We start from the raw sequence: 51315 nt of genomic DNA, 5'->3' as shown, positions 1-51315 counted from the left end.
CAAAAATATAGGATAGCTCGTTGTTAATTAATCGAGCATTTACAGGCACGGCAATGGCACCAATCCGGTGAACAGCAAAATAACTGATGACAAATTCAATCGTATTTGGCATATGGACCATTACTTTATCGGCTGGCTGAATACCGAGCCTCCGCAAAGCATGTGCAAACTGATTTACTTTAAAATTCCATTCCTTATAAGTCAAACGGGTAGTCGGAGTAATTAAACCCTCTTCTAGAGGATATTTACGAGACTGATAAGCTAAAAGTTCTGATAGATTCACAGGGGTTCCCCTCTCCTTTTTACTAACTCTTCTTCAAACTTCTGCAGCCATGAATTCATCTCAGTTTTCAGTTGCTCCAATTCCAATAATCGACGGTCAATTTCTCTCATTTTTCTGCGACCATACTCCATTGTTTTTTCTAATTGCTGTACACCCGAAGGATCAAGATCAATCAGTTGGATCATGTTTTTAATTTCTTCGAGTTGAAATCCATATTTTTTTCCGCGAAAAACTAGACTTAATCTGGTTATGTCTTTTCGACTGAATCGTCTATGTCCATTTTCACGATGGGGATGAACGAGTCCAATTTCTTCATAGTAGCGGATCGTTCTTGTGGTCACCTGAAATTTTTCTGCCACTTCAGCAATCGCTAAATCTTCAACCATCTTTCCCTCCCTAATGCGTTTGAAAATTCTAACAATTATACTATACCATTTACGTTAACGTTAAGTTCAACTATAAAAATTTGGAAATTATCACAAAAAAATACCCTGTTTGTTAAACAAGGGTATGCTGCCTTATAGATTCTGTCGTGATTGTAAAAGAAACAAAAAAGCGAGTAGGGATTGAGGAATTTCAGCGCGCTTCTTCCACTCTATTAGGTATCCATTTATTTTTTCAAAGCGTTGTGCGGCTTCTACAGGAATGGCATTCTGTTTAATAACAGCCCATACGTTCCCCTCATGGTCTTTTACCTTATAGTGTCCAATATAAGGGTCCCCCTCCGCACTCCATCTGCAATAATCTTTCTCTACATAGCGAAAGACCCTTCTGCCTGTGGTCTTATGTTTTGTATCCTTTGTGTAAGCCACATAATGCCCACTTGGAAGCTGGACATATCCGCGCCACGTAAATCCTCCCTTTTTCTCTATGTAGTATACAGCTTCTCCGTGTTGATTGTACATGATATAGTCTGCTGAAAGAATCGATCCATAATAAGCTAAAAAAGTCAGCTTATGCAGTAAGCTGGGTTCTTCTTTAATATGAGTGTATGCCTTTCCATCCATATCATATAATGTGGCCTGAAAAACGTTTTTCGTACTATGGCCCATATACATACGGGCTGGAAGCTTCTCAACTGGCTCTATTATAGGATCTTCTGTAAAACCGATATCGGCCTGTTTAGCTTTTTCATAATCACGAAAGCCGGTTTTTAACAAAGCAAGTCCGCTAATCGTTAACACAGGTCCGTACAGAAGACTCAGTGGAAAGCTTTGATATTGCCAGGCAAGTATACTTAGTAAGAAAAAAAGGCCGCCGGCGAACAACAATCCTCCCGTAATCAACTGCCTCCGGCCGTCCTGCCGGATCAGAGTTTGGACATTCATCATCTACTTCACCTCTCCTCCTATTTTACGATCCCTTTTGGTAAAAGTTTCATAGTTATAGTTTACCATATCCTCTTTTTTCCAATTTACCCACAAAAAAGAGCGCCCCGGAAATACGAGACGCTCTTAGGAGAAAGTTTATACATATTCAATTGGGACAACGGCTTCTTTAAGAAGCTGATCCAATTCTTGCGTGTACGTGCGTTTTTGTTCATCGGTGTAATTCAAGGCTTTTGCCATATAGTTAATAACAGCTTCCTTGTGTTCATGAACCCAGTTAATATTAAAGAATAAAGCTGCCGTCCTGCGCACAAAGAAGTCGACCGGTTTATACGTGAATTCTGCTTCCAGTGCATAAGCAAGCTGGGCAAAAACCACCGGTTCAAGCTGCGCCTGCTGAGCTTCCTGTTTACGGTTTTTATAAATATGGAAGACCGCATCTACATTGGATCCGTAAAGACGGACAAGTTTTTCGGCCGTCTCTTCGGAAAGACCGATGGATTCTCCAATCTGAATTCTCTCTTTTAAGAACTGCTTAAATCCTTGGGAGCCATTTACTTCTCCACCAGAAATCGGCATGTACTTCGTTTCAGAGTCAGAATAAAGAATTCCGTATTCCTCCATCAGTTGGTCACGTACCAAATCTACAGCTTGTTGAGACATCTTACGGTAACCAGTTAATTTACCGCCTGCCATAGAAATCAAACCTGAATCAGAAATAAAGATTTCATCTTTTCGTGAAATTTCTGAAGGATCTTTTCCTTCCTCATGAATCAATGGACGTACTCCTGCCCAGCTGGATTCTACATCTTCCGCCGTCACATCAACGGTTGGAAACATATCATGAATAGCATTAAGCACATAATCACGATCATCTTCCGTCATGGTCGGGTGTGAAATCTCATCAGAATACTCCGTATCGGTTGTACCAACATAAGTCTTACCATCACGAGGTATGGCAAAGATCATTCGACCATCCGGGCTGTCGAAATAAATTGCCTGTTTGAGCGGGAATTTAGACTGATCGAACACGAGGTGTATTCCTTTCGTAAGCTGAAGGGTTTTTCCTTTTTTCGATCCATCAATTTCACGCAGATCATCTACCCATGGTCCTCCTGCGTTAATAATTTTTTTAGCTTTCACATGATATTGCTTTCCGGAGATGGTATCTTCTATTTTAGCTCCGACCATCTTACCGTCTTCATTATAGATAAAATCAACCACTTTAGCGTAGTTAAGGGAGTTTGCCCCATGCTCTACTGCTTTTTTCATAACTTCAAGCGTTAAGCGGGCATCGTCGGTTTTATATTCTACATAGAAACCGGCCCCTTTAAGGTTTTCCTTCTTAACAAGTGGTTCCCGTTCTAAAGCTTCTTCCGGGCTGAACATCGTGCGGCGTTCCGATTTTTTCACCCCTGCCAGGTAATCATAGACACGCAGTCCAAGGCTCGTCGAGAATGGACCAAAGTTGCCTCCCTGATGGAACGGAAGCATCATCCATTCTGGTGTGGTTACGTGAGGACCATTTTCGTACACGATTTCACGTTCTTTCCCTACTTCTGCGACCATTTTAACTTCGAAATTCTTTAGGTAACGAAGACCGCCATGGACAAGTTTTGTGGATCGGCTGGAGGTACCAGCTGCGTAATCCTGCATTTCAACTACTGTTGTTTTCATCCCTCGGCTGGCTGCATCGAGAGCAATTCCAGATCCGGTAATGCCCCCGCCGATGACAAGGACATCCCAATCTTCTTGGGTGAGTTTATCAAAATGTGATGTTCTCTCATAACTTGAGAAGGGTTTCATGTTATCTCTCCTTATTTCGTTGGGCTTCATTAATGTTACCATCTTCTGCTACGTTTATTCCCCATTATTCGCGGAAATATGTGTGCATTTACCTATTGTGATAGAATCTTTGACCGGATATAAAAAAAGAGACCACGAGTCACTTTATGTTATGGGCATAAAGGTTCGTGGTCTCTCCATATCTCCGACCGATTGAATTAACTTGTATTTCAATTATATCAGATTATTTTCCGAAGTCAAAAATCAGTCCTGCTTAAATACGCGGGTAGCCTCTACTGCTTTTTGCCAGCCTTTGTATAGATCTTCTCTTTTTTCTTTGTTCATCGTTGGTTCAAATTCACGCTCTATTTTCCACTGATTCGCAATGTCCTCGCGAGTTTCCCAGAATCCAACGGCAAGACCAGCAAGATAGGCAGACCCAAGAGCTGTCGTTTCATTTACTTCAGGTCGTTCAACTGTAACGTCAAGCAGATCACTTTGGAACTGCATTAACAAGTTATTTTTCACTGCTCCTCCGTCTACCCGAAGTTTTTTGAGTTGAATGCCGGAGTCCTCTATCATAGCGTCCACAACATCCTTAGTCTGGTAAGCCAAAGATTCAAGTGTAGCCCTCACAAAGTGAGCTTTTGATGTGCCCCGTGTAAGACCAAACACAGCTCCCCTGGCATCACTATCCCAGTAAGGTGTTCCTAAACCGACGAACGCCGGAACGACGTAGACGCCCTCTGTGTTGTTAACTTTTCCAGCAATCTCTTCACTTTGAGGGGCATCTTCGATCATTTGAAGACCATCCCTCAGCCATTGAATCGCCGATCCTGAAACAAATATACTGCCTTCCAAAGCGTACTCAACTTTTCCGTCAATTCCCCAGGCAAGAGTTGTGAGAAGTCCATTATCAGATTTAACTGCTTCTTCGCCAGTGTTCATTAACATGAATCCACCTGTACCATAGGTGTTTTTAGCCATTCCTTTTTCAAAGCAGGCTTGGCCGAATAAAGCGGCCTGTTGATCTCCAGCAATCCCGGCGATAGGAACTTCTTTTCCGTAAAAATGATAATCAACGGTATGAGCATAAATTTCCGAGGACGGTTTGACCTCTGGAAGCATGCTTTTTGGCACGCCCAGGATGTCGAGCAGTTCGTCATCCCATTTTAAGTCAAAGATGTTATACATGAGAGTACGGGAAGCATTAGAATAATCCGTAACGTGAGCATTTTTTCCAGATAGTTTGTAAATCAGCCACGTATCGATTGTGCCGAACATCAATTCTCCATTTTCAGCTTTTTCCCGTGCTCCGTCTACATGATCTAGTATCCATTTCACTTTCGTACCTGCAAAATAAGGATCAAGCAAAAGCCCGGTTTTATCCCGGAATGTGTCATTCAAACCTTGCTCACGGAGTTCATTACAAATACTCTGGGTCTGACGGGACTGCCAGACAATCGCTTTATAGATTGGCTTACCTGTATTTCGATCCCAAACCACCGTTGTTTCCCGCTGGTTTGTGATGCCAATACCCGCCACCTGACCTGGGTCAATATCAGCTCTTCTAAGTACATCTGCAATACAGGCGAGCACCGAAGTCCAAATTTCGTTAGCGTCGTGTTCAACCCAGCCGGGTTTAGGAAAGTGCTGTTCAAATTCTTTCTGACCGGTTTCTACAATTTCACCTTCATGGTTGAATAAGATAGCTCGTGAACTTGTCGTTCCCTGATCAATCGATAAGATGTATTTTTCCATTGTTATAATTCCTCCTCTAATCATTAAGTATTAAGTAGTTTGGGCTTTCTTCAGCTCTATTCTCATGGATGAAATAAGCAGGGTTACTATAATTAAAGATAATACCCAGAATCCTGCCGTGTAACTTCCTTTGAATATGGCCTGGTAGAATAAACCTCCATACACGCCTCCGATAATCGGGCCAAGTACAGGCACCCATGAATAGCTCCAATCAGATCCACCTTTACCAGGAATAGGAAGAACAGCGTGAGCTATTCTTGGACCTAAATCACGTGCCGGGTTTATTGCGTAGCCGGTCGTAGCTCCAAGAGACATACCAATGGCTACAATTAACAAGCCGACAATTATGGGGTTCAGACCTTCAGTAAATTCGTTTGCCCCAATGAACAAAATCCCCATAACTAGTACGAAGGTTCCAATTATTTCACTGATCAAATTGGAAATTGGACTACGGATTGCTGGGTCTGTACAAAAAATAGACTTAATCGCTAATTGATCTTCTGTATCCTTCCAGTGAGGGATATAGTGAAAGAATACGATGACTGCGCCTATAAAAGCGCCTATCATTTGAGCAGCAATATACATGGGTACCTTTTGCCATGGAAAATCTCCAACGGATGCCAGACCAAGTGTAACTGCAGGGTTAATATGTCCACCCGTCAGTTTTCCTACGGCATAAACGCCCATAGCTACAGCCAAGCCCCATGCTACAGTAATGAGAACCCATCCTCCGTCTGCCTTCGTATCTTTCAAGTTGGCACCGGCAATAACGCCGCCGCCAAGAATGATAAGTATCATCGTTCCAATCAGTTCACCCATGAACTCAGTCAATAGTCTTCTCTCCTTCCTTATAGCCATTCTTACATAGAAAAAACCACACAAACTAATCGCTTCAGCTGAAAGCGTTTGTGTGGCTTCGTCAGTTTCGATCACGAAAGGACTGAAGTTTATCTTTGCTTATATTGCCATAAACCAGAACGTGAAGTTGAAACTGCTGAAGCCCCCGCTTCAAGAGCTTGATTGATCTCATCATTCGTTCGAATCAAGCCGCCAGCAATAACAGGGATGTCCAATTGATCTTTAATCTCTTTTATCATTCCCGGTAAGACCCCAGGTAAAACTTCCACAAAATCAGGCTTTGTTTTTTGAATGATTGTTATATTATGGTCAATAGCCTGGCTATCTATTAGAAATAAACGCTGAACAGATATTAGATCATGCTTTTTAGCTTGATGGATTACATTGGCTCTTGTCGATATCACCCCATGGGGTTTAACTTCCTGGGCTACATACTCCATGCCATAATCATCCGCTTTCAATCCTTGAATTAAGTCAATGTGTACAAGCACCTTTTTCCCAGCCTTTTGTCCGATTCTTACCAGTTTTCGAAGTAATCCCAATCGGCTGTCCAGGAGAATTATATATTCTGTTTCGCTATCTAATAAAGCTTCAAAATCTTTAATCTTCCGCACAGCCGGCAGGACAGATTGATGAATATTCATCAGTTCACCTCATTTCTTTTAAGAACCTTCGATAAATGACGCTGAATCCCAAAATAGGTTTGGGATTCATTTCTTTTGATGAAGAACTAGGAAAAAAGTGGGACTCCATATTTATCAGGCACTACGCTTGCCGGGAGCCATTTATAACTGAATCGGAATCCTTACGCTCGTCCATTTCTTGCTTCGTATAAATTATTTTCATAGGATTACCTCCCACAAAAGTTCCAGCGGGCACGTCTTTATGAACCAGCGTACCTGCGGAGACCACTGCGTGATTGCCTATTGTAATACCCGGGAGAATCGTCGTATTAGCCCCAATCAGTACTTCATCCCCGATGGTGACATCTCCTAATCGATATTCATCAATTAAATACTCGTGAGCTAGTATGGTTGTATTATAACCGATCACCGTATTGCGGCCTACTCGAATCCGTTCCGGAAACATAATATCCACCATAACCATTAAGGCGAACGCGGTTTGCTTTCCAACTTCCATACGTAAAAGTGTCCGATAGAGCCAGTTTTTCATCCCCAGAAAAGGGGTGTAGCGAGCCAGCTGAATGACCGTGAAATTTTTAACCACCTTGAAAAACGGCACCGTCTTATAGATGTGCCATAAAGAATTCGCACCTTCAACTGGATAACGTTCCGTTTTCCTCATCGGTTATCCTCCTGTAATTTCAATCAGTTCACTCATATGGTCAAGCATATAATCAGGCTTAAGCTGCTCTAGTACTTCTCTGCCTTTAACCGTCCAAGCTACGCCAGCCGTGTGAGTACCAGCATTATGACCGGCTTCAATATCATGAGTGTTATCACCAACCATCAGGGTCTCGGATGCTTTGGAGTCTAAAGCATGAAGAGCCTTAACAATAGGTTCAGGATGAGGTTTTGCGTTGGTTACATCATCAAGGGTGATAATGGTTTCAAAAAAACCGTCAAGCCCCGTAATTTCAAGGCCCATGTGAACCGTGTTTTTCATTTTGGTAGTTACAATTCCCATTCTGTAACCTGCTTCTTTTAACTGGCGAATTGTATCCACGACTCCGTCATAAGCTCTGACATAAGACTCATGGTTTTCAATATTATGTTTCCGATAAGTTTCTACCATGTCTTCCACACGCTCGGGATTAATCTTTTCTAAACTCTCGCGAAGAGGAGGACCGATAAAGTCCAAAATTTCATCTCTAGTGTACGAACGGTCACTGTATTCATTTATTGTATGAGTAAACGAAGCGATAATCAGGTCATTCGTATCGATCAGGGTTCCATCTAAATCAAATAGAATGGTGCGTATGTTCATTCGAAGGTTCCTTTCTCTCTTGTTGTAGTTTATTCCATATAAAGCCGACTGTCGCGGTAAGTAATATAGCGGTCACCAGCCGTATTGCGAGCAGTGGCCATATTGGTATCCCAAGCGGGATAAAAATCAGTGTATCCTCAACCACAGCGTGACAGGACACTAAAAAAATGAGGGCTAAATACATGTCCTTCTTGGATACCCCATCTTCCTCTACAGCCTGAATCATTAAACCAGCCCCATAGGCCAGACCTATCGTTAATCCAGCTGCCAGCGTCATTGAAGTGTTCCGCTCCATTCCAAGGAAACGGGTGGCTGGAGCAACCCATTCTGAGAAGCGGTCCAGCCAGCCTTTTTCACGTAAATATTGCATAAAAACCATTAATGGAATGACAATGAGAGCCAGTTGGAGAATTCCCATAAAAGCGGTCTGCAGGCCCTGCCAAATAATCTCGTTCCATCCTTCTGGATCAGTGGCTTTCTCTGGGGTCAAACCGTATTTAGCTGCGCTGCTTCCACCATTCCAAATAAGATTGATAAAAATAGCAGAAATGAAAGCCAGGCCGATCCTTATTCCAGCCACAAACCACCAGCTGACTCCAACTCGCTTGGCCACTGTTGATTCTATCAGCAGATTATGGGAAAAGGACATCATCACCGCCATAATAAAAACTTCTTTTACTGTGAAATCAAAAGAAATAATCGCAGCAATCCCGGCATACAAATTCAAAAAGTTACCTAATACAAGCGGAACAGCTGCTTCCCCGGACAATCCGATCCATTGCATCAATGGTTCCATATAATCCATAACCCATGGAAGCAATGGGGTGAATTGAAGGATCGTTACTATAAGGGTCACTGGAAAAATAACTTTTCCTAGTGACCACGTGAGGTCCAGTCCTTTTCCTCCCCCTCGTAATAAAATGCCCTTCATTTCCTACTCTCCCTTATTTTGCTTTCTTTCCGTTATAATATTTATCCGCGTACCCAGCTTTTCTACGATAAATCATTACGGCTACAGCGAATAAGACTAAAACGATGGAAATGAATTGAGCCATTCGAATTTCCCCGAACAAATACAGACTGTCTGTGCGCATACCTTCAATAAAGAAACGTCCTACAGAATACCAGATTACGTAGCTCAAGAATACTTCTCCTCGACGAGGATTGAATTTATGACGCAGCACCAGAAGAAGAACAAACCCGAGGATATTCCATAACGATTCATATAGAAAAGTCGGATGGTAAACTGTGCCTTCAATGCACATTTGCTGATTGATAAATCCAGGCAAATATTGCATAAAATTATTGTAAAATGCTTCTGAAACAGGGCCCCCATGGGCTTCCTGGTTCATGAAATTTCCCCAGCGTCCAATCGCTTGTCCAAGAATCAAACTCGGTGCAGCGATATCCGCCATCCACCAAAAGGAAATCCCTTTTACCCGCGTGTAGACAACGGCTGTGAGTACGGCCCCTATTAGAGCCCCGTGAATAGCAATACCGCCTTCCCACACGGCAAAAACCTTCCACCATGGACCGCCGGCATATCGATCCCATTCGAAAATTACGTAATAAATCCTTGCACATAAAATGGATACTGGGATTGCATAAACTACAATATCCACCATATAATCTTTTTTAAGTCCCAGACGTTCCGTTTCATTGGTCGCAATCCACAGTCCTAAAAAGGCGCCAGTTGCGATAATAAATCCATACCAGTAGATAGGTAAAGGCCCCAAGTGGATTAAGACAGGATCCAGAGCCTCAGGTGTACAAGTCATGTCGCGCACGCTCCTTATTCATTTTGCTGATCTTGGTCAATCACATTGGTTAAACGTTCCGAGAATTCTTCAGCCGCATTAACCCCCATACGCTTCAAACGGAAATTCATGGCTGCTACTTCGATAATGACAGCCAGGTTACGTCCCGGACGAACCGGTATGGTTGCTTTAGGGATTTCCACGTCCATAATTTTCATTGTTTCTTCTTCGAGACCCAGACGGTCATACTGTTTGTTTTTCTCCCACAATTCCAGATTAATAATGAGCGTAATCCGTTTGAAACTCCGCACGGCCCCTGCACCAAACAATGTCATAACATTGATAATCCCTAGTCCGCGAATTTCCAGCAGATGTTCAATTAGCGGGGGACTGTTTCCTATTAACGTATCATAGTCTTCCTGACGGATTTCTACACTATCGTCAGCCACAAGACGGTGGCCCCGCTTGACCAATTCAAGTGCGGTCTCACTTTTACCTACACCACTTTGTCCAGTAATGAGCACACCTATCCCATAAATGTCTACTAAGACTCCATGGATAGCCGTAAATGGAGCAAATTTTGTTTCAAGAAAATTAGTAAGACGGCTGATCACTCTTGTGGTTTTATGAGGGGAACGCATTAATGGTACCCCGGCTTCCTGAGCAGCGGTTATTAATTCACTCGGAATGTCCATCCCTCTTGTGATAACGATGCCTGGGGTAACATCCGTACACAGTTTCTCTGATCTTTCCTGACGCTGTTCATTGGATAATTCATTGAAATATGAAAGCTCAGTTTTCCCGAGAAGCTGCAAACGCTCTTTAGGATAAAACTTAAAGTAACCTGTCATCTCCACCCCTGGACGCGAAATGTCACTTGTATGTATTTCACGGTGTACGCCATCTTTCCCAGCCATCAATTCCAGTTGAAATTGATCCAATAAATCTTCTGTACGCACTTTACTCATCTATAAAAGACCTCCTTAGTCGTTCGATCACTAAACACTATTGTAGCATGTTTTACAGGATCTTGGACATACGCAGAAAAAGCATACATCTAACACTATTCATGCTTTTTTAAATAAGCAGTGAGCGCAGAATAACCTTTCACAATACTTAACGTCGTTTATCCCAAAGCCTCTCTTAAATCTAAGTGTGGGTTTTACAGTAAAGCTCCCGTTTGTTTAAGACTCAGTTTCGAGATATTTCGTGAGAGAGTTAGGCCCTGCGGGGAACGACTCGCGTTCCGGCCCTGCATGACGCAGGGTCGTTCGACGTTGCCACAGGACGTGGCGATCTTAGTCGAACATCCCTTGTGCTGAGCCTCCTCAAGCTAAAGCTTTCCGGGGTCTCACCGATCATGTTCATCCCACAGGAGTCTCCATCGTCCCCCTCCGGACCTTGCCGAATCAGAAACTCGAAATGGCTTCACCCTTCCCCAGCTTGAGAAGAAATGACCACATGGGCATATATATATACTTTCTTCATGCTGGAACTAAGCGGGATAGCCTGTTATATAAGCATTTTCAGGCAGGTTAAGGAGGAGAGTACACTCTCCTTTCTCATATTGTAACGGACCCAAATGATCTCGAAATCGAGTATTCAACTATACGGCCCGATAGTGTAGTAACATTCTTATTAAATCATCAACAAAGTTCTACATAAATTATAAAGGTATTTATTGTGATTCTTTATACATCCTCACCTCTTAAGTAAGACCGAAACTATTGTTTCTGCTATGATAAGGAGGGGAACATAAGGAAAGGATTGAGCATTGACGCTGTATCTTTATTTTGTTAGCATATTAGCAAGCTAAAGGATTTGTCGAAAGGAATGAATACCATTGGTTAAACGGTTAATGTTTGAAAAGCCACTGGGGATGCGCGACACGCTCCCTTTTTTTTATAATCAAAAGTCGAAAGCGAGAAGGCAGTTATCTGAAGCCATCTTGTCATATGGCTACTCATTTATGGATACACCACTTATGGAGTATCACGATACAGTAGGAAAAGTGAGTGCAACGCTTGATCAACAGTTATTCAAGCTCCTGGACCAGCAAGGTCACACACTTGTACTCAGACCGGATATGACGGCACCTATTGCTCGTGTAGCCGCTTCGCAGTTAAAGAACGGAGAGTTTCCACTGCGTCTCGCTTACGACGGTCCTGTTTTTCGTGCACAGCAGGCTGAAGGTGGTAAACCTGCACAATTTGAGCAAGTAGGAACAGAATTGATTGGAGACCACTCCTCTTATGGGGACGCGGAAGTCATTGCCCTGCTTGTAGATTCACTTAAACAGACGGGTCTCGATAATTTTGTCATTACCGTCGGTCACATTGGATATGTGAAAGCATTTTTCAGTGATCTTCTCGGAGATGATGAAGACACGATGGAAACCCTGCTTCATTACTTATATAGAAAAAATTATGTCGGATTTAGAGAATGTGTGAAGTCGTTATCTATCTCCGAAGATAAAAAACAGGCGCTGCTTGAACTGCTCTCTCTTCGAGGCGGAGAAGAAATTTTTGAAGCCAGTCGTTCGCTGGCCCGAAATCAATCGTGTATGCAGGCAGTCAATGAATTGAAACAGCTCTATCGATTATTAAAAGTGAACGGCGTAGAAGATTACATTCAGTTTGACTTAAACTTGATCAGCCATATGGAATATTACACCGGCATTCTTTTCGAAGGTTATGCACCAAATCTGGGTGCTCTGCTTTGTAACGGTGGACGCTATGACACCCTGCTCCCATCCTTTGAACTGAATGCGTCAGCTACAGGTTTTGCCGTCCATTTAGAGCGCCTGGTAGAAGCACTGAATGATCTTGAGGACCAGGATGAACGAATCGGTATTATTGTAGACGACGATTCGTATGCAAAGGGAAAAAGAAAGGCAGATGAATACCGAAAAGAAGGACATGCGGTTCTTCTACAGCACGTAGATCAAATACCGGATCTTCCTGCTTTTTACGAACAGTTAGCTACTACAATTGATTTTACTCAGGTAGGAGGTGTTCAGGGTGAATAAACGTCTGACAATCGCTATGCCAAAAGGCAGGATATATGAGGAAGCAGCTGAGCTGATGAAAAGGGCCGGTTATGACTTGGGAGCAGATCTTGAAGAGTCCCGTAAGCTTATCCTTGAATTCCCTGAGCAAAATATTCGTGTGATGATGGCCAAGCCGATGGACGTAGTTACCTATGTAGAATATGGGGCTGCTGATCTTGGGATTGCTGGAAAAGATGTGCTTCTGGAACAGGATCGTGATGTCTATGAAGTACTCGATTTAAAAATCAGTCCGTGTTACGTAGCCGTTGCAGGTGTACCGGACCAGCCTCTCAGCCGGATTGCACCCAAAATTGCCACTAAATATCCGAAGGTGGCTTCCGATTATTTTCGTGAACAGGGCGAGCAAATTGAAATAATTCCGCTCAATGGTTCAATAGAACTGGCCCCGCTAATCGGGTTGGCCGATAGAATTGTTGACATTGTTTCTACAGGCAGGACTTTGAAAGAGAATGGTCTGGTGGAATATGAAAAGATTGCTGATATCACGTCTCGGCTAATTGTAAATCCGGTTAGCTATCGTTTGAAAAGTGAAGAGATTGAGCACATGGTGACAAACCTCAGTGACGTCATGGAGGGAATAAAATAATGAAAATTATTCAAAAAAGTGACCGTGTATCATTACGTCGCCGAGTGGAGCAAGGAACAGAGGAACAGAGAAAAATCGTTCAAGCGATTATTGCTGATGTGAAAGCTCAGGGGGACGAAGCTGTCCTTAATTATACAGAACGCTTCGACGGGGTAAAGCTTGATCAGTACAAAGTTTCACCACAAGAATTTGAAGAAGCATACGAAGCGCTTGATGGGGAATTTGTAGAGATTCTTCAAGAAGCAGCCGCCAATATACGCAGATTTCATGAAAAACAGCGACCTGCGTCCTGGTTTGATTCATCAGAGGATGGTACAATTTTAGGCCAGAAAATCACCGCTATTGAAGCGGCCGGTGTGTATGTACCTGGAGGCACAGCAGCTTATCCGTCTTCTGTATTTATGAATGTGATTCCGGCTCAGGTAGCGGGAGTGGAGAGGATCGTGATGGTCACTCCCCCTGGAAAAGATGGTAAGGTTCCAGATGGTGTGCTACTTGCCGCTCATATCCTTGGAGTTGAGGACGTTTATAAAGTCGGCGGAGCTCAGGCGATTGCTGCCCTGGCTTATGGGACCGATACCATTCCTGCAGTAGATAAAATTACTGGACCAGGAAATGTATTTGTGGCACTTGCGAAAAAGGAAGTCTTCGGAGATGTAGACATTGATATGATTGCCGGTCCCAGTGAAATTGCTGTTTTGGCTGATGACACCGCTGTTGCTTCTGAAGTAGCCGCTGATCTTCTGTCTCAAGCCGAGCACGATGCACGTTCTTCTAGTGTACTTGTAACAACGAGTCAGCAGCTTGCCGAACAGGTTCAGCAAGAAGTTACAAATCAATTAGAGGACTTGCCTCGTGCTGAAATTGCCCGTAAAAGCGTGGAGGATTACGGCATGATCCTCTTATGCGAAACGTGGGGCGAAGCTATTACTACAATAAATGAAATTGCTCCTGAACACTTGGAAATTGTAACAGACGAACCTTTTCAACACTTAGGTAAAATTAAAAATGCTGGTGCTATTTTCCTTGGACCTTATAGCAGCGAACCTGTGGGTGATTATTTTGCCGGGCCGAATCATGTACTTCCGACAAACGGTACAGCTCGTTTTTCCAGTCCTTTGAATGTTGACGATTTTCTTAAAAAGTCGAGTGTTATTTCCTACAGTGAAGAGGCACTGAAGAAACATGGGGACAAGATCGCCCGTTATGCCCGGCTGGAAGGATTAGAAGCTCACGCAAGGGCAATTGATACGCGGAAGGAGAGATGGACATGACCAGTGAAAGGTACGCTGAAATTGTACGTAAAACGAGAGAAACGAACATTGAACTTGGCATTTCCGTCGATGGTTCTGGTAAAGCAGATCTGGATGTGCAGGTCCCATTTTTAGCTCATATGCTCGAGCTTTTCGCAAAGCATGGCTTATTTAATCTTTCCGTTAAAGGACATGGGGATGTGGAAGTCGATGATCACCACTTGACTGAGGATATCGGCATTTGTCTGGGGCAGGCCTTCCGGGAAGCCCTGGGAGACAAATTTGGCATGAAAAGATATGGTTCGATGACCCTTCCTATGGATGAGACACTTGTTACAGTAGCGGTGGATCTTAGTGACCGTCCGCATCTGGAATGGAAAGCGGAGTTACCTAAAGACCGTCTGGGTACCTTTGATACGGAAAATGTACATGAGTTTTTTTGGAAATTTGCGGTAGAAGCAAGAATGAACCTTCACATTGTTCTTCATCATGGACATAACACGCACCATATTGTCGAAGCCATGTTTAAAGCACTTGCTCGTGCGCTTGATGAAGCAACTCAAATTGACCCCAGGGTCAATGGGGTGCCAAGTACGAAAGGAAGTTTATAAATGATAGGAATTATAGATTATGGGATGGGAAATCTATTCAGTGTTTCTAAAGCCTTAGAGCGTCTGAAAGTTCCATATAAATTTGGTGAACGTCCTGCCGAGATTGAGAATTGTGATGGCTACATTCTGCCGGGTGTTGGTGCTTTTCCGGATGCTATGAAAGCACTGGAAGAACACGGCTTCATCCCTTTTATAAAGGAAAAAGTCAAAGCGGGTGTCCCGATTTACGGTATTTGCTTGGGCATGCAATTGTTATTTGAATCCAGTGACGAAGGCGGAGAAACCGAAGGGCTGGGTCTCTTTCCAGGTAAAATTGTAAGATTTCCAGGAGTGAATGAACAGGGGAAATCCTATAAAGTACCTCATATGGGCTGGAATAAGATGAACCTGCTTCAGCCGGAAGAGCCGCTGCTTTCCGACGTGAAAGAAGAATATGTTTATTTTGTTCACTCCTTTGTCGCACAGACCCCTGATCCATCTATCCTCTATGCAACAGCCGATTATCACCTGGAAGTACCGGCCATTGTAGGTCGAAATAACCTGGTAGCAAGTCAGTTTCACCCGGAAAAAAGCGGGAGAGCCGGCATGCAGCTCTTAGAGAATTTTTGCAAAGTAATGGTCAAACAGTGAGGAGTTTTTAAGATGAGTTTTACAATTTATCCAGCAATTGATATGCGTAATGGAAAGTGTGTCCGCCTGGAGCAGGGAGACTTTGATAAGGAAACGGTGTACGGGGATGACCCATATGAAGTGGCCCGTGAGTTCTCCGATAAAGGTGCTTCCTGGATTCATATGGTCGACCTTGACGGAGCGAAAGAAGGTTCAAGAAAAAATGCGGAGCACGTGCTTCGTGCAGCGAAGGAATTGCCTTCACATATACAGATTGGCGGAGGGATCCGCAGCGAAGAAGATGTACGTTTTTATTTGGACCAGGGAGTAGATCGAGTGATCATCGGTTCACTTGCCGTTCGTGATCTAGAATTAACGAAATCCCTTCTTCGTAATTATGGAGAGCGTATCGTCATCGGGCTCGATGCACGAGATGGCTATGTGTCTACAGCAGGGTGGCTTGAGAGTTCTCAAATACAGGCGGTTGATTTAGGCCGTGACTTAGCCGAGGCAGGAGCAAGGACATTTATATACACCGATATTGCGAAAGATGGCATGTTGTCTGGGCCTAATCTAAAAGAAATTGTTCGATTAGCGGATGAAACAAAGGTTAATGTTATTGCTTCGGGAGGCATCCAGGGGCTGAGCGATTTAGAAATACTCAAGAACTACCAGGGCCGTCACGTTATCGGCTCCATTGTTGGAAAAGCTCTTTATACTGATCGTTTCACGCTCTCTGAAGCTCTTGAATTGGAGGAAAGCTGATGTTATCCAAACGAATTATTCCATGTCTGGATGTGAAGGAAGGACGAGTAGTGAAAGGGATTCAATTCGTCGATATTCGTGATGCCGGAGATCCTGTAGAGCTTGCCAAGGTTTATGACGAGCAAGGAGCGGATGAACTGGTTTTTTTAGACATTTCAGCTACTCATGAAGGAAAGAAAACGATGATTGATGTCGTTCGCTCGGTAGCTTCAGAGCTTGCGATTCCATTTACAGTTGGAGGAGGAATCCGCTCAATCGAAGATATAAAAGAAACATTAAGAAACGGAGCGGATAAAGTTTCTTTAAATTCTTCAGCGGTGAACCGACCGGAACTGCTTACAGAAGGAGCGGATTATTTCGGCAGCCAGTGTATTGTGGTTGCGATTGACGCTCGTTTTGATGAAGAATGGGGAACATGGCGTGTCTATACCCGCGGAGGACGTACCCCTTCAGAGTGGAAAGTGACCGAATGGGCTGAAGAAGCTGTCCGCCGTGGAGCAGGAGAAATTCTACTGACATCTATGAACAAAGATGGTGAAAAGACAGGCTTTGATCTTCCTTTATTGGAGGCAGTACAGGAGGTCGTCAACGTACCAGTCATTGCTTCAGGCGGAGCTGGGTCCAGTGAACATTTCTATGATGTATTTACAGAAGTCGATGCGGATGCCGCTTTAGCTGCTTCGATTTTCCATTATAAAGAAACGTCTGTTGCGAATGTGAAAGCATATTTGAAGGAGAAAGGGGTAATCGTGAGATGAATGTAAATGATCTACAATTCGATGAACAAGGCCTTGTCCCTGCTATTGTGCAGGATGCGCGTTCAAAGGCTGTACTGACGCTGGCCTATATGAGTAAAGAATCATTAGAAAAAACATTGGAAATTGGGGAAACCGTTTTTTTCAGCCGCTCCCGTCAAGAGTTGTGGCATAAAGGAGAAACCTCTGGAAATACACAAAAAGTAACGAGCATCCATTTCGATTGTGATCAGGATGCTTTACTCGTGCAGGTTGTTCCAAACGGACCTGCATGCCATAAAGGAGATTACAGCTGCTTCTCGGAATCATTGACCGATACGGAAGGACAGGTGAAAGAGAATCGCTATCAAATTCTGGATCAGTTGCAAAGTACACTTGCCGAACGGAAATCTACACTTCCGGAAGGTTCTTATACAGCCAAACTATTTAGTGAAGGCGTAGACCGGATTGCCAAGAAAATTGGAGAGGAAGCGGGAGAAGTTATCATTGCAGCTAAGAATGATGATCCAGAAGAAATGGCCCTCGAATCAGCAGACCTGCTTTTCCACTTACTTGTCATTTTGACTGATCGTGGAGTCCCGCTTGATGACGTACTGACGGTTCTGGAAGAACGCCACTCTTAAAAGTTACTAAATCTCCTATTTCATAACACATTTCTATGTTATACTGCTTTATTAGTGAGATTTGTAACGGAAATAGGGGGACGCTCATGACGACATCACTAAATAGCACCGCTGCTCAAGAAAATACGAATATTATCCCTTTTTTGCCATCTGGAAACTTCTATTTCACCCATGGAATTCAGGCGTTTCAGAAGCGTCGATTCAATGTGGCCGTGAAGTGGCTTAAAAAAGCAATAGAAGCAGCACCTGACGAACCACTTTATACCTGCCAGCTTTCTGTTGTGTACACGGAAATCGGTTCGTATCACGCGGCTAACCAACTGTTGACGGAAGTACTGGCCCGGTTCGGAAAAGAATATGTGGATTGTTACTATTTGATGGCCAACAACTATGCTCATCTTGGCTTATTAAGTGATGCGAAAAAATATGCCGAAACCTATCTTGAACAGTCCGAAGACGGAGAATTTGAGGAAGCATCCAAGCAGCTTCTGGAAATGCTTGAGTCAGTGGATGAAGAAGAGGATGATGATGAGTGGGCTTTTGATGATGAAGATGATTTATTGATTTATCAAGAGACTGCTTTCTATCACCTTGAACATGAAGAGTGGGAACAGGCGTTAAGCTTGTTACAAGAAATGATGCAGCTCTTTCCTGACTTTCAGATGGCGAAGCATAAGTACGCTTATGCGCTGTTCATGAACGGGGACCAGCAGGAAGCCATCGAAATTGAACAAGAATGGTTGAAAAATGAACCTGAAAATATACACAGCCACGTAAACCTCGCTGCCTTCCTTATTATGCAGGGGAACAGGGAAGAAGCTTTGCTTCATATTCAACTTCTGCGCAATGTCTACCCCATGCACAGTCAGCAAAAATTAGCTGTCGCTGAGACGCTGGCAAGAGCAGGCTTTTACGAAGAAGCTGTGGACCGCTTTCACAATTTGAAAGACCGTCAGGTTACGAGAAGACGAGTTTATTATAAATGGTACAGTATTTCGGTTTATCATACCGGTAATCCTTCTAAGGCTTTAGAATTATGGGAAAAAGGGTGCCAGCAATTTCCGAGTTTGAGTAAAGAAGAGGGTCCCTGGAAAAAATACTGATCTTAAAAATAATAGTCACATCAGCTGGCCTCTTTTTTTTGGAAGTGACCGCTTGTTTTTATGGCGAAATTTGTAGCTTTATAGAAAAAAACGCTCATTATCTATATCAGATGATAAGCACATTAATGGACGGTTTTTATTTGTTTTAATATGATATGTACATGAAATGAATGAAGGCATCAGGACACACACTGAAACAAGGAGCTGATAACGGATGACGGAAGATCGTATTTACGACGTTATTATCGCAGGGGCTGGTCCAGCAGGAATGACTGCAGCCGTTTATACTTCCCGTGCTAACCTTGATACTCTAATGCTTGAACGCGGAATACCGGGCGGGCAAATGGCCAACACGGAAGATGTAGAGAACTACCCGGGCTACGAAAGCATTCTTGGACCAGATCTTTCTAATAAAATGTTTGGTCACGCGAAAAAATTCGGAGCTGAATATGCTTACGGAGATATCAAAGAAGTAATCGATGGAAAAGAGTATAAAACAATTAAAGCAGGTAAAAAAGAATATAAAGCGCGCACTATCATTATTACAACAGGGGCTCAATATAAAGAGCTTGGTGTACCAGGAGAGAAAGAATTAGGCGGCCGCGGCGTATCCTACTGCGCAGTATGCGATGGCGCATTCTTCCGCGATAAAGAGCTCGTGGTTGTAGGCGGAGGAGACTCAGCGGTAGAAGAGGGCGTGTATCTAACCCGCTTTGCCAGCAAAGTAACGATTGTACACCGCCGTGATGAGCTTCGCGCTCAGAAAATTCTTCAGGATCGTGCTTTTGATAACGATAAGATTGATTTCATATGGGACACCGTTGTGACTTCCATTAATGAACAGGATGGCAAAGTAGGCAGCGTGAACCTTCACAATAAGAAAACAAATCAAGAGTATGAATTTAATACAAATGGTGCGTTCATTTATATTGGTCTTATTCCATTAAGTAAGCCATTTGAAAGCCTCGGTGTTACGAATGATCAAGGCTATATCGAAACAGATGAAAAAATGGAAACGAAAGTGCCGGGTGTGTTTGCTGCAGGGGATATCCGTGAAAAAGAACTGCGTCAAATCGTAACAGCTACAGGCGATGGCAGTATTGCTGCACAATCTGCTCAGCATTATATTGAGAACCTATTAGAAGAGCTGAAAATGGTCAACTAAAAATCACTTTAAATTAACTGCACTGTAACACCTATGATATAAAATTAAGTTACAATGTAGTTTATTAATTGACCCCCTTTTATTAGATATCTCTATTAAACACAGGTGCTTATCACCTGTGTATTTTTTTGTGCTTCGAATTATAATATTGTAGCTTCTGACATATTCATTGTATAATGAGGGATGATGTCCTCTAGAAAGAAAATGAGGTGACTGTAAGTTGCAACGTGTAGCCAATTGTATTTTAAGAATGAATGACTCCATATTAATGTTGAAAAAGCCGAGAAGGGGCTGGTATGTAGCGCCTGGTGGTAAAATGGAGAACGGTGAAAATATTAAAGATTCAGCTATCCGTGAATTTAAGGAAGAAACAGGACTTGAAATTAACGAGCCGGAATTAAGAGGATCGTTTACTTTTGTTATGCGTGAAGGTGAAAAAACAGTTCAAGAATGGATGATGTTCACTTTTCATTGCACCTCTGCTTCTGGAAATCTCCTTGAGACGAGTGAGGAAGGCGAACTCGAATGGGTACCTGTTGATGAGGTGCTCGGTAAACCAATGGCTGAGGGAGACCGCCATATATTTAAACACATCTTAAATAGCGATGATCAAATTTATGGAACATTTGTATATACGACGGATTTCCAGCTAATTGATAAGGATATGGATCCGTCACGACCTGACTAAATGAGGAGCGATCGAGGATGCAAGAAGAAGCGAACAATACTCAGTTAGTGATTATTACCGGAATGTCAGGGGCAGGGAAAACCGTGGCTGTTCAAAGCTTTGAAGATCTCGGTTTTTTTTGTGTGGACAACCTTCCGCCAGCCTTGCTTCCTAAATTCCTGGAACTGATGAAGGATTCTACTAATAACATTCAAAGTGTCGCACTAGTCATGGATTTAAGAGGCCGGGAATTTTTTGACTCTCTTTTTGATTCATTAGACCGGCTCGGTAAAGAAGACTGGATCCACGAGCAGATATTATTTCTCGATGCTGAAGACCAAGCGCTAGTATCACGTTATAAAGAGACGCGCAGATCTCATCCTTTAGCGAAAGAAGGACTTCCACTGGAAGGGATTCGTAAAGAACGCGAAATGCTTGATGAGTTACGCGGACGCGCACAAACTTTAATTGACACGACTTCTTTAAAACCAAAAGAACTTCGTGAACGCATTGTGGAAGGCTATCGCCAGCGTGAGCAGCAGGTATTTTCTGTCCAAATGGTTTCATTCGGCTTTAAATATGGTGTGCCGATTGATGCCGACCTGATGTTTGACGTTCGTTTTCTGCCTAATCCCCACTACGTAGAACACATGCGGCCGCTTACTGGTCTCACTACAGAAGTTTCTTCATATGTTTTCAAGTGGTCAGATACGCAGAAGTTCCTTGAGAAGCTTAAAGATTTACTACAGTTCATGCTTCCGCAATATAAACGGGAGGGTAAAAGCCAGCTGGTTATAGCCATAGGCTGTACGGGCGGTCAGCACCGTTCTGTGGCACTGGCAGAATATTTATCAGAGTATTTCTCTAATGATTACGTGACACACGTGACCCATAGAGATATTGATAAAAGGAAGGGTTTGTAAAGGATGGATCATACAGCCACACCCCGAGTCGTGGTTATAGGCGGAGGCACAGGCCTGCCTGTACTTCTTCGGGGACTTAAAAATCTGCCAATTGACTTATCTGCCATTGTAACTGTAGCAGATGATGGAGGAAGCTCGGGAAAACTTCGTAATGAAATGGCTATACCGGCACCGGGAGATATTCGAAATGTAGTCGCTGCCTTATCAGATGCTGAGCCGATGCTTTTGGATCTTTTCCAGCACCGTTTTGCAGATGGGAACGGGTTGTCTGGTCATTCCATGGGTAATTTGCTTCTTGCTGCTCTTGCATCCATGACTGGAGATTTTTATCAGGGGATTAAAGAAATTTCGCGTGTTTTAAATGTAAGAGGGCACATTTATCCTATTGCGAATCACTCCATGAATTTACATGCAGAAATGGAAGACGGCACCATTGTTACAGGGGAATCGAGCATTCCTAAACAACAGAAAAAAATTAAAAGGGTGTTTGTAAGTCCTACACCTGTTCAGCCGCTTCCGGAAGCTGTGAATGCAATTAAGGAAGCGGATTTAATTGTGATCGCACCTGGGAGTCTCTATACAAGTATTCTTCCTAATATTATTATTCCTGAAATTGGTCAGGCTTTAAGAGATACGAAAGCAAAAGTCACGTATGTCTGTAATGTTATGACCCAAGAAGGGGAAACCTCAGGATATACCGCTGGAGACCACTTGAAGGCGTTATTTGATCACATAGGTCGAGGGGTTATTAACTCGATCGTGGTTCATAACCAGCCGATTGAACAAAAAGTAAAGAAAGCCTACGCGAAAGAAAATGCTGAACCCGTTATTTATGACATAGAGCGTATTAAGTCAATGGGAATTGAAGTAGTGGAAGAAGATATTATAGATGAAAGTCAAGCCATGTTGCGGCATGATACAGATAAGCTTACTCAATTACTGCATTCGATGCTTTAATGGAGGGGCTTTCTGCCAGAGGGAGGTGTCCAGCTGTGTCATTTGCATCAGAGATAAAAAAAGAACTGACCAACGTAGAAGCAGATGCTTGCTGTATGGAGTCAGAATTAGCAGCATTAATTAGAATGAACGGGACTTTTTCTTTTTCCAACCGTCATTATATATTGGATATCCAAACGGAAAATGCAGCCATAGCAAGAAGAACGTATATGCTAATTAAAAAATTGTACCCTTATCCAGTAGAACTGCTGGTTCGAAAAAAAATGCGCTTGAAAAAAAACAATGTGTACATTGTACGTCTTTCTGAAAAGGCTGAGCAGGTGCTGCATGACCTGGAAATCCTGAAAGGTCCCCTGTCTATTAATCCGGAAATTCCTAAAAAGTATTTAAATGATACGTGCTGCAAGCGTGCCTACCTGAGAGGGGCATTTTTAGCAGGTGGTTCGGTCAATAATCCAGAAACCTCCTCCTATCACCTCGAAATTTATTCTTCTGATGAGGAACACAACGAAGCGTTGTGTCAGCTGATGAATAGTTTTGGGCTGCACGCTCGTACCCTGGTAAGAAAAAAAGGGTTTATTACGTATTTAAAAGAAGCCGATAAAATTACTGAACTAATCAGTAATATTGGAGCCCATCAAGCATTATTTAAATTTGAAGATGTACGGATCGTTAGAGATATGAGGAATTCTGTCAATCGTTTAGTGAATTGTGAAACAGCTAATTTAAATAAAACGATAGGAGCAGCATTCCGACAGGTAGAAAATATTAAATTTATTAAGCGCACCGTCGGTCTGGAAGCTTTACCTGATAAGCTTCAGGAAATTGCCTCTTTGCGTTTACAACATCAGGATGTTTCTTTAAAAGAACTTGGGGAATATGTTTCAGGAGCCGCGATAAGCAAATCAGGCATCAACCACCGGCTGCGTAAAATAGATGAATTTGCTGAAAAAGTTCGAAGAGGAGAAGTCACAGAAAACACAAGAAATTAATGTTTCTCCACTTTAATTCATGCTATAATGAACTATAATTAAAAACGCTTTCATTGATCGGGAGCGTTTTCTTTCGGTTTTTATGAATGCGTTTTCGGTGGTGGAATAAGTAAGTAAGGGAGGAGAGAATTCATTGATAGAACGGGATATAAAGATTGAACTAGAAACAGGGTTACAGGCAAGGCCGGCCGCTCAATTTGTTCAACATGCTAATCGCTTCAGCAGTGATATATTTATTGAGAAGGAAAACAAGCGGGTAAATGCCAAAAGCATTATGGGTCTAATGAGTCTTGCAGTGGGTACGGGTGAAAGTATTAAATTGATTGCAGATGGTTCCGATGAGGAAACTGCAATGGAACAGCTTCACGAATTTGTGAAGGAAAAGTAAACCTGTATTTGTGAAAGAATGAACTTAAAAATTAAAATAAGCTCATAAAAAATCCGCTGTGTAAAATACACAGCGGATAAGTATTAGATTAAGATTTCTCCATAACTTTGTCGATCAATCCATAATCTACAGCTTCGTGGGCAGACATGAAGTTATCACGATCAGTATCACGTTCGATCACTTCATAAGGCTGACCTGTACGTTCAGAAAGAATTTTGTTCAATTTCTCGCGCATTTTAATAATACGTTTAGCGTGAATTTCAATATCGGAAGCCTGACCTTGTGTGCCGCCTAGAGGCTGGTGGATCATAACCTCACTATTTGGAAGGGCATAACGCTTGCCTGGTTCACCAGCGTTTAGCAGGAAAGCACCCATTGAAGCTGCCATACCTGTGCAGATGGTAGACACGTTTGGTTTGATAAACTGCATCGTATCATAAATAGCCATACCGGATGTGATCGAACCACCAGGTGAATTAATGTATAGTGAAATATCTTTGTCCGGATCGTCAGCGGCCAAGAATAGCAATTGAGCTACAATGGAGTTGGAAATGTTATCGTCGATCGGGCTGCCAAGCATGATAATCCGGTCTTTCAATAGACGGGAGTATATGTCGTAAGCACGCTCTCCTCGGTTTGTTTGTTCAATAACTGTAGGTACTAAGTTCATTGTGATTTCCTCCTTATCATCACTAGTTATGATGGAATACATTTATCATACAATTAAGGTCAATAAAGGTCAAACAAAAACGATCGACCTTTTTCGTAGAATTCCTTATACCATCATTCCCTAAATATTTTTGGATAAACGTAGAGTGTATGGTTTTTATTACTAAATAAAGATTTATTTTTTATGAAGCTTTCGATAGGATCGTTTAGCTAAAGACTTTGGTTTATGGGAATGGGTGTTGGCAAATCATATAGCAAACGAACTCAGGGTTAGAGATTTCATGTGTCTCATCTCCTCTGTTCCTCTTCCGTGGAAGTTTCTTCGAAGGATTCTAGCAGCTTCTTTGAAATTTCACCTTATTGGATGGGCTGCTCCCAATTCTTAACTTAATTCGCAGGTTGTTGTAGTCACATAATAAAAAAACCTTGCAATATTCAACTATTCTTCATATAATATATATTGCATGTCATTTTGCGCCCGTAGCTCAGTTGGATAGAGCGGTAGATTCCGGTTCTACGTCTGTCGGAGGTTCGAATCCTCTCGGGCGCGCTATTAAATGAAATAATTATTCACAAAAAACGCCTTTCTTTCGGAAAGGCGTTTTTTGTGTTATACTGTTTGTTTAATATATTGAAATATTAATAGCGTTTGTCAAGTTATAAGAGCGAATAACTTAAACAATTGTGAAACAAAATTATACGGATAATCGTAAGTTGTTTGTTATGTCAATGTAATTTTTTTATTTTGGTTTCTATGTTATTATTATTTCATGCACTTGCCGTTTCTTGACGTTTTTGCCAAAGAAAAGGGGTATTTATGACAAACTTAATCCGTTATAAAATGTTGTCGACTGAGCAAATTTCTGAGGACAGACGGATTCACGTGTTCGATATGCAGCATCAGCAAAAGCTATCCTTTAATTATGAATCGTTGAAGCGAACACCTAGGAATAATGCCTATGAACAATTAACCGATTTTTTACAGAAGAGAAAACTGAAAATAGATAATGGCGTTTATGATAATGAAGAGCATGCATCCTGAACTGGTGCATGCTCTTCGTCTATGTATAATAGAGAACGGATTGCTTAATTCGGTTCAGAGCAGGAAAGGAGGAACAGCGTGAACAATATAACCTTATATGTAAAGAAAAGGTGTCCGCTTTGTGAGGAGATCAGTAGTTTAGTTGAGCTGCTCTCCGGGGAATATCAAATTGAGGTGCAAGAAATTGATATTGAGCAAAATGATGGACTAATGAGAAAGTATTTATTTGAAATTCCGGTCCTTGAAGTTAATGGAGTTGAATTAGACTATCGTTCTATTACCTATACAGCTATAGAAGAACGCTTACATTAAAAATTCACTCACTTCTGCTTGCGCCTCCACATTCTCACTGTTAATATTACTAGTGAAAGAGATGTTTTTTTTGCTCCGAGCGGGACATAATGTGACTACCCGGGACGAGATCCGGCCCAATCGATGGTTTTTAACATAAGGGGTTTTTCCATGCGAGACTTAATTGACTTACAAAAAAAACTTTTTCCTGAAGTGGTTGATGTAATGCAGCAACGCTATAAACTTTTGTATTACATCCAGATTATGCAGCCTGTAGGACGTCGTGCTCTGGCGGAAAACGTAGAGTTAGCGGAGCGTACTGTTCGCAGTGAAGTGGACTTCTTAAACAAGCAAGGCTCTGTAGAAATTACTTCCCGCGGAATGCATTTGACCTATGAAGGTCAAAACATTCTGGAGCAATTAGCTGAATTCATTAAAGAAGTTACAGGGATAAAGGTTTTAGAAAAGCAATTAAAGGATAAATTAAACCTAGACTATACTGTGGTTGTTCCTGGTGATAGTGATAACCTTGACTGGGTGAAAAGCGAAATGGGAAAAGCTTGCGTCAATTATTTAAAAGACCAGTTGATCCCCCGCCAAACCATAGGCATTACTGGTGGAACGACTATGGCGGCAGTAGCTGAAATGATGACACCGTTTCAAGGTGCAGATGAATGTCTCTACGTACCTGCACGCGGTGGTCTTGGGGAAAGAGTGGAAAATCAGGCGAATACCATTTGCGCTGAAATGGCTAAAAAAGCCAAAGGGGATTATCGCTTACTTTATGTACCCGATCCTTTAAGTGAGGATTCTTATAAGACCATTATCGAGGAACCCTCTATAAAGGAAGTACTCGAGATTATCCGGAAAGCAGGAATTATTATCCACGGTGTAGGGGATGCTGTAATGATGGCTGAAAGAAGGAAAACTTCTGCCGAACAATTGCGTCTTATTAAAAGTCGTGAAGCCGTGGGAGAAGCCTTTGGTTATTACTTTAATCAAAAAGGTGAAATCGTTCATAAAGTTAGAACGGTGGGGCTTCAGTTAGAAGATCTAAAGCATGCAGAGCATGTGATTGCCGTAGCTGGAGGGCGTTCAAAAGCCCAGGCTATTGCTTCCTATTTTAAGCCGGGACAGAGTAATGTTCTTATCACCGATGAAGGTGCGGCGAAAGAGTTAATAAGGGGAATTTCCCTTTAAATATATAATGCATAGAATCCAAGGAGGAATTTTACATGACTGTAAGAATTGGTATTAACGGTTTTGGCCGTATTGGACGTAACGTTTATCGTGCTGCTTTGAAAAATGAAAGTGTAGAAGTAGTAGCAGTGAACGACTTGACGGATGCTAACATGCTTGCGCACCTGCTTCAGTATGACACGGTTCACGGTACTCTTGATGAAGAAGTTACAACAAACGGGGACAACCTGATCGTTGGCGGTAAAGAAGTTAAAGTTCTTTCCGAAAAAGACCCGGCTCAGCTTGGATGGGGCGACCTTGGTGTAGACGTAGTAATCGAATCTACAGGCCGTTTCACTCAACGTGACGATGCTAAAAAACACTTGGATGCAGGCGCTAAGAAAGTAATCATTTCTGCACCAGCAAAACAAGAAGACCTGACAGTAGTAATGGGTGTTAACGAAGATCAATATGACAAAGATTCTCATCACGTCATTTCTAATGCTTCCTGCACAACAAACTGCCTGGCACCATATGCAAAAGTATTGGATCAAAAATTCGGTCTTAAACGCGGTATGATGACGACTGTTCACTCTTACACGAATGATCAGCAAATTCTTGACCTGCCTCATAAAGACTACCGTCGTGCCCGTGCAGCAGCTCAAAATATTATTCCAACAACAACTGGTGCTGCTCAAGCGGTAGCGAAAGTTCTTCCACAGCTTGATGGTAAGCTAAGCGGAATGGCTATGCGTGTACCAACAGCAAACGTGTCTATTGTAGACTTCGTTGCTGAGCTTGAAAAAGATGTAACAGTTGAAGAAGTAAACGAAGCTCTTAAAGCAGAAGCTGAAGGCGAGCTTAAAGGCATCCTGGGCTACAGTGATGAGCCTCTTGTTTCCTCTGACTATAATGGAAACACGAACTCTTCTGTAATTGATGGTTTGTCCACTCTTGCTCTTGAAAACAATATGGTTAAAGTTGTTTCTTGGTATGACAACGAATTCGGTTATTCCAATCGTTGTGTAGACTTGGCTGTTTATCTTAAAAACCAAGGCTTGTAAGAAGAAACAGATACTGAATAGTATTAACAGTTAGTAAAGGAGGGGGTCTCATGTCCTCCTCCTTTATCCATGTTTTCAGAGATTTTGCTGCTCTAGCGTTTTCACGGGAAACTGAAGTGGAAACGTACATAGAGGCAGGTTAATCTACCCTGAATACAAACCAAGGAGGTTGTCATTTCATGAATAAGCAAACCATTCGTGATGTAGAGGTAAACGGAAAAACTGTATTTTGCCGTGTGGACTTTAATGTTCCTATGAGCGGGGAAGAAGTTACAGACGATACTAGAATTAAAGCGGCTCTTCCAACCATTAAGCATTTGTCTGGGAATGGAGCTAAAGTTATTCTTGCCAGTCACCTTGGTCGACCAAAAGGCGAAGTCGTTAAAGAACTTCGATTAGATCCCGTTGCGAAACGTCTAAGTGATCTGCTTGGACAAACCGTCACGAAAACAGATCAGGTACATGGAGAAGAAGTAAACAAAGCCATTTCTGAAATGGATAACGGCGAAGTTCTTCTAATCGAAAACGTACGTTTCCATCCTGGTGAAGAGAAAAACGATGCGGAATTATCAAAAGCATTCGCTGACATGGCAGACCTTTATGTAAATGATGCCTTCGGTGCTGCTCACCGTGCTCATTCATCGACAGCTGGTGTAGCTGAGCATCTGCCTGCAGTAGCTGGTTTTCTAATGGAAAAAGAAATTAATGTGCTGGGACAAGCACTTTCCGATCCAGATCGCCCGTTCACAGCTATAATTGGCGGGGCTAAAGTAAAAGATAAAATTGGTGTAATCGACAACTTGATTGATAAAGTAGATCATTTAATTATCGGTGGCGGACTTGCTTATACCTTCGTAAAAGCTCAAGGTTACGAAATCGGTAAATCTTTATTAGAGGAAGATAAGATCGAAACAGCGAAAGAGTATATGAAGAAAGCTGAAGAAAAAGGTGTAGATTTCCTTATGCCTGAGGATGTGGTGGTTGCAGATGACTTTTCTGATTCAGCGAACACCGAAATAGTATCCATTGACAATATCCCAGCTGACTGGGAAGCTCTTGACATTGGTCCGAAAACAAGAGAGAAATATGCTGAAGTAATCAAAAATTCCAAACTGGTAATCTGGAATGGACCAATGGGCGTATTTGAACTTGAAACGTTTGCGAATGGAACAAAAGCTGTAGCGAATGCTCTGTCTGAAACCAAGGGTTACACGGTTATCGGTGGTGGAGATTCTGCAGCAGCAGTAGAGAAATTCGGCTATGCAGACGATATGGATCATGTATCAACTGGAGGCGGAGCTTCCCTTGAATTTATGGAAGGCAAAGAGCTTCCAGGTGTCGCATTGCTAAACGATAAATAAAGGAGAGGTGAAGAAGACATGCGTAAACAAGTGATTGCAGGAAATTGGAAAATGAACAAAACTCACCGCGAAGCGGAAGATTTTATTCAAACGACAAAGAATGAGGTCCCATCTTCTGATAAAGTGGAATCCGTTGTATGTGCCCCGTTCCCGTTTCTTCAGAAATTAGTAGAAGAAACTGAAGGGACCAGCTTAAAGATTGGCGCTCAAAATATGCACTTTGAAGAAAGTGGTGCATTCACAGGGGAAGTAAGCCCTGTAATGCTTAAAGAACTTGGTGTCACGTATGTAGTTCTCGGCCACTCTGAGCGTCGTGAAGTATTTAAAGAAACTGATGAAGATATAAATAAGAAAGTTCACGCTGCGTTTAAACATGGACTTACTCCCATTATCTGTGTAGGGGAAACGCTTGATCAGCGTGAAGCAGATCAAACTATGAATCATGTAGAATCTCAAGTTAAAAAAGCTCTTGAAGGACTTACAAACGAGCAATGTGCCGATGTCATTATCGCATATGAGCCGATCTGGGCTATTGGTACAGGCCGTACGGCTACTGCAGAACAAGCTAATGAAGTCTGTGCTCACATTCGTGAAACGGTCAGCAACTATGTAAATGCGGATGCTGCTGATGCAGTACGTATTCAATATGGCGGCAGTGTAAAGCCTGCTAATGTTGATGAAATGCTTTCCCAGTCTGATATTGACGGAGCATTAGTTGGAGGAGCGAGCCTTGAAGCAGACTCTTTCTTAAAACTTGTGGAGGCAGGTAAACATGAGTAATCATGATTTAGCAGCTTTAATTATTCTCGACGGGTATGCCCTGCGGGATGAAGAAAAAGGCAACGCAGTTAAACAAGCGAATACACCTAATTTCGACCGCTATTGGAACCAGTTTCCTCACGCTCAGCTAATTGCTTGCGGGGAAGCTGTTGGTCTTCCAGAGGGACAGATGGGGAATTCAGAAGTCGGGCACCTGAACATCGGGGCTGGACGTGTGGTTTATCAAAGTCTTACTCGTATTAACCTTTCCATTCGCGAGGGTGAGTTTTACGAGAATGAAGTCTTGCTAAACGCAGTAAGAAATGCTAAAGCGAAAAATAAAGCCCTTCATATTTTCGGGTTATTATCGGATGGTGGGATTCACAGCCATATTGACCACATGTTCGCAACACTTAATCTAGCCAAAAATGAAGGCGTTGAAGAGGTTTATATTCATGCCTTCCTTGATGGACGTGATGTGGGACAGCAATCCGCCAAGACCTATATTCAACAAACATTGGATAAAGTAGAAGAAATTGGTGTTGGTAAGCTGGCGACGATCTCAGGGCGCTATTATGCCATGGACCGTGATAACCGCTGGGAAAGAGTGAAGCTGGCTTATGATGCTATTGCTTATGGTAAAGGTCATAAGTATGAGGACCCTCTTCAGGCAGTAGAAGACTCCTATCAGAAAGAAGTCTATGATGAATTTGTCGAACCAGTAGTCCTAACAGATGAGAACGGTGAGGCTAAAGGTACAGTAAACGATGAAGATTCCATTATATTCTTCAACTTCCGTCCTGACCGTGCAATTCAACTATCTAAAACGTTCGCTAATGATGACTTTGATGGTTACGATAGAGGCGAAGATGCTCCGAAGAACACCTACTTTGTAGGAATGACTCAATATAGCGATGCAGTTAACAGCAAGATCGCTTTTCCACCAAAAGATCTTAAAAATACAGTTGGAGAAGTACTAGCGAATAACAATAAGAAACAGCTGCGCATTGCTGAAACGGAGAAGTATCCGCACGTAACCTTCTTTATGAGCGGCGGCCGTGAAAATGAATTTGATGGAGAAGAACGGATCCTCATTGATTCACCAAAAGTAGCGACATATGATCTGCAGCCTGAAATGAGTGCTTATGAAGTTACAGACGCCCTTTTAGGCGAGTTAGATGCTGAAAAGCACAATGCAATTATCCTGAATTTCGCTAACCCGGATATGGTTGGGCACTCCGGCATGCTTGAGCCGACCATTAAAGCTATTGAAGCTGTGGATGAATGCTTAGGTAAGATTGTAGACAAGATCCATGAAAAAGGCGGTCATGCAATTATTACAGCAGACCATGGTAATTCAGATGAAGTGACGACTCCGGATGGAGATGCTATGACTGCACACACTACTAACCCAGTACCTGTAATTGTTACTAAAGAAGGTGCTGAGCTTCGCACAGAAGGAGTACTGGGAGATTTGTCTCCAACCCTTCTGGAGTTATTAAACATTGAACAGCCTGAAGAAATGACAGGTCAGTCATTAATTAAAAAATAAGGGAGAGAATTTAAATGCCATTTATTACAGACGTTTACGCACGTGAAGTATTAGACTCTCGCGGTAATCCAACTGTTGAAGTTGAAATTTATACAGAATCCGGCGCATTTGGTACGGCACTTGTACCAAGCGGAGCTTCTACTGGTGAATATGAAGCTGTAGAACTTCGTGACGGTGACAAGGATCGTTATCTTGGAAAAGGTGTAGAAAAAGCAGTGGAGAACGTGAACGAGAAAATTGCTCCTAACCTGCTTGGAATGGACGTTACTCAACAAGTGATTATTGATCAAATGATGATCGAGCTTGATGGTACTGAAAATAAGGGAGAACTAGGTGCTAACGCTATTCTTGGTGTATCAATGGCTGTAGCTCATGCAGCAGCTGACGTGGTAGGTCTTCCACTATACAAATATCTTGGAGGCTTCACGGCCAACACACTTCCTACTCCAATGATGAATATCCTAAACGGTGGAGAGCATGCGGATAACAACGTAGATATTCAAGAATTTATGATTATGCCTGTTGGTGCTCCGACCTTTAAAGAAGCTCTTCGCATGGGTGCAGAGATCTTCCACTCTCTTAAGAAAGTGCTTAAGAACAAAGGATATAATACAGGTGTTGGTGATGAAGGCGGGTTTGCTCCAAGCCTTAAATCCAATGAAGAAGCCCTTTCCACTATTATTGAAGCGATTGAAGAAGCAGGATACAAACCTGATTCAGAAGTTAAGCTTGCAATGGACGTAGCGTCTTCTGAAATTTATGAAGATGGCAAGTACAACTTGAAAGGCGAAGGCGTTGAACGTACTTCTGAAGAAATGGTTGACTGGTATGAAGAGCTTGTAAACAAATACCCGATCGTATCCATTGAAGATGGACTTGACGAAAACGACTGGGAAGGAACCAAGCTGCTTACCGATCGAATTGGCGACCGTGTACAACTCGTAGGTGACGACTTGTTTGTTACAAACACTGAAAAACTTGGACGTGCCATTGAACAGGGTGTAGGTAATTCTATCCTTATTAAAGTGAACCAAATCGGAACGCTCACGGAAACATTCCAGGCGATTGAAATGGCCAAGCGAGCAGGTTATACAGCTGTTATTTCCCACCGTTCTGGCGAGACCGAAGATGCCACAATTGCTGATATTGCCGTAGCTACAAACGCAGGGCAAATCAAGACAGGTGCTCCGTCCCGTACAGACCGTGTAGCGAAATATAATCAGCTTCTTCGTATTGAAGACCAGCTGTTTGGAACTGCTGAGTACGCAGGTGGAAAAGCATTCTACAACTTGAATAAATAATTTTAACTCAAGCCTCTCTGATTATTCAGAGAGGCTTTTTTCTGTGATATGATGGTTAATAGTCAGCGAAGAGTAGGAGACATTAAACGATGCGGCGATTTTTAAAAATAATTTCAATTCTTATAGTTGTGTATGCTATTTACACAGGATATAGCTTATGGACATACGGGGAAGAGGAGAATATACCTGATGCAGATGCTGCCATAGTACTTGGTGCTGCGCAATGGAATGGAGAGCCAAGTCCTGTATTTAAGGGACGCTTAAAGCAAGCTCTCGAACTCTATAAGGATGATAAAGTGGATTATCTAATATTTACCGGGGGCGGAAGTCAAAAAGCGGCAGCCTCAGAAGCTGAAGTAGGCAAAGAATATGCGGTAAAGAATGGAATACCAAAGGAAGCAATTTTAATTGAAAAACATTCGCTTGTAACGAAAGAAAATCTAATTAATGCAAAGAAAGTAGCTTCTCGTAAAGGAATTGATTCCTATCTGCTTGTAAGTGATCAATTTCATCTTAAGAGAGCTGCGGGAGAGGCTGAAAGTCAGGGGATGGATGTTACGGGTGTACCCACACAATATTCAGCTTATGAGACACTTAAAACGAAAGTACCGTTCTTTTTAAGAGAGTGGGCGTACTTGATGGGATATCAAATTACAAACTTGTTTCCTTAAAGGAAGGCTCTATTTAATGTCTTATACTAAGAGTCCTAATGTTCAATATATGAACCACATTTCACAGTGTCTAAAAAAGAAGGGGGGATGGCATGGAGTTGGTAGAAGCTATTAAGAATCGGCGGTCCATTCACGATTTTAAGCAAGAAGAAGTACCTGTAGGTTTGTTAAAAGAAATATTCACATCCGCTTCATGGGCCCCGACTCACCGTATGAAAGAGCCGTGGAACATTTATATGTTTCAGGAAGAAGGTAAACAAGTGTATGCTAATCTAGTTTTACAAAGTTATACAAGAAAGGGCTTCTTTGAAGGATATAGCAAGGAAAAATCTCAACGGATGAAGCAGGGGATTCATGAGTTTCTAGAGAATATCCCTCACCACGCTTTAATTTTCATGGAAAAGGACGCAAATGAGCACAAATACGAAGAGGATTATGCAGCCGTCTGCGCTTTTATCCAGAATGTTCAGTTGCTGGCCTGGGAAAAAGGGATCGGAGGATTGTGGACCACTAGTCCCTACTTACATGATGCAGAATTCATAAAAGGTGTCGGCCTTAATCCAGTCTTACATAAATTGATAGGAGTCATTCAAATGGGGTATCCGGAGAAAGTGCCAAAAGCTAAGCCCAGGACTTCTATGGAAGACAAATATACGTTATTTAATTACAATTTTACAAATAGGGTCTATTAAAGGATATTCTTGATTTCTTATAAGAGACTTATTAAGCTAAAGAGCCGGATTGTTGAAGACTCAGTTCCGAGATGTTTTGTAGAGAAAGGGGCTCCAGGGGAACGACTCGCTTTCCGCGGGCATGCGCTGAGTCTCCTCAGGCTGACTCCTTCCGGGGCCTCACCTGACATGTTCATCCCGCAGGAGTCTTCGCCGGTCCATTTCGCCCCTTTGCGATCATGGAGAGCTCGAAATCCTTTACGTAAAGGCCTTCATATGAGGAAGAATAACCTATATGATCAACGCTGAGTACCGAGTCTCTTCAGGGTATAAACGCCGCTATAGAAGCATTTAAGCCGATTTAAGGTTCCCACTTTTTTCTACTGGCAGGGTCCGTTCACATGAAATGGCTGGGGTGGCGGAGGAAACGACGAGACTCCCGGAGCGACCGAGCATAGGTCGTAACTTATAGCGGGTGGGATGCCCGTCGAGAAAGAACTAGCCATTCACTCGTAGCGAGTCTTTGTGGGCAGATGGTGACATCTGCCTTTAAGCGTAGACAGCTAGATAATGGGCCGTAAGCCAGAGGGTTGAAGGGAAAAAAGCTTCGAAATTCGTCTAGTTTAGGAAGGCTGATGCGCTCGGGAGCGCAGAAAGCCACAGAGTTACAGATCGCAAAATGGCAAGAGAGTAACTCCTTCCTCGGAGTCGATGACCTCGGCACGTTAGACATTGATAAGTTACGGCAACTCGGGAGATCCTTTAGGTCTCGAAAAGAGTAATGACTGACAAACGATAATAAAGTGAGGACTGTCAAATGCCTAAAGGAAGTCGGATAGCGGCGTAGTACCTGAGAAGTCGGGTAATGCTGACGGAGGAAAGGCCGCTACCCGTCATCAACCTTTGAAGAGAAACATTTACTACACACTGAGGTGGAATTTGAAATGGAAACGAAACTGACAAGGATAAGAGAATTAGCGCAGGCTCACTCAGACATGAAGTTCACGGCGCTCGTTCATTTACTTAATGAGGATAATCTCAAACAATGTCACAGGGAACTTCCTAATGGAAAAGCCACCGGCTTGAACGGGGTGACCAAAGAGGCCTATGATGCCAAACTAGATGATAACATCCAAAACCTCGTAGCGCGCATGAAGAAGAAAGCCTATCGCCCGGTTCCGGTCCGGCGGACCTATATAGATAAAGCCGGTTCGAAGAAGAAGCGCCCCTTAGGCATCCCGGACCATGAAGACAAAATTGTTCAACGCGGCATCGCGAAGATTCTGAATGCGATTTATGAACAGGACTTCCTTGACTGTTCGTTTGGCTTCCGTCCCAACCGGAACGGTCATGATGCATTAAAGATTCTAAACGTATATCTGGAAAAGCGCCTCATCAACTACGTGGTGGACGCAGATATTAAGGGATTCTTTGATCATGTGGACCATGAATGGATGATGACGTTTCTCAAACACCGGATCAACGATCCGAATCTCCTCCGAATCATCGCCCGCTTTCTAAAGGGCGGATACATGGAGGAAGGGAAGTATATTCATACAGACCAAGGAACCCCACAAGGCGGGATTATTTCGCCCATTCTCGCGAATGTTTATCTTCATTACGTCCTGGATTTATGGTTCGATGTCTATCGCCAACGATGCAAAGGACACGCGTACATGGTGCGTTATGCCGATGACTTTGTGTGCTGTTTTCAGTACAAAAGTGAGGCCGAAGGATTCTATACCGCCCTCGTCCAACGGTTGCGCAAGTTCAATCTGAAAATCGCCGAAGATAAAACCAACATCTTACCCTTCGGTCGGTATGCCGAGAAAGATAGCCAACGAGAGGGTCGTAAGAAACCCTCGACCTTTGACTTTCTTGGCTTTACGCATTACTGCGGGAAAAGCCGGAAAGGGAACTTTCGTGTGAAGCGCAAAAGCAGCCGTAAGAAAGTCGGGGCGAAGCTGAAGAAGCAGAAAGACTGGCTGAAAGCTCATCGGACGACGGATATTAAAGTCATCATGGCTCGCCTTCGGCGATCGCTTCACGGCTACTACAATTATTATTGTATCACCGATAATCTAAAGTCAGTCGATACCTTTCTTGACATTGTGAAACGCCTCCTCTTTAAGTGGATGAATCGTCGAAGTCAAAGGAAATCGTTTCGCTGGGATCAATTCAACTTATTCCTCGAAAAGTACCCTTTACCTCGACCACGCCTTAAAGTGAATATCTATGATTTGAGAGAGCACATCAACTATATTCTCTGAATGGTGATGGGAAGAGCCGTGTGCGGTAATACCGCTCGCACGGTTCTGTGAGGAGTGAGGAACTTTCACATCAAGTGAAAGGCTCCCGCTTACTCGACCGGGAGAAGGAGCTAGACGAGACCCCACAAGGAGTGTTAACGACTGAGGAGGCTTGCCAGTTCCCCCGCAGGAAAGCGAGTTGTTTCCGCAGCCTCCCTTATCAAATTTTCGGCAACGGATCCAAATTATCTCGAAACTGAGTCTTACAGTAACCGGCCCTATTGCTTAATAAGCTGTATATAAAAAGCAGCAATAATTGAGATAATAAAAGCAGTGTCCCCATTCATGGGAGACACTGCTTTTTGTTTATTGCTGGTACGTTTCGTATGGTTTAATCATGGCGTGAATGGTTTCCGTATAAGGCATGGACAAACCGACTTCACTTCCAAGTCTTAAAGCTCCACCATGGAGATGTTCTACTTCAAGCGGCAGACCCTTTCTCCGGTCCTGATGCATGGAAGAAGTCATGTCATGATCAAGTTTACGTAAATTTTCAAACGCTTTCGCCGCCTGCTCATCTGTTAAGCTTACCTGGTGAGCATTAGCAAGTTCTTTCATTTCAAATAGAACATGTTCCGCAATACGTAAAGTCTGAGGATAGGATCGGATTTCTCCGATTGGTTGGTTTACAGCCGTCGTAATACCTGAAAAAGCAGAAATGAACATATACTTTTTCCACATATCTTCTAAAATATTGGGGCTTATGCTTCCGTTAAGGTTAGCCTGATTACAAGCGAAAGCAAGTTCTTCACATATGGATTGCTGGGAAGGGTGCAATGGTCCGAACACAAGGTCGTGAAATTCGCTGGAATGTACAACGTGTCCTTTTTCATCAAGCGTTGCGATAATATAGGAAAGTCCGCCGATCACGGCTTCTTCACCCAGTTCTTTCTGAAGAATACTAATATGCTCCATACCATTTAGTACTGGGAAAACCTTGGCTCCCTTTTGAACCAACTGCTTCAGCCAATCCAGGGTCCCATGAAGATGATAGCCTTTGACAGCAAGGAAGACTAAGTCAGCATCTTCAATTTCTTCAGGATCTCTGGCAATGACCGGCTCGGGAACGGTATAGTCTCCCATTTTACTATGTAACTGTAATCCGTGTTCCTCCAGTTGTTCTGCTCTTCCTTCTCTTACAAGATTTACGACTTCATGTCCAGCTTCTTGCCAGCGTGCACCAAAGTATGCACCTAAAGCGCCTGCTCCTAATACAACGATTTTCATTTCCTCCACCTCCAATAAATTGTAATTCTATGATAGCACGTCTGCTTGATGACTACACTTAAAATGGAAAGCTATGTAATTAAAAACACCCTCAAAGTTATTGAGGGTGTTTGGTAGTGAAAGAAGAAGTGACCACACGAGTCATTTCTACAAGATCTTTAAGATATTCATCCAGGTAATGGATCATATCATTCGATTTTACACTTTTCATCACTTCGTAATAATGATCCTCGCTGTTAAAAACAGATTGAGCCATAAGCAACTCTTCATCCTCATCGACCTCCATTAAATTGAGTACTCCCATAGAACCTTGTCTGCCGGTAAGCATATTGGAAAAGTAGACATGATGGGAAATGGTGCCGTGTGATTCCAGGATGTCGCCGCTTTTTCTAGTCATCTTCACGAATTTTTCTACATTCTTCTTTTTGACTCTAAAGAAACAAAGTACTGTATACATAGACACATCCTCCTCGATTATAGAAAGATTGGTAAATACATTTTCTGGTGTGGTGAGATGTTGTTATTATTTAGCCAGCTTTGCTCTTTTATCCGTGCCAGAAGAAATTCCAGCATCTATTAAGAGTACGATAGCTGTCGTCGTATGCATAATCCAGCCAATGAATGGGATAACTCCTATAGCGCTTGTGACAAGCCCCAGGATACTTCCCACGAAAAATCGATTTTCCCTAATGGATACTATTAAGGTGATTATGTGAAAAATAAACATGAATAGAAGGGGAGCCCATCCATTCCCTAATACAAAAGCACCACCGGCAATCGGGATGGCCAAAAATGCTTCACAGGCTCCGGTTATCCATTTTAACAGTGTTGATGGTTTCATAATGAGATCCTGCTCCTTATCAAAAAATCTTTCCTAATCGGGTTTGTGCAGCAGCATCTTAAGCTGAAGTCCTAGTTTTATTCTATCAAATTAGACACGTTTGTCCATAAAAGTAATTATTGCAAGGACAAAAAGAATTCACATATAAAGAAACCTTGCGAGCGTGACATCGCAAGGCACATCTTTATTCCATATATCTGCAGGCAGTTAAAAGGAGATCAAAGGGAAATGGATTTTTGGACGCGCGCTTCTTCTAAATTCAAAATCTATTAGTTAGTAGATGCTTTTTGCAATTTTTGAATCATCTTAAGAGATTTCCCTGTCCCAATAGCAACGGATTCGAGAGGACTTGGAGCCATATGAACAGGTACAGAGATTTCATTTGATAACCACTCTTGCATGCCGTTCAATAACGCTCCCCCTCCAGTCAGGATAACGCCATGATCAACAATATCACCGCTTAGTTCTGGCGGGCAGTCTTCAAGTGTAGCTCGAATGGTTTCCAGTAACTGTTCCAGTGACTCTTTAATGGCTGATTGAACTTCAGTCGAGGCTAACTCGATCGTTTTTGGAAGACCGGTAACCATGTCGCGCCCACGAACATCCATGGTAACTTCAGGGTGGTCAATTAAAGCGTAGCCAATTTCCATTTTAATTTCCTCTGCTGTCCGTTCACCGATCAGCACATTGTAAGCTTTTCTTACGTAATGAATAATTTCTTCATCCATCACATCTCCGCCGGTTCTTATCGATTTACAGGACACAACGCCGCCGAAAGAAATGATGGCTACTTCGCTTGTTCCTCCGCCAATATCTACAATGACGTTGGCGATCGGCTCGTCAACAGGCAGATCGGCACCAATGGCAGCAGCTATAGGTTCCTCAATTAGATGAACATTTCTTGCTCCATAACTTTTAACGGCATTATGGATAGCACGGCGTTCTACAGAAGTTGAACCAGAAGGAGTACAGATGACCACTGTAGGCTTGCGCATGGACATTCCTGATTTTTTTGATACTTTTTTCAACAGCTCTTTTAACATTTGAGCTGTTAAATCATAATCAGCGATGACTCCATCACGCAGAGGACGCACAGGGATGATATGTTTAGGGGTTTTACCTACCATTTCTTTAGCTTCTTTACCAACGGCTACGACAGTCTGAGTTTCTGTGTTATAAGCTACCACAGATGGCTCGTTTAAAAGCATACCTTTAGATTTAGAATAGATAAGTATATTGGCTGTACCAAGATCAATTCCAATTTCAGCATTTGAAAACATTATGGCGTACCTCCAGAGATGGCATTTTCTAGTTTATTTTATAAACTAATAGTAACGTTTTTTACACAGAAGGTCGATACAAAAATCAATCTTTCTGACAATGTAGTTTTATAGGCCTACTTCCATGTATAATATAGTCAACGAAAAAGAAGGAGTTTTATAATGGACCGTTTTTTAAAACATCACGAAATCCTGGAAAAATGTGAACGGCTCAATCAATCCTACGAAATTGACCCGGCTTTTTTCGATAACATCATAGATGAATTGCTAGATAGTGAGGCTGAGACCGAAACGGTGATTTTACAAGGCTTTCAAAATCTGCTTAAAGAGGTTGATCGTGAAATAAACCGAATGGAATCATTCAGTGGAATGGAGGCGAACTGTTTTAAAGGCTGTGCCTTCTGCTGCTACTTTCCAATCGTTCTCAGCAGGATGGAAGCGAAAATGATGTTTCGTTCTATTGAACAATTTTCTGAGCAAAGAAAGAATGCGATCTTTGAGCACTGGGAACGATATTACAAACAGCAGGCGGGGAAGCTTGATACCGCTCTTGCTATGGATCCGGATGATCCAGATACGAAGCTTGAATACAAAAAGCTCAACCTTCCTTGCCCAATGCTTGATCCGGAAACGCAGTTGTGTATGGCTTATGAGGTTCGTCCCATTCCTTGCCGTACCTATTTAAATTACAGCGACCCTAATGTCTGTGCAGAGAATCACATGCCAAAAGAACCTTTCAGCTACGAATTTTTGTACACCTATTATTTTGGAGCAATCAATGAATTAATTCAGGCATTGTATGAAAATGGAGAAGATGTATTTGTTGATTACCCAAATGATGCGTGGAGCTACGATTATCTCCCGGCATGGGTGAAAAGCTATAGAGAGGGGACATTGAATGAAATATAAACTCTTGTCTTTGAATGTAGGACGCCCTGAGGTGTATGAGACAGAGAAGGGAGAACTGGAAAGTGCCTACCGGAAGACCCCTGTTCAGGAAGCAGCTTATTTAACATATTATAATTTTGAAGGCGATGAGCAGGCAGATAAGAAAAATCATGGTGGAAGAGACAAGGCCGTTTGCCTTTATCCAGCCCAGTATTATAAGCACTGGGACGAGCACTATGGTCAGTCTTTTTCTTTTCCAGCATTTGGTGAAAACTTGACGGTTGAGGGAATCGATGAGCGCGATGTTCATATTGGAGATAAATTCCAAATTGGGGGCGCGCTTTTGCAGATTTCAGAACCTAGAAAGCCCTGTTACATTATTGCGCGTACTCACGGCATTAAAGATTTTCCGGCAAAAGTCATGAAAACGGGGTATACCGGTTTTTACCTGCGTGTACTGAAAGAAGGAAAAGTTACACCAGGGGACGATATGACACTTGTGGAACGTCACCCATCAGCAGTTACCGTAGCTGATGTGAATGAGGTGCGTTATCATGATGTGAATAATCCTGATAAGCTTAAGCGTGTGATTGAAGTTGATGTCTTAGCAAAAGGGTTACGTGATTCCTTGAGCGAACACCTGCATAAAATAAAGGAGGAGCTTTAGCTGTGAATGAATGGAAAAAGCATTAAAGCTTGCCGTAACGAACGTGAAAGAAGGCGGGCATCCTTTTGGAGCAGTGCTCGTTAAAGATGGAGAAGCGGTAGCCGAAGGGGTTAATGAACTGCATATAAAGCCGGATGTAAGCGCACATGCAGAACTGGTAGCTATACGAAAAGCTCAGGAACATCTACAGACGACAGATTTAAGCGACTGTACTCTCTATGCAAGTGGCGAACCGTGTCCTATGTGTCTAACCGCTGCTTACTTCGCTGGTATTAAAGAAATTCATTTTGCTCAAACCGTTGAAGAAGCTTCTCAAGCAGGATTGTCATTATCGGGCAAGGTGTATGAAGAGTTGACAAAACCTAAAGACACAAGAGAAATACATTTTGTCCACAATCCAGTACAAAATTCTGACTTGGATGCGATGGATTTGTATTCCAGGAAAATGTCTGAATCCGAATAAGAGGAGGCGAAGCTGTGGATTTTGGTCATATTATCGAAGAAAAAATCAAGCAGTCTATGGAACGCGGTGATTTTGAGGACCTTCCCGGCAAGGGGAAGCCTTTACCAAAAGATGATCTCGCTTATGTTCCCGCCGAACTTAGAAATGGATACCGTATATTAAAAAATGCTAATATGCTTCCTGAAGAAATGCAGTTAAAAAAAGAAATCGTACAATTGGAAGAACTTCTTGCAGAAATCAAGGATCCAGAACGGGGAGAGCGATATAAAAAAGAGTTATCCGAGAAGAGAATCCGATTTGATTTAATGATGGAAAAGAGGAAGTTTAACCAATCAGGAGCCTACCGTCAATATAGTCATAAAATCCACAGGCACTTTGGATTCTGAAAACACAGTTTAAGGACTGTGTTTTTTTATTGGGCTATTATTATTTTAATGAGTGATTACTCACTTTACTTTTTCTTAATGTTGGTGTTTAATAAAAGTGAGTAATCACTCGCAACATAAATAAGGAGGCGGACGTATGAGCTTTATTGTACAAATGAACAATATTTCACATAAGTTCGGAAAGACCATCATTCTTCAGGATATTAATCTTTCCATTAAAAAAGGTGAGATTTTTGGGCTGTTAGGTCCTTCAGGATCCGGAAAAACAACGATCGTGAAAATGATGACAGGGATTCTGTCACCTGGGGAGGGCGAAGTGTATTTAAATAATGAATTGATGCCCTCACTTAAACAAATGAAGAGATACGGATTCATGGCTCAATCGGACGCTTTATATCAAGAGTTAACAGCAAGAGAAAACTTGGACTTTTTTGGTTCATTGTATAAATTATCTAAATCAAAAAGGAAACATCGTATTCAGGAGGTTATGGATATGGTGGATTTAACGAAGCATCTTGACCAGCCGGTCGAAACCTATTCAGGTGGTATGAAAAGGAGACTTTCTCTTGCAGCCGCACTGATTCATGAACCGGAAATCATTATTCTGGATGAACCGACGGTAGGAATTGATCCTGTACTAAGACATTCAATATGGCAGGAATTATACCGGTTAAAAGAAAGTGGTGTAACCATCATTGTCACCACTCATGTTATGGATGAAGCAGAAAAGTGTGATCGTCTGGCGATGCTGCGTGATGGAAAGGTTATTGCCGTAGATTCCCCTGAACATTTAAAAGAGGGAATTGGTGCTTCAACCATCGAAGAAGTATTTCTGCATTATGGAGGTGGTGCTCAATGAATACGTGGACGTTAATGAAACGAATATTAAAGCAGTTTCGCCGAGATAAAAGAAGTATGGCGTTAATGATTGCAGCTCCGATCTTTGTACTTACGTTGATGTGGCTTGTACTCGATGGGGATAGTAAAACGCTAAATGTGGCACTTGTTGATGTCCCGGAGCCTTTCCAGGAAACGCTAGAGGAATCGGAACTTCAGTTGACTTCCATGAGTTTGGGAATGGCGGAAAAGGAAATAGATGATGGGGCGATTGATGCATTCCTTCAGTGGAAAGAGCAAAAACCTTATTTGACATTAGAAGGAAGTGATCCTAATACAGCCGGAGCCATTAGAAATGAGTTGCAGGCAGCGGCGCCAAACGATCCAACTAAAGAAATGAATGTAAGTTTCTGGCATGGTTCGGAAGATATGGAGCTGTTTGATTACATCGGTCCCGTACTAATTGGTTTCTTCGTTTTCTTTTTTGTGTTTATTGTTGGTGGTGTATCTTTCCTTAGAGAGCGGACTCAAGGAACATTGGAACGCTTGCTAGCATCTCCAATTAAACGAAGTGAGGTCGTCTTTGGCTATCTGGGAGGCTTCGGTTTATTCACGATCCTTCAATCCATTTTAATTGCGGTTTTTTCCATATATGTGTTGGAAGTGTATATGACTGGTTCGCTGATGTATGTGCTGTTAATTACCTTTTTATTAGCTCTTACAGCTCTTAGTCTGGGAACGCTCCTTTCTGCATTTGCCAAAAATGAATTTCAAATGATTCAATTCATTCCTCTCGTAATTGTCCCTCAGGTTTTCTTTTCCGGGCTTTTTCCAATTGAAGGGCTTGCCGTCTGGCTGCAGGCTATAGGCCGGATTATGCCGCTCACATATGGAGCGGAGGCACTAAGGGGGATCATGCTGCGTGACGAAGGTATCGCAGAGTTTCAGCTCTCTATGTATATACTAATCGGTTTCGTGGTTCTCTTTACCCTTCTCAATATATTCGCGTTAAAGCGGCACAGACGTCTATAATGATACTAGAGAGCCTGAGAAGCGAGGAGGACTCACGTGAGTGAATTTAGAGAAATCTATAATGCAATACATGAAGCCCAGGATGGAAAGGGTTTAACACCTAAGCAGGAACAAATTCTAAAAGCAGCCGTGGAGATATTCGCGGAAAAAGGATATGCTTCTTCTTCTACCAGCGAAATAGCGGCAAGAGCCGGAGTGGCTGAAGGGACAATTTTCCGTCATTATAAAACAAAAAAGGATTTATTATTTTCTATTGTGACCCCTTTTATGACCCAATTTACTGTTCCCTTGTTAGCGAGTCACTTTACAAAAGAAGTTTTTGACGAACCTCCGGAAGGTTTCGAACAATTCCTTAAGAAAATTATTAAGAATAGGTTTGAATTTGCAAGGGAGAATGCTCCCTTACTAAAGATTGTATTACAGGAAATTGCTTTTCAACCTGAACTTCAAGCCCGTTACGAATCCGTATTTCTTGAGGAAGTTTTTCCTAAATTTGAGCGTGTATTAAATGAATTGAAAGAGCAGGGGAGCGTAATCGATTACCCTAATCGTTCGATTATCCGGATGATTATTTCTACAGTTGTCGGCTTCCTGGTGACCCGCTTTCTTCTTGCTCCTGAAAGTGATTGGGAGGACGAAGAGGAATTAGATCGAACCATCCATTTTATTATGTATGGATTAGGAAGAAAATAACGTTTACACGAAAGGTTCAGCTAATAATCTGCTGGACCTTTTATTTAGTGCGGGCGGTTTATCGGTTAAATAAGAATCAGCGATGGGTATAATAAGAAGAAATAGTACAGGAGGGATTAGGCATGTGCGGAAGGTACACTTTATTTTCACAAGAAGCTCAAATAGCAGAGGAATTTGGAATTGCTCATTCAATTGAGGATTATCAGCCAAGATACAATATTGCGCCTGGTCAGAAGGTGCTCGCTGTTATTCATAATGGTCAGGAAAAGAAAGCGGGCTTTATGTATTGGGGGTTGGTCCCTTCGTGGGCGAAAGATCCTAAGATCGGCTATAAGATGATTAATGCCCGGAGTGAAACGGCTCACGAAAAGCCAAGTTTTAAGCACTTAATGGCTAAGAAAAGGTGTCTGATTATCGCAGACAGCTTTTATGAGTGGAAAAAAACAGAAAATGGAAAACAGCCACTCCGCATTTACCCGGAAAATCGCGGACTATTTGCATTTGCGGGCCTTTGGGATCAATGGAAAACAGATGAGGAGGAACGCTTTACATGTACCATACTAACTCAGGAAGCGGATCGTTTTATGGCGGATATTCACCACCGAATGCCGGTCATCCTGCCTAAGCACGCTCAGGAAAAATGGATTGAACCCTTTAAATGGACACCTGAAGAAGCTCATGATTTTGTGCAGGGAATGGATGCGGAAGAATTGAAAGCTTACGAGGTGAGTGATTACGTGAATGCTGCCCAGCATGAAGGGGATGAATGTATTAAGCCTTTAGTCTGATCATCATGTGTTAATATTGTCTTTTTATATTCCATTTGTTCAGGTATACTTTACCCATAAGCGTTGTTATATGAGGAGATATAAAATGTGGTGAATAAAAATACTCGGATCGATTTAGAGAGAATTACCCATATTTGTGATCAGCTGGCCTCAAGGGCGGGAGACCCTGCTTCCTTCAGTCTTTTGGAAGAAGTGAAGAATATTACGTTCCCATACATAAAGGAATATGAAGAATTGGAAGCGAGTCAAGTTCTTCAAATACAGGATTTCTCACGTACACTTGAAGCTATTATGAATGTAGTATTTAAAGTGAAAAAGAAGGAAAATCAATCGTTCTGCTACGACCTCTTTGAGGGGAAATTGTCAAAAGAGATAGGGTTGACTACCGCATTGGTTAAAGGAAAGAGTTTAGAAGAACTGTTTACGTACGAACAGGCTGCTTTCTTTCACCATAAATATGCACTGGCGTTTTCTGGACGGACAATATCTTATAAACATCTATATAGAGGAAGGTGTTTCGAGACTACACTCTCTCCTGTAGAGGAAAATGGAAAAGTAATTGAGATTATCGGAAGTTCAGTTGATGTAACTTCTTATGAGGAAGCAGAGCAGAGGCTTGAACACATGGCTTCTCATGATCATTTAACCAATCTTCCAAACCGAAACAGGCTTCAAAAAGACCTGGCAAATTCCAGCAGTGCCGGGAGTCCATTTACAATCATTTTTTGTAACCTGGATCGATTCAAGTATGTAAATGATACGATGGGGCATATAGCTGGCGACCAGGTGCTGCTACTGGTGGCTGAGAGGATACAACGTTCGCTTTCTTCAAAAGATCAGCTGTATCGTTTGGGAGGAGATGAGTTTGTCGTTTGTTTGAAGGGGATGCATACGCAGTCTGAGATTGCCACGCTTGGGAAAGAGATTTTACAAAATATCCGTCATCCCATCAACTTGCTGGGCAGACAGTTTTTTATTACCGCAAGCCTGGGGGCAGCGCAATATCCTAAGGATGGATCTTCTGCAGCCCGATTGCTGACTAGCGCAGATGTCGCCATGCATTTCTGTAAACAGAATGGCAGGCAGAATTTATTGTTTTATCTGCCTAATATGAACAAGCATTACGAAAAAGTAATGACGCTAGAAGGGGATTTGCGTCAGGCTCTTACCCGCAATGAACTCTATTTGCACTATCAGCCTAAAGTGGACGTTCGAACGGGCTACATAAGCGGAATGGAAGCTTTAGTAAGATGGAAGCATCCGGAGCGAGGGACGGTCTCGCCTGCTGAATTTATTCCAGTTGCTGAAGAAACCGGATTGATAAATCAGCTGGATGAGTGGGTATTGAAAGAAGCATGCAGGCAGAATCAAGAATGGATTGAGAAGGGTTATGCCCCGGAACGAATGGCTATTAACGTATCGGCCAATGAGATTCAAAGACATGACTTCACGGAAAATGTAAAGCGGATTTTAGTTGAAAGCAGGATGGATCCTCAGTACTTAGAGATTGAAGTGACGGAAAACAGTGTCATGAGGCATACGGAACAATGTATTCAAACCATGCAGAACCTTAAGTCAATGGGGGTATCCTTATCGATTGATGACTTCGGAACAGGATACTCCTCGCTAAGTTATCTTCGGCAGTTTCCTATTCACTATTTGAAGATTGACCAGGCTTTTATTAAAGGAGTACTAACAGACCCGAGTGACGCAGAAATGGTCAAAGCGATGATTCAGCTGGCAGAGGCTTTCAAATTGGAGGTTGTAGCGGAAGGGATAGAGGATCAGGAAGTGCTGGATTTCTTAAAGGAAAATGAGTGTGCTTACTATCAAGGTTATCATTTCAGCAAGCCACTGCCTCCTCACGAGATGGAGAAGCTGCTGATCAAAAAGCAGACCTACACCTAGAAGCGCCTATGACAATTCAACAGCGAAATTTTACATACTAAACAAAAAAGCAGGCCGGCATAACTCCGGACCTGCTTTTTGTTTAGTTGTTATATTGTGCTTGTTTTTCCTGCTCGCGTTCTTTCTTTGCCACTTTAAGGAACTTGGTTGTCTCAGCCCCTACTACACCCGATAGAAGCAGTAAGCCAATTAAGTTTGGAAAGGCCATCAGCCCGTTCATCACGTCTGCAAACTTCCAAACCGTATCAAGCTGGGCGACAGCTCCTACAAATACGAATAATACAAATACAATCTTATAAAATCCTAAACCTCGTTGGCCGGTTAGGTAACCGAAGCATTTCTCTCCATAATAGGACCAGCCTACAATGGTTGAGAAAGCAAAGAAAATCAAACCGATTGTAACGATATAGGACCCCATATCACCAAGGAAAACTCCGAACGAAGCGGTGGTTAGATCGGCTCCATCCAGCTGGCCTTTATACTGTCCGGCCATAACAATGGTCAACCCGGTCATCGTACATACTATGATGGTATCAATAAACACCTGGGTCATAGAAACTAGTGCCTGACGTCCGGCGTAATCCGTACGTGCTGCTGCAGCCGCAATAGGGGCCGATCCTAAACCGGCTTCGTTGGAGAAAACTCCGCGGGCCACACCAAAACGAATGGCTGTTCCAAGAAGGCCTCCGCCAACAGCACTGCCGGTGAAAGCATCATTGAAAATCGTTCCGAAAGCTGGCAATACTAAATTTAAGTTCATAAGGATAATAATTAGAGCACCGACAACATAAAAGATAGCCATGATCGGCACAAAGAAAGCTGTTACTCTTCCGATACTGCGGATTCCACCTAATAGAACAAGCCCTGCAAAGAATAATAAAATGAGTCCAGTTACCCAATGGGGCACGCTAAAGCTTGTTTCCATTACATCAGACACAGAGTTCGATTGAACCATGTTGCCGATTCCGAAAGCTGCTACAGCTCCAAATATGGCGAAAAGAACTCCAAGAGGTTTCCCGAGCCATTTTGTTTTTAGTCCTCTGGACAAGTAATACATGGGTCCGCCTGCCATGTTTCCATTGTGGTCGGTAATTCGGTATTTAACGGCCAGAACTGCTTCCGCATATTTAGTAGCCATCCCGAACACCGCGGTAATCCACATCCAGAATACTGCTCCAGGTCCGCCGAGGAAAACGGCTGTTGCTACTCCTGCGATGTTCCCAGTCCCAATTGTCGCGGCAAGTGCCGTCGTTAATGCCTGGTAATGGGAAATGTCTCCTTTTTCATTTTTCTTTTCCTTAGCTGGTTTAAAAGCCAGCTTTAAAGCGTAAGGAAGAGTTTTAAATTGCAGAAAACCAAGCCTTAGGGTTAAGTACACACCGGTACCAACTAACAGAATTAATAAAACAGGTCCCCAAACAATCGCACTTGCTGCATCAAAAAAGTTGTATAATGCCCCTTGTTCCTCCATAAATATCCCCCTTCAATTTTTTAGCAAATTATGTCTATATATAAAATATTCCGAAAATTATGTTTAAAAGTCAAGGAATTTTCAAATTTAGGGGAAATAAATCTTGGTTTACTATCACATCTTGAGGGAAAATATCCACTATAGTTGTCGATTTAATGCAGGAATTGGACAGGATTCATAGAAATTATTAAACATGAAATACTATACTTGGGGGCTTTGGAAATGATCCGTGTACTATTTGTTTGTTTAGGCAATATATGCCGTTCTCCTATGGCTGAAGCCATATTTAAGGACTTGGTGAAAAAGGAAGGCCTTGAAAAAGAAATTTCAGTTGATTCCGCCGGTATAGGTCACTGGCATGAAGGCTCAATTCCTCATGAAGGGACAAGAGCTATTTTAGACGAGCACTCCATCTCCTATGAAGGGATGAGAGCTCGACAAGTTGCAGAAGCGGACTGGGACGATTATGATTATCTTATTGCTATGGACAGCAAAAACATTCAGGATCTCCATTCTATCCGCGAGAAAAACGGAGTAACCGTAGCTAAATTGTTGGATTATACATCTCACGAGGAAGCAGATGTGCCGGATCCTTATTTCACCGGTAATTTCCAATACGTGTACGAGCTAGTGAGTGAAGGTTGCTTCCGCTTACTTGAACAAATAAAAAAAGATAACCAACTATAAGGAGGAGTCGTTATGGGACAGCAAAAGTTATGGAAAGGTGTATGGATCGGAGCTTTGATCGGCGGAGCTCTTGTGCTAATTGACAAGGATACAAGGCAGTACGTAGGTGTGAGATCACGAGAAGCCGGTACTAAGTATAAAGGTTACGTGACCAATCCATCAGACGCTATCCATTCGGTAAGGGTAAATTATGAACAATTTTCTAAACGGGTAAGCAAAGGATTAGAAGATTTAATTGAAATATTGAATAAAGCGGAGGACATACTGAATAGAGTAGGAGAGATCAATCAAGAAGTTGAACAACAATTGAAAGCAGTAGATGATCCAAAAGAAGCTTCTTAAGTTAGGGTGATGGAAAATCATGAATAGCGTTTTAAAACTTGGAAAAGAGCTGCTGACCCGTTTTAGAGATGATGATGTTGCGGGCCTGGCAGCTCAACTTGCTTACTTTTTCCTGTTATCATTATTCCCATTTATGATTTTCCTTCTTACTTTGCTTGGTTATTTAAATATTGATGAAGAACGTGTTCTCGCTATTATTAGTACTTACGCTCCTCCTGAAACCTTTGACCTGATTACAGAAAATGTGACTTCCTTGTTGAATAGCGGGAGCAGAAGTCTTCTATCTGTAGGTATCCTCGGTACATTGTGGGCGGCTTCTGTTGGTGTGAGTGCGATCATGCGTGCTTTTAACCGCGCTCATAATGTAGAAGAAAACCGGCCATTTCTTGTAACAAGGTTTATAGCGATCATTCTGACTATTGCTATGGTTCTCGTTATTTGTATTGCTTTTTTATTGCCGGTTCTTGGACATACGGCAGGAGTTTTCGTCTTTTCTGCATTTGGCTTATCAGACAGCTTTATTGAAGCCTGGGGAACGCTCCGGTGGGCAATTTCGTCTATCATTTTCTTCATTGTATTATCCTTTTTATATGTAACCGCTCCAAGCATTCGTTTGAAATACAGGGACGCAGTTGCCGGTGCAGTTTTTGCTACCATCGGATGGCAGCTGGTTTCCTTACTTTTTTCCTTTTATGTAAGCAGCCTGGGGAACTTTTCAGCTGCTTATGGAAGTTTGGGCGGAGTCATTGT

Annotated in this window: 56 protein-coding genes and 1 tRNA gene; 39 read left to right on the top strand and 18 right to left on the bottom strand. The window is 42.5% G+C overall.

Annotated features, from left to right (window positions below; translation table 11 throughout):
- The 12 genes from WAM07_RS02950 to hprK all read right to left on the bottom strand — a co-directional run.
- On the bottom strand, positions 1-283 hold a 283-nt coding region (locus tag WAM07_RS02950), incomplete at its 3' end, for an AMP-binding protein (protein ID WP_422164634.1).
- Positions 280-669, bottom strand: coding sequence for a MerR family transcriptional regulator (locus WAM07_RS02945; RefSeq protein ID WP_422164632.1), 390 nt, complete (start codon positions 667-669; stop codon positions 280-282). The genes WAM07_RS02950 and WAM07_RS02945, both read right to left, overlap by 4 nt.
- Before the next feature lie 132 nt (positions 670-801).
- Positions 802-1614, bottom strand: a complete 813-nt coding sequence (locus tag WAM07_RS02940; protein WP_422164630.1) for a hypothetical protein — start codon at positions 1612-1614, stop codon at positions 802-804.
- Positions 1615-1749: 135 nt separating this feature from the next.
- A complete protein-coding gene (locus WAM07_RS02935; RefSeq protein ID WP_422164628.1) occupies positions 1750-3417 on the bottom strand; it encodes a glycerol-3-phosphate dehydrogenase/oxidase in 1668 nt (555 codons plus the stop codon).
- A gap of 243 nt (positions 3418-3660) precedes the next feature.
- A complete protein-coding gene (glpK, locus tag WAM07_RS02930) occupies positions 3661-5157 on the bottom strand; it encodes a glycerol kinase GlpK (RefSeq protein ID WP_422164626.1) in 1497 nt (498 codons plus the stop codon).
- A 30-nt stretch (positions 5158-5187) separates the two neighbouring features.
- A complete protein-coding gene (locus WAM07_RS02925) occupies positions 5188-5988 on the bottom strand; it encodes an MIP/aquaporin family protein (RefSeq protein ID WP_422164624.1) in 801 nt (266 codons plus the stop codon).
- Positions 5989-6104: 116 nt separating this feature from the next.
- Positions 6105-6659 carry a glycerol-3-phosphate responsive antiterminator gene (locus WAM07_RS02920; RefSeq protein WP_422164622.1) on the bottom strand — a complete coding sequence of 185 codons (555 nt, stop codon included), beginning with the start codon at positions 6657-6659 and terminating at the stop codon, positions 6105-6107.
- Positions 6660-6780: 121 nt separating this feature from the next.
- The gene (locus WAM07_RS02915) at positions 6781-7320 is read right to left on the bottom strand and encodes an acyltransferase (protein WP_422164620.1); all 540 of its coding nucleotides are present in this window, start codon (positions 7318-7320) and stop codon (positions 6781-6783) included.
- A gap of 3 nt (positions 7321-7323) precedes the next feature.
- Positions 7324-7962, bottom strand: coding sequence for a pyrophosphatase PpaX (ppaX, locus tag WAM07_RS02910; RefSeq protein WP_422164618.1), 639 nt, complete (start codon positions 7960-7962; stop codon positions 7324-7326).
- Positions 7937-8893, bottom strand: coding sequence for a nucleoside recognition domain-containing protein (locus tag WAM07_RS02905; protein ID WP_422164616.1), 957 nt, complete (start codon positions 8891-8893; stop codon positions 7937-7939). Before WAM07_RS02905 ends, ppaX begins: the two co-directional genes overlap by 26 nt.
- 13 nt (positions 8894-8906) lie before the next feature.
- A complete protein-coding gene (lgt, locus tag WAM07_RS02900) occupies positions 8907-9740 on the bottom strand; it encodes a prolipoprotein diacylglyceryl transferase (protein WP_422164614.1) in 834 nt (277 codons plus the stop codon).
- Positions 9741-9754: 14 nt separating this feature from the next.
- Positions 9755-10687, bottom strand: a complete 933-nt coding sequence (gene hprK, locus WAM07_RS02895) for an HPr(Ser) kinase/phosphatase (RefSeq protein ID WP_422164612.1) — start codon at positions 10685-10687, stop codon at positions 9755-9757.
- Between the two features lie 875 nt (positions 10688-11562).
- Here hprK and WAM07_RS02890 point away from each other — a divergent pair.
- The 15 genes from WAM07_RS02890 to WAM07_RS02820 all read left to right on the top strand — a co-directional run bounded on the left by WAM07_RS02890 (position 11563) and on the right by WAM07_RS02820 (position 24186).
- Positions 11563-12747, top strand: coding sequence for an ATP phosphoribosyltransferase regulatory subunit (locus tag WAM07_RS02890; protein ID WP_422164610.1), 1185 nt, complete (start codon positions 11563-11565; stop codon positions 12745-12747).
- On the top strand, positions 12740-13375 hold the full coding sequence (gene hisG, locus WAM07_RS02885; RefSeq protein ID WP_224894225.1) for an ATP phosphoribosyltransferase: 636 nt from the start codon (positions 12740-12742) through the stop codon (positions 13373-13375). The genes WAM07_RS02890 and hisG overlap by 8 nt, the downstream gene beginning before the upstream one ends.
- Positions 13375-14649: a histidinol dehydrogenase gene (gene hisD, locus WAM07_RS02880; RefSeq protein WP_422164608.1), complete on the top strand. Its 1275-nt coding sequence runs from the start codon at positions 13375-13377 to the stop codon at positions 14647-14649. The genes hisG and hisD overlap by 1 nt, the downstream gene beginning before the upstream one ends.
- The gene (gene hisB / locus WAM07_RS02875; RefSeq protein WP_422164606.1) at positions 14646-15239 is read left to right on the top strand and encodes an imidazoleglycerol-phosphate dehydratase HisB; all 594 of its coding nucleotides are present in this window, start codon (positions 14646-14648) and stop codon (positions 15237-15239) included. Before hisD ends, hisB begins: the two co-directional genes overlap by 4 nt.
- Positions 15240-15869, top strand: coding sequence for an imidazole glycerol phosphate synthase subunit HisH (gene hisH, locus WAM07_RS02870; protein ID WP_422164604.1), 630 nt, complete (start codon positions 15240-15242; stop codon positions 15867-15869).
- Positions 15870-15881: 12 nt separating this feature from the next.
- On the top strand, positions 15882-16613 hold the full coding sequence (gene hisA, locus WAM07_RS02865; RefSeq protein WP_422164602.1) for a 1-(5-phosphoribosyl)-5-[(5-phosphoribosylamino)methylideneamino]imidazole-4-carboxamide isomerase: 732 nt from the start codon (positions 15882-15884) through the stop codon (positions 16611-16613).
- Positions 16613-17371 (top strand): imidazole glycerol phosphate synthase subunit HisF, encoded by a 759-nt coding sequence (hisF, locus tag WAM07_RS02860; protein WP_422164600.1) that lies wholly within the window; start codon positions 16613-16615, stop codon positions 17369-17371. Before hisA ends, hisF begins: the two co-directional genes overlap by 1 nt.
- The gene (gene hisIE, locus WAM07_RS02855; RefSeq protein WP_422164598.1) at positions 17368-17991 is read left to right on the top strand and encodes a bifunctional phosphoribosyl-AMP cyclohydrolase/phosphoribosyl-ATP diphosphatase HisIE; all 624 of its coding nucleotides are present in this window, start codon (positions 17368-17370) and stop codon (positions 17989-17991) included. The genes hisF and hisIE overlap by 4 nt, the downstream gene beginning before the upstream one ends.
- Before the next feature lie 86 nt (positions 17992-18077).
- Complete coding sequence (locus tag WAM07_RS02850; RefSeq protein ID WP_422164596.1) at positions 18078-19094, top strand: tetratricopeptide repeat protein; 1017 nt, start codon at positions 18078-18080, stop codon at positions 19092-19094.
- 214 nt (positions 19095-19308) lie between these two features.
- The gene (trxB, locus tag WAM07_RS02845) at positions 19309-20259 is read left to right on the top strand and encodes a thioredoxin-disulfide reductase (protein WP_224894217.1); all 951 of its coding nucleotides are present in this window, start codon (positions 19309-19311) and stop codon (positions 20257-20259) included.
- A gap of 220 nt (positions 20260-20479) precedes the next feature.
- Positions 20480-20947 carry an 8-oxo-dGTP diphosphatase gene (locus WAM07_RS02840; protein ID WP_014644246.1) on the top strand — a complete coding sequence of 156 codons (468 nt, stop codon included), beginning with the start codon at positions 20480-20482 and terminating at the stop codon, positions 20945-20947.
- Between the two features lie 17 nt (positions 20948-20964).
- A complete protein-coding gene (gene rapZ, locus WAM07_RS02835) occupies positions 20965-21849 on the top strand; it encodes an RNase adapter RapZ (RefSeq protein ID WP_422164594.1) in 885 nt (294 codons plus the stop codon).
- 3 nt (positions 21850-21852) lie between these two features.
- Positions 21853-22806 carry a gluconeogenesis factor YvcK family protein gene (locus WAM07_RS02830; RefSeq protein ID WP_422164592.1) on the top strand — a complete coding sequence of 318 codons (954 nt, stop codon included), beginning with the start codon at positions 21853-21855 and terminating at the stop codon, positions 22804-22806.
- Between the two features lie 35 nt (positions 22807-22841).
- Positions 22842-23798, top strand: coding sequence for a DNA-binding protein WhiA (whiA, locus tag WAM07_RS02825; protein WP_014644243.1), 957 nt, complete (start codon positions 22842-22844; stop codon positions 23796-23798).
- A 133-nt stretch (positions 23799-23931) separates the two neighbouring features.
- The gene (locus tag WAM07_RS02820; protein ID WP_224894214.1) at positions 23932-24186 is read left to right on the top strand and encodes an HPr family phosphocarrier protein; all 255 of its coding nucleotides are present in this window, start codon (positions 23932-23934) and stop codon (positions 24184-24186) included.
- A gap of 88 nt (positions 24187-24274) precedes the next feature.
- Here WAM07_RS02820 and clpP read toward each other — a convergent pair whose 3' ends face one another.
- Positions 24275-24898: an ATP-dependent Clp endopeptidase proteolytic subunit ClpP gene (gene clpP / locus WAM07_RS02815; protein ID WP_269448406.1), complete on the bottom strand. Its 624-nt coding sequence runs from the start codon at positions 24896-24898 to the stop codon at positions 24275-24277.
- A gap of 431 nt (positions 24899-25329) precedes the next feature.
- On the opposite strand from clpP, the gene WAM07_RS02810 reads away from it, so the two are divergent.
- From WAM07_RS02810 to ltrA, 12 genes are all read left to right on the top strand, one after another.
- Positions 25330-25405, top strand: a tRNA-Arg gene (locus WAM07_RS02810).
- Positions 25406-25672: 267 nt separating this feature from the next.
- The gene (locus WAM07_RS02805; RefSeq protein ID WP_422164589.1) at positions 25673-25897 is read left to right on the top strand and encodes a hypothetical protein; all 225 of its coding nucleotides are present in this window, start codon (positions 25673-25675) and stop codon (positions 25895-25897) included.
- Positions 25898-25975: 78 nt separating this feature from the next.
- Positions 25976-26209: a glutaredoxin family protein gene (locus WAM07_RS02800; RefSeq protein ID WP_422164587.1), complete on the top strand. Its 234-nt coding sequence runs from the start codon at positions 25976-25978 to the stop codon at positions 26207-26209.
- A 150-nt stretch (positions 26210-26359) separates the two neighbouring features.
- Positions 26360-27388 (top strand): sugar-binding transcriptional regulator, encoded by a 1029-nt coding sequence (locus WAM07_RS02795; RefSeq protein ID WP_422164585.1) that lies wholly within the window; start codon positions 26360-26362, stop codon positions 27386-27388.
- Between the two features lie 35 nt (positions 27389-27423).
- Positions 27424-28431: a type I glyceraldehyde-3-phosphate dehydrogenase gene (gap, locus tag WAM07_RS02790; RefSeq protein ID WP_014644236.1), complete on the top strand. Its 1008-nt coding sequence runs from the start codon at positions 27424-27426 to the stop codon at positions 28429-28431.
- Positions 28432-28610: 179 nt separating this feature from the next.
- Positions 28611-29792 carry a phosphoglycerate kinase gene (locus WAM07_RS02785; protein WP_422164583.1) on the top strand — a complete coding sequence of 394 codons (1182 nt, stop codon included), beginning with the start codon at positions 28611-28613 and terminating at the stop codon, positions 29790-29792.
- 18 nt (positions 29793-29810) lie between these two features.
- Positions 29811-30572 (top strand): triose-phosphate isomerase, encoded by a 762-nt coding sequence (gene tpiA, locus WAM07_RS02780; RefSeq protein WP_422164581.1) that lies wholly within the window; start codon positions 29811-29813, stop codon positions 30570-30572.
- A complete protein-coding gene (gpmI, locus tag WAM07_RS02775; protein WP_422164580.1) occupies positions 30565-32103 on the top strand; it encodes a 2,3-bisphosphoglycerate-independent phosphoglycerate mutase in 1539 nt (512 codons plus the stop codon). The genes tpiA and gpmI overlap by 8 nt, the downstream gene beginning before the upstream one ends.
- 14 nt (positions 32104-32117) lie before the next feature.
- Positions 32118-33404 carry a phosphopyruvate hydratase gene (eno, locus tag WAM07_RS02770; RefSeq protein WP_014644232.1) on the top strand — a complete coding sequence of 429 codons (1287 nt, stop codon included), beginning with the start codon at positions 32118-32120 and terminating at the stop codon, positions 33402-33404.
- Positions 33405-33493: 89 nt separating this feature from the next.
- Complete coding sequence (locus WAM07_RS02765; RefSeq protein WP_422164578.1) at positions 33494-34075, top strand: YdcF family protein; 582 nt, start codon at positions 33494-33496, stop codon at positions 34073-34075.
- Positions 34076-34167: 92 nt separating this feature from the next.
- Positions 34168-34767 carry a nitroreductase family protein gene (locus tag WAM07_RS02760; RefSeq protein WP_422164576.1) on the top strand — a complete coding sequence of 200 codons (600 nt, stop codon included), beginning with the start codon at positions 34168-34170 and terminating at the stop codon, positions 34765-34767.
- 923 nt (positions 34768-35690) lie between these two features.
- Positions 35691-37016 (top strand): group II intron reverse transcriptase/maturase, encoded by a 1326-nt coding sequence (gene ltrA / locus WAM07_RS02755; RefSeq protein ID WP_422164574.1) that lies wholly within the window; start codon positions 35691-35693, stop codon positions 37014-37016.
- Between the two features lie 345 nt (positions 37017-37361).
- Here ltrA and WAM07_RS02750 read toward each other — a convergent pair whose 3' ends face one another.
- The 4 genes from WAM07_RS02750 to mreBH all read right to left on the bottom strand — a co-directional run bounded on the left by WAM07_RS02750 (position 37362) and on the right by mreBH (position 40403).
- Positions 37362-38282 (bottom strand): ketopantoate reductase family protein, encoded by a 921-nt coding sequence (locus WAM07_RS02750; protein WP_422164573.1) that lies wholly within the window; start codon positions 38280-38282, stop codon positions 37362-37364.
- A 97-nt stretch (positions 38283-38379) separates the two neighbouring features.
- Entirely contained in the window at positions 38380-38739 is a 360-nt protein-coding gene (locus WAM07_RS02745) for a DUF1428 domain-containing protein (RefSeq protein ID WP_422164571.1), read from the bottom strand.
- Between the two features lie 66 nt (positions 38740-38805).
- A complete protein-coding gene (locus WAM07_RS02740) occupies positions 38806-39123 on the bottom strand; it encodes a hypothetical protein (protein WP_422164569.1) in 318 nt (105 codons plus the stop codon).
- 269 nt (positions 39124-39392) lie between these two features.
- Positions 39393-40403, bottom strand: a complete 1011-nt coding sequence (gene mreBH, locus WAM07_RS02735; RefSeq protein WP_422164567.1) for a rod-share determining protein MreBH — start codon at positions 40401-40403, stop codon at positions 39393-39395.
- Positions 40404-40565: 162 nt separating this feature from the next.
- Between mreBH and WAM07_RS02730 the strand changes: the two genes are divergently transcribed.
- The 9 genes from WAM07_RS02730 to WAM07_RS02690 all read left to right on the top strand — a co-directional run bounded on the left by WAM07_RS02730 (position 40566) and on the right by WAM07_RS02690 (position 48065).
- The gene (locus tag WAM07_RS02730; RefSeq protein WP_422164566.1) at positions 40566-41312 is read left to right on the top strand and encodes a YkgJ family cysteine cluster protein; all 747 of its coding nucleotides are present in this window, start codon (positions 40566-40568) and stop codon (positions 41310-41312) included.
- Positions 41302-41958 (top strand): MOSC domain-containing protein, encoded by a 657-nt coding sequence (locus tag WAM07_RS02725; protein WP_422164564.1) that lies wholly within the window; start codon positions 41302-41304, stop codon positions 41956-41958. Before WAM07_RS02730 ends, WAM07_RS02725 begins: the two co-directional genes overlap by 11 nt.
- Positions 41959-41968: 10 nt before the next feature.
- On the top strand, positions 41969-42421 hold the full coding sequence (locus WAM07_RS02720; protein WP_422164563.1) for a nucleoside deaminase: 453 nt from the start codon (positions 41969-41971) through the stop codon (positions 42419-42421).
- 14 nt (positions 42422-42435) lie between these two features.
- A complete protein-coding gene (locus WAM07_RS02715; protein WP_422164561.1) occupies positions 42436-42807 on the top strand; it encodes a DUF1992 domain-containing protein in 372 nt (123 codons plus the stop codon).
- 136 nt (positions 42808-42943) lie between these two features.
- Complete coding sequence (locus WAM07_RS02710; RefSeq protein ID WP_422164559.1) at positions 42944-43666, top strand: ABC transporter ATP-binding protein; 723 nt, start codon at positions 42944-42946, stop codon at positions 43664-43666.
- A complete protein-coding gene (locus tag WAM07_RS02705; protein ID WP_422164557.1) occupies positions 43663-44676 on the top strand; it encodes an ABC transporter permease in 1014 nt (337 codons plus the stop codon). Before WAM07_RS02710 ends, WAM07_RS02705 begins: the two co-directional genes overlap by 4 nt.
- A 54-nt stretch (positions 44677-44730) precedes the next feature.
- Positions 44731-45369: a TetR/AcrR family transcriptional regulator gene (locus WAM07_RS02700; RefSeq protein WP_422164636.1), complete on the top strand. Its 639-nt coding sequence runs from the start codon at positions 44731-44733 to the stop codon at positions 45367-45369.
- A gap of 122 nt (positions 45370-45491) precedes the next feature.
- On the top strand, positions 45492-46157 hold the full coding sequence (locus WAM07_RS02695; protein WP_422164556.1) for an SOS response-associated peptidase: 666 nt from the start codon (positions 45492-45494) through the stop codon (positions 46155-46157).
- A gap of 87 nt (positions 46158-46244) precedes the next feature.
- Entirely contained in the window at positions 46245-48065 is a 1821-nt protein-coding gene (locus WAM07_RS02690) for an EAL domain-containing protein (protein WP_422164554.1), read from the top strand.
- A gap of 82 nt (positions 48066-48147) precedes the next feature.
- Here WAM07_RS02690 and WAM07_RS02685 read toward each other — a convergent pair whose 3' ends face one another.
- On the bottom strand, positions 48148-49536 hold the full coding sequence (locus WAM07_RS02685; protein WP_422164552.1) for an alanine/glycine:cation symporter family protein: 1389 nt from the start codon (positions 49534-49536) through the stop codon (positions 48148-48150).
- Positions 49537-49758: 222 nt separating this feature from the next.
- On the opposite strand from WAM07_RS02685, the gene WAM07_RS02680 reads away from it, so the two are divergent.
- The 3 genes from WAM07_RS02680 to WAM07_RS02670 all read left to right on the top strand — a co-directional run.
- Positions 49759-50223, top strand: coding sequence for a low molecular weight protein-tyrosine-phosphatase (locus WAM07_RS02680; RefSeq protein WP_422164550.1), 465 nt, complete (start codon positions 49759-49761; stop codon positions 50221-50223).
- A gap of 12 nt (positions 50224-50235) precedes the next feature.
- Positions 50236-50565, top strand: coding sequence for a YtxH domain-containing protein (locus WAM07_RS02675; RefSeq protein WP_422164548.1), 330 nt, complete (start codon positions 50236-50238; stop codon positions 50563-50565).
- A 19-nt stretch (positions 50566-50584) separates the two neighbouring features.
- Positions 50585-51315: YihY/virulence factor BrkB family protein (locus WAM07_RS02670; protein WP_422164546.1), on the top strand; the 731-nt coding region annotated here is incomplete at its 3' end.

Origin of the sequence: Halobacillus sp., from assembly GCF_049282395.1 — a bacterium.
In the GTDB taxonomy this organism is placed as follows: Bacteria; Bacillota; Bacilli; order Bacillales; family Halobacillaceae; genus Halobacillus.
This window is presented reverse-complemented; position numbering and strand designations above follow the sequence as displayed.

Excerpts from the sequence above, each read along its gene's own strand:
- trxB (WP_224894217.1), top strand. The coding sequence starts at position 19,309 with ATGACGGAAGATCGTATTTACGACGTTATTATCGCAGGGGCTGGTCCA.
- WAM07_RS02945 (WP_422164632.1), bottom strand. The coding sequence starts at position 669 with ATGGTTGAAGATTTAGCGATTGCTGAAGTGGCAGAAAAATTTCAGGTG.
- WAM07_RS02850 (WP_422164596.1), top strand. The coding sequence starts at position 18,078 with ATGACGACATCACTAAATAGCACCGCTGCTCAAGAAAATACGAATATT.
- hisD (WP_422164608.1), top strand. The coding sequence starts at position 13,375 with ATGAAAATTATTCAAAAAAGTGACCGTGTATCATTACGTCGCCGAGTG.
- WAM07_RS02710 (WP_422164559.1), top strand. The coding sequence starts at position 42,944 with ATGAGCTTTATTGTACAAATGAACAATATTTCACATAAGTTCGGAAAG.
- WAM07_RS02765 (WP_422164578.1), top strand. The coding sequence starts at position 33,494 with ATGCGGCGATTTTTAAAAATAATTTCAATTCTTATAGTTGTGTATGCT.
- rapZ (WP_422164594.1), top strand. The coding sequence starts at position 20,965 with ATGCAAGAAGAAGCGAACAATACTCAGTTAGTGATTATTACCGGAATG.
- WAM07_RS02785 (WP_422164583.1), top strand. The coding sequence starts at position 28,611 with ATGAATAAGCAAACCATTCGTGATGTAGAGGTAAACGGAAAAACTGTA.
- hisA (WP_422164602.1), top strand. The coding sequence starts at position 15,882 with ATGAGTTTTACAATTTATCCAGCAATTGATATGCGTAATGGAAAGTGT.
- WAM07_RS02935 (WP_422164628.1), bottom strand. The coding sequence starts at position 3,417 with ATGAAACCCTTCTCAAGTTATGAGAGAACATCACATTTTGATAAACTC.
- WAM07_RS02745 (WP_422164571.1), bottom strand. The coding sequence starts at position 38,739 with ATGTATACAGTACTTTGTTTCTTTAGAGTCAAAAAGAAGAATGTAGAA.
- WAM07_RS02795 (WP_422164585.1), top strand. The coding sequence starts at position 26,360 with ATGCGAGACTTAATTGACTTACAAAAAAAACTTTTTCCTGAAGTGGTT.
- hisIE (WP_422164598.1), top strand. The coding sequence starts at position 17,368 with ATGAATGTAAATGATCTACAATTCGATGAACAAGGCCTTGTCCCTGCT.
- gpmI (WP_422164580.1), top strand. The coding sequence starts at position 30,565 with ATGAGTAATCATGATTTAGCAGCTTTAATTATTCTCGACGGGTATGCC.
- WAM07_RS02920 (WP_422164622.1), bottom strand. The coding sequence starts at position 6,659 with ATGAATATTCATCAATCTGTCCTGCCGGCTGTGCGGAAGATTAAAGAT.
- WAM07_RS02760 (WP_422164576.1), top strand. The coding sequence starts at position 34,168 with ATGGAGTTGGTAGAAGCTATTAAGAATCGGCGGTCCATTCACGATTTT.
- ppaX (WP_422164618.1), bottom strand. The coding sequence starts at position 7,962 with ATGAACATACGCACCATTCTATTTGATTTAGATGGAACCCTGATCGAT.
- WAM07_RS02915 (WP_422164620.1), bottom strand. The coding sequence starts at position 7,320 with ATGAGGAAAACGGAACGTTATCCAGTTGAAGGTGCGAATTCTTTATGG.
- gap (WP_014644236.1), top strand. The coding sequence starts at position 27,424 with ATGACTGTAAGAATTGGTATTAACGGTTTTGGCCGTATTGGACGTAAC.
- lgt (WP_422164614.1), bottom strand. The coding sequence starts at position 9,740 with ATGACTTGTACACCTGAGGCTCTGGATCCTGTCTTAATCCACTTGGGG.
- WAM07_RS02695 (WP_422164556.1), top strand. The coding sequence starts at position 45,492 with ATGTGCGGAAGGTACACTTTATTTTCACAAGAAGCTCAAATAGCAGAG.
- WAM07_RS02675 (WP_422164548.1), top strand. The coding sequence starts at position 50,236 with ATGGGACAGCAAAAGTTATGGAAAGGTGTATGGATCGGAGCTTTGATC.
- WAM07_RS02685 (WP_422164552.1), bottom strand. The coding sequence starts at position 49,536 with ATGGAGGAACAAGGGGCATTATACAACTTTTTTGATGCAGCAAGTGCG.
- hisB (WP_422164606.1), top strand. The coding sequence starts at position 14,646 with ATGACCAGTGAAAGGTACGCTGAAATTGTACGTAAAACGAGAGAAACG.
- WAM07_RS02705 (WP_422164557.1), top strand. The coding sequence starts at position 43,663 with ATGAATACGTGGACGTTAATGAAACGAATATTAAAGCAGTTTCGCCGA.
- WAM07_RS02680 (WP_422164550.1), top strand. The coding sequence starts at position 49,759 with ATGATCCGTGTACTATTTGTTTGTTTAGGCAATATATGCCGTTCTCCT.
- WAM07_RS02805 (WP_422164589.1), top strand. The coding sequence starts at position 25,673 with ATGACAAACTTAATCCGTTATAAAATGTTGTCGACTGAGCAAATTTCT.
- clpP (WP_269448406.1), bottom strand. The coding sequence starts at position 24,898 with ATGTATTCCATCATAACTAGTGATGATAAGGAGGAAATCACAATGAAC.
- tpiA (WP_422164581.1), top strand. The coding sequence starts at position 29,811 with ATGCGTAAACAAGTGATTGCAGGAAATTGGAAAATGAACAAAACTCAC.
- mreBH (WP_422164567.1), bottom strand. The coding sequence starts at position 40,403 with ATGTTTTCAAATGCTGAAATTGGAATTGATCTTGGTACAGCCAATATA.
- eno (WP_014644232.1), top strand. The coding sequence starts at position 32,118 with ATGCCATTTATTACAGACGTTTACGCACGTGAAGTATTAGACTCTCGC.
- WAM07_RS02725 (WP_422164564.1), top strand. The coding sequence starts at position 41,302 with ATGAAATATAAACTCTTGTCTTTGAATGTAGGACGCCCTGAGGTGTAT.
- WAM07_RS02940 (WP_422164630.1), bottom strand. The coding sequence starts at position 1,614 with ATGATGAATGTCCAAACTCTGATCCGGCAGGACGGCCGGAGGCAGTTG.
- hisF (WP_422164600.1), top strand. The coding sequence starts at position 16,613 with ATGTTATCCAAACGAATTATTCCATGTCTGGATGTGAAGGAAGGACGA.
- WAM07_RS02740 (WP_422164569.1), bottom strand. The coding sequence starts at position 39,123 with ATGAAACCATCAACACTGTTAAAATGGATAACCGGAGCCTGTGAAGCA.
- hprK (WP_422164612.1), bottom strand. The coding sequence starts at position 10,687 with ATGAGTAAAGTGCGTACAGAAGATTTATTGGATCAATTTCAACTGGAA.
- hisH (WP_422164604.1), top strand. The coding sequence starts at position 15,240 with ATGATAGGAATTATAGATTATGGGATGGGAAATCTATTCAGTGTTTCT.
- WAM07_RS02750 (WP_422164573.1), bottom strand. The coding sequence starts at position 38,282 with ATGAAAATCGTTGTATTAGGAGCAGGCGCTTTAGGTGCATACTTTGGT.
- WAM07_RS02905 (WP_422164616.1), bottom strand. The coding sequence starts at position 8,893 with ATGAAGGGCATTTTATTACGAGGGGGAGGAAAAGGACTGGACCTCACG.
- glpK (WP_422164626.1), bottom strand. The coding sequence starts at position 5,157 with ATGGAAAAATACATCTTATCGATTGATCAGGGAACGACAAGTTCACGA.
- ltrA (WP_422164574.1), top strand. The coding sequence starts at position 35,691 with ATGGAAACGAAACTGACAAGGATAAGAGAATTAGCGCAGGCTCACTCA.
- WAM07_RS02730 (WP_422164566.1), top strand. The coding sequence starts at position 40,566 with ATGGACCGTTTTTTAAAACATCACGAAATCCTGGAAAAATGTGAACGG.
- WAM07_RS02720 (WP_422164563.1), top strand. The coding sequence starts at position 41,969 with ATGGAAAAAGCATTAAAGCTTGCCGTAACGAACGTGAAAGAAGGCGGG.
- WAM07_RS02830 (WP_422164592.1), top strand. The coding sequence starts at position 21,853 with ATGGATCATACAGCCACACCCCGAGTCGTGGTTATAGGCGGAGGCACA.